Below are 56,993 nucleotides of genomic sequence, written 5' to 3' on the forward strand. Positions count from 1 at the left end.
CTGGAGATGCTGGCGGCCGATAGCGCGACGCAGGTTATCGCTTTTGTCTCTAAACCGCCTTCGCCCCAGGTGCGTGCCCGCATCATTGCCGCCATGCAAAAACAGAATAAACCGGTGGTGGCGCTGTTCCTCGGCAGCCGTGCCGAGCAGCGCCGCGAGGGCAACGTCTGGCTGGCGAACTCGCTGGCGGACGCCGCGCAACTGGCGGTACTGCTGATGCGGGTCGCGCAACAGCGGCAGAGCCAGCCGCAGGTTGCAGGCAAGGGGATTTATGGCTTGTACGCTGGCGGTACCCTTGCCGCCGAGGCCGCGATGCTGCTTTCCGCCCATCTGGGAGTGCCGGTCAGCGACAGCCACGCCGACGGTGTGATGCTGGAAGCCGGCGGGCATCGCATTGTCGACCTTGGCGACGATAGCTACACCCTCGGCAGACCGCACCCGATGATCGACCCCACCACCCGCAGCATTGAAATTGAGAAGCTGGCGGCGATGCCGGAAGTTGGCGTGCTGTTGCTGGATGTGGTGCTGGGCTATGGCGCCTGCGCCGATCCCGCCGGGGCAGTGGTTGAGGCCATCGAGCAGGTTCGCCGTAAACGTGTCGCGCCGTTGGTAGTTATCGCCACCATGACCGGTACCGATGCCGACCCGCAGGGCCGTAGCGAGCAGATAGCCATCCTGGGCAATGCCGGGGTCGCGGTGGTCGAAACCCTCGAAGAGGCGACGCTACTGGCGGTTAGCCTGACGCAGCATCAGCCGCAGAGCGAATCGACAGCGCATAACCCGCTGCTCGACGGCGTGCAGGTCATTAATGCCGGGTTGCGCAGCTTCGCGCTGGATCTACAAAGCAGCGGTACGCCGGTAGTGCATTATCAGTGGGCGCCCGTTGCCGGCGGTAACGCTCGTCTTGCCAGTTTACTCAAGCAGTTACATTAAGTTCAGAGGTATGGATATGTACTCATCAATTGCACAGGCTAACGAAGCCATTATCGAACGAATTAAAGCCGCGCGCCCGCATTGGGTTGCCGTCCGCCCTGCGAAAGAGGCGGTGGCTGAATTATCTTCTGGACGTAAATTACTGCACGCCGGGCCGCCAATCGCCTGGCAAGAGATGACCGGGCCGATGCGCGGAGCCTGTATCGGCGCTTCGTTGTTTGAAGGCTGGGCGACGAGCGAAGAAGAAGCCGTGCGGATGCTGGAGCAGGGAGAGGTGGAATTCATCCCTTGTCATCACGTGGGCGCGGTGGGGCCGATGGGCGGGATCACCTCGGCGAACATGCCGGTGCTGGTGGTGCGCGATATGGTTCATGGCAACCAATCCTGCTGCAACCTGAACGAAGGGATCGGCAAAGTGATGCGCTTCGGCGCTTACGGCGAGGATGTGCAAACGCGTCTGCGCTGGATGCGCGACACGCTCGCGCCGGTGCTGCAGGAGGCGCTGTCGCGGATGGAAAACGGCGTTGACCTGACGGCGATGATGGCGCAGGCGATTACCATGGGCGATGAGTTTCACCAGCGTAATATCGCCGCCTCGTCGCTGCTGCTGCGCACGCTATCGCCGGTCATTGCCGGCCTGGATCGGCCGAATGCGGAAATTGTCGCCGTGCTGCAGTTCCTCAGCGTCACCGATCAGTTCTTCCTCAACCTGGCGATGGCTTACAGCAAAGCGGTGATGGATGCGGCGGCGGAAATCAAAGCCGGCTCGGTGGTGACCGCCATGACCCGCAATGGCCGCGAGTTCGGCATTCGCGTTAGCGGTACCGGCGATCGCTGGTTTACCGCACCGGTGAATACGCCGCAGGGGCTGTTCTTCACCGGCTACAGCCAGGCGGATGCTAACCCGGATATCGGCGATAGCGCGATTACCGAAACGCTGGGGATCGGCGGCGCGGCGATGATTGCCGCCCCGGGCGTGACGCGGTTCGTCGGCGCTGGCGGAATGGGCGCGGCGCTGGAAACATCTGAAGAAATGTCTGAAATCTATCTTGCCAACAACCCGCTGTTCCAGATCCCATCATGGGATTTCAAAGGCGCCTGTCTGGGGCTGGATGTTCGTCGGGTCGTAGAAACCGGCATCACGCCGCTTATCAATACCGGTATTGCCCACCGCGAAGCAGGGATAGGTCAGGTGGGGGCGGGAACCGTTCGCGCGCCGCTGCTGTGCTTTGAAAAGGCGCTGGAAGCGTTAGCGGAACTGCACCACATCACTGCCTGAGTCGAGAAAGGGGCGGCGCTGCCGCCCCGGAGAGACGTCGATGAAAACCCTCAATGCGCTGGCCTGTACCGGCCTTGAACAGTTAGCCGATGGCGTGTGGCAGCGTCATAGCCGGTTTTCACAGGCGGTTAATTTCGTCCACGCCGATGGGACTTTACTGACGTTGTTTCGCTACGGCAAAGGTATGGGTCCGACGGGGATTCTGCTTAGCAGCACACAGTTTGCGCAGTTGGCTAATCTTCCGCGGCTGGTTAAGCAAGGGCGCTTGTTATGGGGGGCGGGAGTCGCCATCCGCCCGCGTCGGACGCTCAAACTTCGCTTTCCCGTCGGCCACTCGTTTCCTCTCGATCTTTCGTCTTATTCATGTCAGAGCGGACTTCGCGTTGCGCTCAATCAACCGTTAGCGGATATGCCGCTTTATTCATCTATTATGGGCGAGCTTGAGCGCTGGCGGCACGGCGATCTCCCGGACTGGGGATGGCTGATTGGCAACGGGCCGGGATTAACCCCCAGCGGCGATGATATGCTCGCCGGGATGTTGGCGATGCTGTACGGCGCCGGTTTTTCTGACCGCCTGCACGCGTTTATCCCCCCGGCGGATCAACTTACCTCGCTGACAACTTCGGTAAGCTGTAGCTATCTGAATAGCGCCAGGCGCGGCGAGTTTTCGCTGCCGGTGGTTAAGGTAATGCGCGGGCTGCGGTCGACAGGCGATCCCAGGCGGGCAATTCAGCGTTTGCTGGCGGTAGGTCATACTTCTGGGGCTGATACGCTGCTGGGGATGGCATTCGCGCAGCACTGGTTACAGAGAGTGGATTCAAGGAGAACGCATGCTCGATCAGGAAACCATCCGCACGTTTATACAGGTCGCCGAGACCGGGAGTTTCTCCCGCGCGGCCAGCCTGCTGCACAAAACGCCGGCGGCGATTAGCTATCGTATCAAAACGCTGGAGGAGCAGGTGGCAACGCAGCTCTTCTTACGCACGACCCGCTCGGTAAGCCTGACGCTGGCCGGGCAACATCTGCTTGAGCACTGTCGGCAGTGGTTGAACTGGCTGGACGTGATGCCCGATGAACTCCAGCAGATTAATGCCGGCGTCGAAAGACAGGTTAATATCGTTATCAATAATCTTCTGTATCAGCCGCAAAGCGCCGCGGATCTTCTGACCTGGCTACATCAGCAGTTTCCCTTTACCCGCTTTCAGCTTTCCCGCCAGGTCTATATGGGGGTCTGGGACTCTTTGCTATACGACGATTTCCAGCTGGCGATTGGCGTCACCGGCTCGGAATCCCTGTCCAACAATATCTCTTTATTGCCGCTCGGCGATATTCGCTGGCAGTTTGTGGTGGCGCAGAATCATCCCCTTGCCAGTCACCCCGCGGCGGTACTCTCCGACGACGCGCTACGCCGCTATCCGGCAATTAACATTGAGGATACGTCGCGGACTCTGACGCGTCGTGTCGCCTGGCTGCTCAATGGGCAAAAAGAGATCAAGGTTCCGGATCTCAGCACCAAGTTGGCCTGCCATCTTAGCGGTCTGGGGGTCGGCTTTTTGCCAGAAAGAATGTGCCGCGCTTACCTGGAGTCCGGCGCGCTGGTGGCCCGTGCGGTCGCCAACCCCCGCCAGCCTTCGCCGCTCTCCGTTGCCTGGAAGAATGCCGGCAGCGGTAAAGTTGTCAGTGAAATCGCCAGGGCGTTCGAGCGCAAAGAGGCATTAGTCAGCGGTTTTTTGCGGATGGTGGATTGTCCTGCGCAAGCGTAATGCTGCGTTAGTTTCAACTGGATCAGATTGAGAAATGGCATCTTCGGTGGTTTTTGTTTACCTTTAAAAGGTCATTTTCGTGAGAATGATCTCATTTGCTTTTTTTTGATATGACCCAAGGATTACTAAATGGAAGATTTGAACGTTGTCGATAGCATCAACCATGCCGGGACCTGGCTGGCGCGCAACCAGGAGTTGCTGCTGAGCTATGCCGTCAACATCGTTGCCGCTATCGTTATCCTGATCATCGGGATGATCGTGGCGCGCATCGTTTCTAACACCGTCAACCGCCTGATGCTGGCGCGTAAGATCGACGCGACTGTCGCCGATTTTCTCTCCGCGCTGGTACGCTATGCGATTATCGCCTTTACGCTGATTGCCGCCCTGGGCCGCGTTGGCGTGCAGACCGCCTCAGTGATTGCCGTGCTGGGCGCCGCCGGTTTGGCCGTGGGTCTGGCGCTGCAGGGGTCGTTGTCGAACCTTGCCGCAGGCGTGCTGCTGGTGATGTTCCGCCCGTTCCGCGCCGGTGAATATGTCGATCTCGGCGGCATCGCGGGCACGGTGCAGAACGTGCAGATTTTCTCCACTACTCTGCGTACCGTCGATGGCAAAATCGTGGTGGTGCCGAACGGCAAAATCATCGCTGGCAATATCATTAACTTCTCCCGTGAGCCGGCGCGCCGTAATGAGTTTATTATCGGCGTCTCCTACGATGCCGATATCGATAAGGTGAAACAACTGCTGACCGCGATTATCGAATCCGATGACCGCATTCTGCGCGATCGCGAAATGACCGTTCGCCTTAACGAACTGGGCGCCTCTTCGGTAAACTTCGTGGTTCGCGTATGGAGCAAAAGCAGCGACCTGCAAAACGTCTACTGGGACGTGCTGGAGCGCATTAAGCGTGATTTCGACGCCAACGGCATCAGCTTCCCGTATCCGCAGATGGACGTACACATGGTGAATCAGCAGGAAAAAGCGCAGTAATTTCTACCTGTAATGACACAAGACCGGCACCGCCGGTCTTTTTTTGTCTGTGGGTATTAGCTTTGCTTATTAATGATTAAAATTATCAATTTCCGCTAATGTTGGCGGCGCGCTATATTCTCCGGCATTAACGTTGAAACCGGAAAATTAAACGATGCTATCTTATTACTTTCAAGGGCTTGCGCTGGGAGCGGCGATGATCCTGCCGCTCGGGCCGCAAAACGCTTTCGTGATGAATCAGGGGATCCGCCGCCAGTATCATTTAATGATTGCGCTGTTGTGCGCGCTTAGCGATCTGGCGTTGATCTGCGCCGGTATTTTCGGCGGTAGCGCGCTGCTGATGCAGTCGCCGTGGCTGCTGGCGTTGGTTACCTGGGGCGGTGTCGCCTTCTTGTTATGGTACGGCTTCGGCGCGCTGAAGACGGCGATGAGCAATAATCTCGAGCTGGCCAGCGCCGAGGTGATGAAACAGGGGCGCTGGAAAATCATCGTCACCATGCTGGCGGTGACCTGGCTTAATCCTCATGTTTATCTCGATACCTTTGTGGTGCTCGGAAGCCTCGGCGGACAGCTGGCGGTCGAGCCCAAACGCTGGTTCGCGCTGGGGACGATTAGCGCGTCATTCTTATGGTTCTTCGGCCTGGCGCTGCTGGCCGCGTGGCTGGCGCCGCGTTTACGTACCGCGCGGGCGCAGCGAATCATCAACGTGCTTGTCGGGCTGGTGATGTGGTTTATCGCCCTGCAGTTGGCAAAAGATGGCCTGCAACATATACAGATGCTCATCAACCAGGCTTAGTCCGATGGACTTTCCGCGCGTAAGCGCTAAGCTAGCTGGCATGCGTCCTTAAAATGGGCGACCTAAGCAAGATGGAGAAACGACAGTGAAGTTAAAAGTCTTAGCCCTGGCGGCAGCACTCGGATTCAGCACTATGGCGGCGCAGGCAAGTGAATTGCCGGATGGCCCGCACATTGTGACTTCAGGCACAGCAAGCGTTGCAGCGGTTCCGGATATCGCCACTCTGGCGATTGAAGTTAACGTCGCGGCAAAAGATGCGGCATCGGCAAAAAAACAGGCTGACGATCGCGTTGCGCAATATCTCTCTTTCCTCGAAAAGAGCGGCATTGCCAAAAAGGATATCAGCTCGGCGAACCTGCGTACCCAACCTGATTACGACTATCAGAACGGCAAAAGCATCCTCAAGGGCTATCGCGCGGTGCGTACCGTCGAAGTTACCCTGCGTCAGCTCGATAAGCTGAATGGCCTGCTGGACGGCGCGCTGAAAGCGGGGCTGAACGAAATTCGTTCCGTATCGCTGGGCGTTGCGCAACCTGATGCCTATAAAGATAAAGCGCGTAAAGCGGCTATCGATGATGCGGTACATCAGGCGCAGGAACTGGCTGCTGGCTTCCACAGCAAGCTGGGTCCGGTCTATAGCGTGCGTTACCATGTTTCCAACTATCAGCCGAGCCCGATGGTTCGCATGATGAAGGCGGCTGACGCCGCGCCGGTCTCCGCGCAGGAAACCTACGAGCAGGCGACCATTCAGTTTGATGATCAGGTTGACGTGGTCTTTGAACTGCAGCCAGCACAGGCCGCCGCGCCTGCCGCGCCGGCGAAACCAGCTGAAGCGCCGAAACCGGCTCAGTAAGCCGTAGCGACAAAAAAGCCACTTCACTGAAGTGGCTTTTTTTATGCCCGCCGTTTAATCCTGGCGCAGCACCTTGTGGCCGTAATCAATAAGCGCATCGGTCACCCGGCGCATCATGCGGCTTTCCGGCGCAAAGCGGTGCCAGTAGAGCATCCGGCGCTGGAACAGCCCCGGCGTCAGGTCGATAAGCTCGCCGCTCTTCAGCTCCTTCTCGATCTGCAGATGCGGGATCATACAGCAGGTGGTGCCCTGACGCGCCAGCTGCACGAAGGCCTCCGACGAGTTGACGATATGGCAGGGCACGCTGCCCGGCGGCAGGTCGAAGTTTTGCTGCAGGAACGCCTGGTGCATATCGTCGAGATGATCGAAGGCGACCACCGGCGCTTTCAGCAGCGCAGAACGCGTTACCCCGTTAGGGAAATAGCGTTGCGCAAACTCCTTCGAGGCGACGAACAGGTAATCGAGCGCGCCGAGTTGATCGACCAGGCAGCTTGGCAGCGCCTGCGGCTGAATACTCACCGCGCCGACCACTTCCCCACGGCGCAAGCGCTCCTGGGTGCGGGTTTCATCTTCAACCTGCAGATTGAGGCGGATAGGGGAGTCGGATAACACGTTGGCCAGCGCCGGCAGCAGCCAGGTCGCCAGACTGTCGGCGTTGACCGCCAACGACAGCAGCAGCGGCGTGGAGCCGGTCTGCTCATCGCCAAGCCACTCTTCTTCCAGCAGCTCAACCTGGCGCAGCAGAGCCAACAGTTTTTGCCCCTGCTCGGTCGGGCGCGGCGGTACGGTACGCACCAGCAGCGGTTGGCCAAACATGTTTTCCAGCTGTTTGATACGCTGTGAGACGGCGGACTGTGTAATGCATAGCTTCTGCGCGGCGCGCTCAAACCCACGTTCCCTAATCACCGCATCCAGCGCTTGTAATGTTCTGTAGTCCGGTCGTTTCATTATTCTGGCGTACCCCCATAACTTTTCGTTAACCCGCACTATGACATAAATTTGTTTTTGATAAAGACGAAAATGGTCTGCTCAGATGTGTGATCGCCATCGCAGGGACATTTCATCCGCCGATGTTCTATAATGCGCGGTAAGTATTCACATCTCGGACGATAATCATGACGCAGGATGAACTGAAAAAAGCAGTCGGCTGGGCAGCGCTGCAATATGTACAACCGGGCACCATTGTCGGTGTCGGCACCGGCTCCACGGCGGCGCATTTTATTGATGCGCTGGGGACCATGAAAGGGCAGATCGAAGGCGCGGTCTCCAGCTCCGACGCCTCCACCGAGAAGCTGAAAAGCCTCGGTATCCCGGTATTCGACCTTAACTCCGTTGACCGCCTCGGCATCTACGTTGACGGCGCGGATGAAATTAACGGCCACATGCAGATGATCAAAGGCGGCGGCGCGGCGCTGACCCGCGAAAAGATCATCGCCTCGGTTGCCGATAAGTTTATCTGTATCGCCGACGCCTCTAAGCAGGTTGATATCCTCGGCAACTTCCCGCTGCCGGTGGAAGTGATCCCGATGGCGCGCAGCGCCGTCGCGCGTCAGCTGGTGAAGCTGGGCGGCCGCCCGGAATATCGTCAGGGCGTGGTGACGGATAACGGCAACGTGATCCTCGATGTACATGGCCTGGAAATTCTTGACGCTATCGCGCTGGAAAACGCCATTAACGGTATCCCGGGCGTGGTGACCGTCGGGTTGTTCGCCAACCGCGGCGCCGACGTGGCGCTGATCGGTACCGCCGACGGCGTGAAGACCATCGTCAACAAATAAGACGATCGGGGGGAAGTTTCGCGCTTCCCCCTAAATTTTTTTCTATGGCCTTAATTTGGTGACTTGTGTCACATTTACGTAACCTTTCTGAGTAACAATCTGCCATCTATTCTCTTTCTGGTGTTTTGTCCTGTCTTTTGCTTCAACGTGATATTTCTTCAGGTCGGCGAGGCAAACGTTCATATTGCCGCGATAGTTTTTTTTGATATGTTGCTGGAAGAGTTTTTGTTCAGCACGACATCAGTACCAATAAAAACAGGACGGGGAAATGGCTAAGGTATCACTGGAAAAAGACAAGATTAAATTTCTGCTCGTTGAAGGCGTGCATCAGAAAGCAATCGATAACCTTCGTGCGGCAGGTTACACCAACATCGAATTTCACAAAGGCGCGCTGGATACTGAAGAGCTGAAAGCGTCGATCCGTGATGCCCATTTTATCGGCCTGCGTTCCCGTACTCATCTGACTGAAGAGATCTTCGCCGCGGCGGAAAAACTGGTGGCGGTGGGCTGCTTCTGTATCGGCACCAATCAGGTCGATCTGGATGCGGCGGCAAAGCGCGGTATCCCGGTATTTAACGCCCCGTTCTCGAACACCCGTTCGGTGGCTGAGCTGGTCATCGGCGAGCTGCTGCTGATGCTGCGCGGCGTGCCGGAAGCTAACGCCAAGGCGCATCGCGGCGTGTGGAATAAGCAGGCGGTAGGCAGCTTTGAAGCGCGCGGCAAAAAACTGGGGATTATCGGTTACGGCCATATCGGCACCCAGCTCGGCATTCTGGCGGAATCACTGGGGATGCACGTCTATTTTTATGATATCGAAAACAAACTGCCGCTGGGCAACGCCACGCAGGTTCAGCATCTCTCCGACCTACTGAACATGAGCGATGTCGTTAGCCTGCACGTGCCGGAAAACGCCTCCACCAAAAACATGATGGGGCCGGAAGAGCTGGCGCTGATGAAACCGGGCGCGCTGCTGATCAACGCCTCTCGCGGCACGGTGGTCGATATCCCGGCGCTGTGCGATGCGCTGTCGCGTAAACACCTGGCCGGCGCGGCCATTGACGTCTTCCCGACGGAGCCGGCGACCAACAGCGATCCGTTTAACTCTCCGCTATGCGAATTCGATAACGTGATCCTGACGCCGCATATCGGCGGTTCAACTCAGGAAGCGCAAGAGAACATTGGTCTGGAAGTGGCTGGCAAGCTGGCGAAGTATTCCGATAACGGTTCTACGCTGTCGGCGGTGAACTTCCCGGAGGTTTCTCTGCCGCTGCACGGCGGTCGCCGTCTGCTGCATATTCATGAAAACCGCCCGGGCATCCTGACGGCGCTTAACCAGATTTTCGCCGCGCAGAACATCAACATCGCCGCCCAGTATCTGCAAACGACTCCGCAGATGGGCTATGTGGTAATTGATATCGAAGCCGATGGCGACGTCGCGCAGCAGGCGCTGCTGGCGATGAAAGCGATCCCGGGCACCATCCGCGCCCGTCTGCTGTACTAATTTGTTGTTGCCTCACGGGCAGGTCGCATACCTGCCCGTATTTTTTTAACGCCTTCCGGGCGCAATTCTCGAACCCGCATCACTTTCTACCAGCGCCAGGTTTTACCTGGCGTAATCACCGCTGGCAGCGGTATATCCCACTGTTCGCTCGGCAGCGTATCCACCTGCTGGCAGTCGTGAGCGTAGCCTACCGGCTGCAGGCGATACTGCCGCCAGTTCTGTAAAGTACGATCATAGAAACCGCCGCCCATCCCCAGGCGTTGACCGCTGGCATCGAAGGCGACCAGCGGGGTAATCAGCACATCGAGTTCGGCCAGCGGCAGGACATCGCGCACGTCGAGCCTGGGTTCGTAAATCTTCAGGCGATTAAAAATCAGCTGGCTTTGCGGATGGTAATGTAAAAACAGCAGATTGCCGGGGCTAAACGGATGCAGTACCGGCAGATAAACCCGCTTGCCCGCCCGCCACAATTGCTCGATCAGCGGTTGGGTATCCAACTCGCCGTCGAAGGAGAGGAACAGCGCCACGGTATGAGCGAGAACGACGGGCGGATACGCCATCATTCGTTCAGCGGCCTGCAGGGCGAAGCGCTGCTGCTGTTCGGCGCTAAGCGCGCGTCTACGCTCGCGGATCTGCTGGCGAATTTGCTGTCTGGAGAGCGGGATATCGGGCTGTATAGTCATGCTGGTCTCATTACGAGCAGGCGAAACGATACGGGAAAGTGTAATACAGGGCGGCACAGGCCGAAAACAACGTTGAGGGGATAATGCGAACTTAAGAAGGGAATCTCCGAGATGCCGCCGCAGGCTGTAACCCTTGAACCCTTGGTTCAAGGTGAATGCGTCGTCACAGTTTTAAGGCTTCTCGGGCGAACCGAGCATGCTCACCAACCGTGGAGCGCCACATTCTTGTGGTATGAAATATCGGCTCAGGGGACTGGCCCGCTTGCAAACATCTCAGAGAAATTTTGTTCTTGCGATTACTCTAACACAGTTAACGACAAAGTGTTATTCAAACTTCGACCCCGGTCTTTCGCTTATGCGACCTTGCTCAAGCAATGCCTGTTCGATGGTCTGCTGAAGCATGCGAATGCGCTGTTCCATACTGGAGGCGTAGTCGCGGGTCTTCGCTTTTTCCTGAGTCAACTCATAGCTGATGTTCAACGCGGCGATGAAGACCAGCTGCTCAGTATTTGTGACTCTAGTGCGTTCTTTTAAATCTTGCAACCGCTGATTAAGGTCTTCAGCTGCCTGATTCAGGGCATCCCTTTGTTCAGGCGGGCAATTCACTCGCAGTGAACGGCCAAAAATTTGGAGATCTACGGGTTGTGCAGACATGCCACCTTCCTGCTGATTGACTGCGCTGCCTTCACGTCCGAGCCCGGCTCTGCGAAGGGGCGACACTATAGCTACCCTGGTGCGGGGATACAAGCCCTTTTCTGGTTCACCAAGGTCCAAAGTGGTAGCATATCATGAATATTCCTCCCAACGATGACGAATGCGCATGTCTATACAGAACGAAATGCCTGGTTACAACGATGTAGACCAGTTACTGAACCAACAAGGGGTGGGATTAACCCCGGCCGAAATGCACGGTTTGATAAGCGGCATCCTTTGCGGCGGCAACACCGACAGCAGCTGGCAGCCGCTGGTGCATGACCTGACCAACGAAGGCCTTGCCTTTGGTCATGAACTGGCCCAGGCGCTGCGTAGCATGCATTCCGCCACCAGCGATTCGCTGGAAGATGATGGTTTCCTGTTCCAGCTGTATATGCCGGAAGGCGACAACGTCAGCGTTTTCGACCGCGCCGACGCGCTGGCGGGTTGGGTAAACCATTTCCTGCTCGGCCTTGGCGTGACCCAGCCGAAGCTGGATAAAGTGAAGGATGAGACCGGCGAAGCCATCGATGATCTGCGTAACATTGCGCAACTCGGCTACGACGAAGATGAAGACCAGGAAGAGCTGGAAATGTCTCTCGAAGAGATTATTGAGTACGTACGCGTCGCCGCGTTACTGTGCCACGATACCTTCGCGCGCCAGCAGCCAACCGCACCGGAAGTACGCAAGCCAACGTTACACTAAATAAAAACGACATTCAGGGGGCGTCATGACACAGCAGGAGTTTCTTTCTCGTCGCCAGGCATTATTGGCGCAGATGCAGCCGGGCAGCGCGGCGCTGATTTTTGCCGCGCCGGAAGCGGTACGCAGCGCAGATTCGGAATATCCCTACCGGCAGAACAGCGATTTTTGGTACTTCACCGGCTTCAACGAACCGGAAGCGCTGCTGGTGCTGATCAAAAGCGATGAAACGCACAATCATAGCGTGCTGTTTAACCGCGTTCGCGATCTGACGGCGGAAATCTGGTTTGGCCGCCGTCTGGGCCAGGATGCCGCGCCGGGTAAACTCGGCGTCGATCGCGCGCTGGCGTTTAGCGAAATCAACCAGCAGCTGTATCAACTGCTCAACGGCCTGGACGCTATCTATTTTGCCCAGGGCGAATATGCCTATGCCGATGAAATTGTGTTTAACGCCCTCGAAAAACTGCGTAAAGGTTCACGTCAGAACCTGCAGGCGCCGAACTCCGTCATCGACTGGCGGCCTGTGGTGCATGAAATGCGCCTGTTCAAATCCGCGGAAGAGCTGGAAGTGATGCGCCGCGCCGGTGAAATTTCCGCCCTTGCCCATACCCGGGCGATGGAAAAATGCCGCCCGGGCATGTTCGAATATCAGCTGGAAGGCGAAATTCTCCACGAATTCAACCGCCACGGCGCGCGTTTCCCGTCTTATAACACCATCGTTGGCGGCGGCGAAAACGCCTGCATCCTGCACTACACCGAAAACGAATCCGAACTGCGTGATGGCGATTTAGTGCTGATTGACGCCGGCTGTGAATACCGCGGCTATGCGGGCGATATCACCCGCACCTTCCCGGTTAACGGTAAATTCACTAAACCGCAGCGTGAAATCTACGACATCGTGCTGGAATCGCTGGAAACCGCGCTGGAGCTGTATCGTCCGGGTACCTCCATTTATGAGGTTAATCAGGAAGTGGTGCGCATTATGATTACCGGCCTGGTGCGGCTGGGGATCCTGAAAGGCGAGATTGACGAGCTTATCGCCAACAACGCCCACCGTCCTTACTTCATGCATGGCCTGAGCCACTGGTTGGGTCTGGATGTGCACGATGTCGGTAATTACGACACCAACCGTTCGCGCGTGCTGGAACCGGGAATGGTGTTGACCGTCGAGCCGGGGCTGTATATCGCCACCGACGCCGACGTACCGGCGCAATATCGCGGCATCGGCATTCGGATTGAAGATGACATCGTGATTACCGAAGATGGCAACGAAAATCTCACCGCCAGCGTGGTGAAGAAGGCGGATGAGATCGAGGCGCTGATGGCGGCGGCGCGCCAGTCATGAGCGTGCTGATTGTCGGCGGCGGAATGACCGGCGCGACGCTCGCGCTGGCCATCTCCCGTTTGACCGGCGGCGCGCTGCCGGTTCATCTGATTGAAGCGCAGGATCCGGCGTCGTCACGCCACCCAGGTTTTGACGATCGGGCGATCGCCCTCGCTGCGGGCACCTGCCAGCAGCTGGCGCGCATCGGTATCTGGCAGAACCTTGCTAAACGAGCGACGCCTATCCAGCGGGTACACGTCAGCGACCGCGGCCATGCCGGTTTTGTAAACCTGGCGGCGGCCGATTACGGCCTGTCGGCGCTGGGGCAGGTGGTTGAACTCCACGATGTCGGCCAGCGGCTGTTTAGCCTGTTGCGCGAGGCGCCGGGCGTCACCCTGCACTGTCCGGCGAAAGTGGAAGCGGTCAACCGCAGCCAGGACAGCGTCAGCCTCACCCTCGATAGCGGCGAAACGATCAACGGTAAGCTGCTGGTGGCGGCAGATGGTTCGCGTTCGTCGCTGGGCGCCCGCTGCGGCATTAGCTGGCAGCAGCAGCCCTATGAGCAACTGGCGATTATCGCCAACGTTAGCACCGCGTTGCCACACGAAGGCCGCGCCTTCGAGCGCTTTACCGAGCACGGTCCGCTGGCGATGCTGCCGATGTCGCAAGGGCGCTGTTCGCTGGTGTGGTGCCATCCGCAGTCGCGGCGCGACGAGGTGCTTAGCTGGTCTGACGAACGTTTTTGCCAACAATTACAGCAGGCGTTTGGCTGGCGGCTGGGGCGCATTACCCATGCCGGTAAGCGTAGTGTTTATCCGCTGGCGTTAACCACCGCCATCCGTTCGGTGTCGCACCGTCTGGCGCTGGTCGGCAACGCGGCGCAGACATTACACCCGATCGCCGGGCAGGGCTTTAATCTCGGCCTGCGCGACGTGATGAGCCTGGCTGAACTGCTTGCCGACGCCCACGGGCTCGGCGAGGATGCGGGCAATTATTCTCTGCTATGCCGCTACCAGGCGCGGCGAGCGGATGATAAAGCCGCCACCATCGGCGTGACCGATGGGCTGGTGCATCTCTTTGCCAACCGTTGGGCGCCGCTGGTGGCGGGGCGCAACGTCGGTCTGATGGCGATGGAATTATTTACCCCGGCGCGCGATGCGCTGGCGCAGCGTACCCTCGGTTGGGTTCCCCGTTAAGGAGTAGAACGTGCAAAGTGTTGATGTTGCCATTGTTGGCGGCGGAATGGTGGGACTGGCGGTAGCCTGTGGTTTACAGGGCAGCGGCCTGCGCGTCGCGGTGCTGGAACAAGCGGCGCCGCAGCCTCTTGACGCCGATGCGCCGCCGGCGCTGCGCGTTTCGGCTATTAATGCCGCCAGCGAAAAGTTACTGGATAAGCTGGGCGTCTGGAGCGAAATCATCGCCCAGCGCGCCAGCTGCTATCACGGCATGGAAGTGTGGGACAAAGATAGCTTTGGCCGCATTAGCTTCGATGACCAGAGCATGGGCTTTAGCCATCTGGGCCATATTATTGAAAATGCCGTGGTGCATCACGCGCTGTGGCAGAAGGCGCAGCGCTGTGCTGACGTTACCCTGCTGGCGCCTGCGCAACTGCAGCAGGTAGCGTGGGGCGAAAACGAAGCTTTTCTGAGCCTGCAGGACGGTAGCATGCTGACCGCGCGGCTGGTGGTCGGCGCCGATGGCGCCAATTCGTGGCTGCGTAATAAAGCCGATATTCCGCTGACCTTCTGGGACTATCGCCATCATGCGCTGGTGGCGACGATACGAACCACCGAGCCGCATCAGGCCGTGGCGCGTCAGGCGTTCCACGGTGAAGGCATTCTGGCCTTCCTGCCGCTTAGCGATCCGCATCTGTGCTCGATCGTCTGGTCGCTGTCGCCGGAGGAGGCGCAGCGAATGCAGCAGGCCGATACAGCCGCGTTTAACCAGGCGCTGAACATCGCTTTTGATAATCGCCTTGGCCTTTGCCAGCTTGAAAGCGAACGGCAGGTTTTCCCGCTGACCGGACGCTACGCGCGTCAGTTCGCCGCCCATCGTCTGGCGCTGGTTGGCGATGCCGCCCACACTATTCATCCGCTGGCCGGGCAGGGGGTGAATCTTGGCTTTATGGACGCCGCCGAGCTTATCGACGAGCTGAAGCGCCTGCATGCGCAGGGTAAAGATATCGGTCAGCATTTGTACCTGCGCCGCTATGAGCGCAGCCGCAAGCACAGTGCCGCGCTGATGCTGGCGGGTATGCAGGGGTTCCGCGAAATGTTTTCCGGCAGCCATCCGGCGAAGAAACTCCTCCGCGATATGGGGCTCAAACTGGCCGATTCGCTGCCTGGCGTAAAACCACAGTTGATTCGCCAGGCCATGGGCCTCAACGATCTCCCCGCCTGGTTACGTTAACCCCGTCACACTTCTTTTACCCGGCCTGCGTGCCGGGTGTTCTCTCTCATTTGAAATATTCTAATTTCACCTCTTTTTTCGCATTAGTTTTATTAATGCGCTCTTTTTTTTGTTAAAGAAATTAGGCCCGTAAAATCGCATAAAACACCATCATCACCTGACTGGTATGCTCATTATGTTAATTTTATGTGGCGTAAATCGCTTTTTTCCAGTCAATAACTCTGTAGGCTTTTCGGCGCGCTTTGGTCATAAGCTAATGTGATGTCCTGATTTACCTTATGGTTTAGCACCGGGTTCGGTGGTAAGTTCAGGCAAAAGAGAACGTTTGCGTCGGTGTCCGTAAGCGGTGCCGTCGCCGGATTTCGTGGCGCAAAATCGCCGACAATATCGTGGCTGGTTCCGTTTTATTCGATGAGGAAAAGATGGCTCAACAGACTCCGTTGTATGAACAACACACGCTGTGCGGCGCTCGCATGGTGGATTTCCATGGCTGGATGATGCCGCTGCATTACGGGTCCCAGATAGATGAGCACCACGCGGTGCGCGGCGATGCAGGGATGTTCGATGTGTCGCATATGACCATCGTCGATTTCCACGGCAACCGGATCAGAGAGTTCTTGCGCTATTTGCTGGCAAACGATGTGGCGAAGCTTACCACCCCAGGCAAAGCGCTCTACACCGGCATGCTAACCGCTTCCGCCGGCGTCATCGATGACCTGATTGTTTATTTCCTTTCTGAAGATTATTTCCGCCTCGTTGTTAACTCCGCCACTCGTGAAAAAGACCTCGCCTGGATTTCCGAACAAGCCGAACCTTACGGTCTTGAAATCACCGTTCGCGACGATCTGTCGCTGATCGCGGTGCAGGGTCCGCAGGCGAAAGCGAAGGCGGCGACGCTGTTCACCGACGCTCAGCGCCAGGCCGTGGAAGGCATGAAGCCGTTCTTCGGCGTACAGGCCGGCGACCTGTTTATCGCCACCACCGGTTATACCGGCGAAGCGGGTTATGAAATCGCTATGCCGAACGAGCAGGCGGCGGATTTCTGGCGCGGTCTGCTGGACGCCGGCGTTAAGCCTTGCGGTCTTGGCGCGCGCGATACCCTGCGCCTGGAAGCCGGGATGAACCTGTACGGCCAGGAGATGGACGAAGGCGTCTCGCCGCTGGCGGCGAACATGGGTTGGACTATCGCCTGGGAGCCCGCCGATCGTAACTTCATCGGCCGCGAAGCGCTGGAAATGCAGCGCGAAAAAGGCACCGAGCAGCTGGTTGGCCTGGTGATGACCGAGAAAGGCGTCCTGCGCGGGGGCCTGCCGGTACGTTTTACCGATAGCGACGGTAATCAAAAAGAAGGCATTATCACCAGCGGCACCTTCTCACCGACGCTGGGCTACAGCATCGCGCTGGCTCGCGTACCGGCCGGGATTGGCGAAACCGCGGTGGTGCAAATTCGTAACCGTGAAATGCCGGTAAAAGTGACTAAACCTGGTTTTGTACGCAATGGCAAAGCCATTGTGTGATTTCCCTTTTTTGGAGATGAATTGATGAGCAACGTACCAGCAGAACTGAAATACAGCAAAGAACACGAGTGGCTGCGTAAAGAAGCGAACGGCACCTATACCGTCGGGATCACCGAGCACGCGCAGGAGCTGCTTGGCGACATGGTTTTCGTTGACCTGCCGGAAGTGGGCGCCACCGTTGAAGCGGGCGCCGATTGCGCCGTTGCCGAATCCGTGAAAGCGGCTTCCGATATCTACGCGCCGATTAGCGGTGAAATCGTTGCCGTCAACGAAGAGCTGAACGACTCTCCGGAACTGGTCAACAGCGACCCGTATGCCGACGGCTGGATCTTCAAAATCAAAGCCAGCGACGAAGCGCAGGTTGCCGCGCTGCTGGATGCCGCCGCGTATGAAGCTCTGTTAGAAGACGAATAAATGTGTGCCGGATGGCGCTGCGCTTATCCGACCTACGAACTTTGTAGGCCCGGTAAGCGCTAGCGCCACCGGGCAATTCAGGTAAGTAGAGACAATCACGATTCACCGCACGTTTCAGGAACCATCGCTCATGACTCAGACTTTAAGTCAGCTTGAAAACCGCGACGCCTTTATTGAACGTCACATTGGCTCGGACGCTCAGCAGCAGCAAGAGATGCTGAAGACCGTCGGCGCGGATTCGCTTAACGCCCTGATCGGCCAGATTGTGCCGCAGGATATCCAGCTGGCGACCCCACCACAGGTGGGCGACGCGACTACCGAATTCGCCGCGCTGGCGGAGCTGAAGGCGATCGCCGGTCGCAACAAGCGCTTCAAGTCTTACATCGGCATGGGCTACACCGCCGTGCAACTGCCGCCGGTCATTCAGCGCAACATGCTGGAAAACCCGGGCTGGTACACCGCCTATACCCCTTACCAACCGGAAGTATCCCAGGGCCGTCTGGAATCGCTGCTCAACTTCCAGCAGGTCACTCTGGATCTGACCGGGTTGGATATCGCTTCCGCTTCGCTGCTTGATGAAGCCACCGCCGCCGCCGAAGCGATGGCGATGGCCAAACGCGTGAGCAAACTGAAGAACGCCAACCGCTTCTTCGTTGCCGCCGACGTTCATCCACAAACCCTGGATGTGGTTCGCACCCGTGCGGAAACCTTTGGCTTCGACGTGATTGTCGATGACGCCGACAAAGTGCTCGATCACCAGGATGTTTTTGGCGTGCTGCTGCAGCAGGTTGGCACCACCGGTGAAATCCACGATTACAGTAAACTGATCGCCGAGCTGAAAGCGCGCAAAGTGATTGTCAGCGTCGCCGCCGACTTTATGGCGTTGGTGCTGCTGACGGCGCCGGGCAAGCAGGGCGCCGATATTGTCTTCGGTTCCGCTCAACGTTTCGGCGTGCCGATGGGCTATGGCGGCCCGCACGCGGCCTTCTTCGCGGCGAAAGATGAATTCAAACGCTCCATGCCGGGCCGTATTATCGGCGTATCGAAAGATGCGGCGGGTAATACCGCGCTGCGCATGGCGATGCAGACTCGCGAGCAGCATATCCGCCGCGAGAAAGCGAACTCCAACATTTGTACCTCGCAGGTTCTGCTGGCCAACATCGCCAGCCTGTACGCGGTTTTCCACGGCCCGGCGGGCCTGAAACGTATCGCTGGCCGCATTCATCGCCTGACCGACATTCTGGCCGACGGCCTGCAGAAGAAAGGGCTGAAGCTGCGCCATGCTCACTACTTCGACACCCTTTGCGTCGAAGTGGCGGATAAAGCCGCGGTGCTGGCGCGTGCCGAAGCGCTGCAGATTAACCTGCGTAGCGATATTCACGGCGCGGTTGGCATTACGCTCGATGAAGCGACCACCCGCGAAGATGTGCTGAACCTGTTCCGCGCCATCGTTGGCGACGATCACGGTCTGGATATCGATACCCTGGATAAAGACGTGGCGCTGGATAGCCGTTCGATCCCGGCGGCGATGCTGCGCGACGATGCGATTCTCACCCATCCGGTGTTTAACCGCTACCATAGCGAAACCGAGATGATGCGCTACATGCACGCGCTGGAGCGTAAAGATCTGGCGCTGAACCAGGCGATGATCCCGCTGGGTTCCTGCACCATGAAACTGAACGCCGCGGCGGAGATGATCCCGATCACCTGGCCGGAATTTGCCGAGCTGCACCCGTTCTGCCCGGTCGAGCAGGCGGAAGGTTATCATCAGATGATCGCCCAGCTTTCAGACTGGCTGGTGAAACTAACCGGCTATGACGCCGTCTGTATGCAGCCGAACTCCGGCGCGCAGGGCGAGTATGCTGGCCTGCTGGCGATTCGCCACTATCACGAGAGCCGCAACGAAGGCCATCGCGATATCTGCCTGATCCCAAGCTCCGCGCACGGCACTAACCCGGCTTCCGCGCAGATGGCGGGTATGCAGGTAGTGGTCGTTGCCTGCGATAAAAACGGCAACATCGATCTTGCCGATCTGCGTGAAAAAGCAGAGCAGGCGGGGGCGAATCTTTCCTGCATCATGGTCACCTACCCGTCGACCCACGGCGTGTATGAAGAGACCATCCGTGAAGTATGTGAGATAGTGCATCAGTTCGGCGGCCAGGTTTATCTCGATGGCGCCAACATGAACGCCCAGGTCGGGATCACTTCTCCGGGCTTTATCGGCGCTGACGTTTCGCACCTCAACCTGCATAAAACCTTCTGCATTCCGCACGGCGGCGGCGGTCCGGGTATGGGCCCTATCGGCGTGAAAGCGCACCTGGCGCCGTTTGTACCGGGCCACAGCGTGGTACAGATTGAAGGCATGCTGACCCGTCAGGGCGCGGTTTCCGCCGCGCCGTTCGGCAGCGCTTCCATTCTGCCGATCAGTTGGATGTATATCCGCATGATGGGCGCGGAAGGATTGAAACAGGCGAGCCAGAACGCGATTCTCAACGCCAACTACATCGCTACCCGATTGAAAGATGCTTATCCGGTGCTCTATACCGGCCGCGATGGTCGCGTGGCGCACGAATGTATTCTCGATATTCGTCCGCTGAAAGAAGAGACCGGCATTAGCGAGCTGGATATTGCTAAGCGCCTGATCGACTTTGGTTTCCATGCGCCGACCATGTCCTTCCCGGTTGCCGGGACGCTGATGGTTGAGCCGACAGAATCGGAAAGCAAGGTAGAGCTGGACCGCTTTATTGACGCCATGCTGGCGATCCGCGCGGAAATCGATCGCGTTAAAGCCGGTGAATGGCCGCTGGAAGATAACCCGCTGGTGAACGCGCCGCACACCCAGGGCGAGCTGGTGAGCGAGTGGAACCATCCGTACAGCCGCGAGCTGGCGGTATTCCCGGCTGGGTTGCACAACAAGTACTGGCCAACGGTGAAACGCCTGGATGACGTGTATGGCGACCGTAACCTGTTCTGCTCCTGCGTACCGATGAGCGAATACCAGTAAGTGGCGAATTAGCTAAACTTTTAAAGGCGCTACGGCGCCTTTATTTTTTGGAGAGAAGGTATGGCGATAGCTCTGATTAGCGGCGCGAGCCGCGGCATAGGCCGGGCGACGGCGCTGCTGTTGGCGCAGGAAGGGTATACCGTCGCGGTCAATTACCATCACAACATTAAAGCCGCAACCGAAGTGGTCAATACCATTGTTGAATCTGGCGGCAAAGCCACGGCGCTGCGGGCGGATATCAGCGATGAAGCGCAGGTGATGGCGATGTTTGAGGCGATTGACCGTATGGGCGAACCGCTGATGGCGTTGGTCAACAACGCCGGGATCCTGTTTACCCAATGTACAGTGGAGAGCCTGAGCGCCGAGCGTATTAACCGCGTGCTGGCCACCAACGTCACCGGCTACTTCCTCTGTTGCCGTGAGGCGGTAAAACGGATGTCGCATCGGCATGGCGGCAAGGGCGGGGCGATAGTTAACGTTTCGTCGGCGGCCTCGCGCCTTGGCGCGCCGGGAGAGTACGTTGACTATGCCGCGTCGAAAGGGGCGGTAGATACCCTGACGACCGGGCTGGCGCTGGAAGTGGCGGCGCAAGGGGTTCGAGTAAACGGCGTGCGTCCGGGGCTGATTTATACCGAGATGCATGCTTCCGGCGGCGAACCGGGACGCGTGGATCGGGTAAAAAATTCGCTACCGATGCAGCGCGGCGGCCAGCCGGAAGAGGTCGCTCAGGCCATTGCCTGGCTGCTGAGCGACAAAGCGTCGTATGTGACGGGTAGCTTCCTCGAACTGGCGGGCGGGAAATAACCCCTAGATGTCTATTGCCCGGCGGCGCTGCGCTTGCCGGGGCTACGGGGTCAAGGCCGAACGGTAGGCCGGGTAAGGCGTAGCCGCCACCCGGCATAAAGACCGGTAAAGCGGCTGGTCTACCAGGAGGCCAGCCACAGCCTCAGGCGCATTCCCCAACTGCTGGTCCAGCCGGTGGTAACCGACTTCACCTCACCTTGAGAAATGACCACCAGCGTTGGCGTTACCTGGATATCCCACTGCCGCGCCAGCTGGCCGCTCGGATCATTTACCGTCGGCAGCGCCATTTTCTTCCTGGTCAGCCACTTCTCAAGCGTGGCGTTATCGCCGGAACGCAGGGCTACCGTCAGCACATTGCCGCCGTCGGCGGCAAGCGATGCCACCGACGGCGTGGTATAGCGACAGACTCCGCACCAGGTCGCCCAGACGTACAGCAGCAGCGGCTTTTGCTGACTCATAGCGTTCAGATCCAGCGTCCTGCCGTCGAGTGTCTGCAGCGATGTGGCGCTGAAGTTTTGCGGCAGCGCGGGCTGGCGAAAATAATCCACCGCCAGGCTCACCGCCGCGCCAATCAGCAGCCACACCGCCAGCTCGCGTAGCCAGCGTCTGATTTTACTGGCCACGGGCTTTCGCCAGCTGCTCTTTCACCAGCCCCTCCAGCTCATCAGCAGGGATCGCGCCGGCCACCATCTGATCGCCGATGATGGTCGCCGGGGTGCCCTGAATATTCAGCACCTGCGACAAAATCAGGTTCATCTTCAGCGAATCCATGGTCTTGTCATCAATATTCACGCTATCGGTGGCGGTTTTCTTCTGCGCGGCGGCGATACTGGCGTCATCGTGATAGCCTTTTTTCGCCATCAGCCGCTGATGCAGCGCCCAGAATTTATCGGGCTGCTGACGCCAGGTGGAGAGCGCGGCTTTAGCGGCATTCACCGAACTCTGCCCTTTAAACGGCAGCAGCTTAACGATGAGCTGAATATCCGGATTATCGTGGACGATTTTTTCCAGCATCGGATCAAACTGTTTGCAGTAAGGACAGTTGTAATCGGTAAACGAGACGATTGTGAGTTTTGGCTCTTTCGCGCCGGTACGCGGGCTGTTCGGATCGTTAAACAGCAGCTGGGCTAACTGGTCATTACCGTTCGATTGTGGTTCTTCCGCCGGTGCGGCGAAGCTGAAGGCCGATACGCACAGCAGTAATAAGGCGGTGATAGCTCTCATGTTATTTTCCTTTAGCGGCGGACAGGGTGGCGAGAAGTTGTTCGCGGTCTAACAGCGCAGGCAGAATCTGTCCCTGCGGTAATCCCGGTCCGTAAATCTGGTTAAACGGCACCGCGGCGCTGCCGCGTGCGGTTAAAAACTGACTAATGTCAGCGGAGGGGCGGCTCCAGTCGCCGCGTAAGGCGATCACATCTGGCGCTGATAGCGTCTGCTGGACGTCATCGCGCAGCAGCACGTTGTATTTATTGGCTTTACAGGTCACGCACCAGTCGGCGGTGACATCAATAAATACCCGTTTATGTTCCGCAAGGGCGTTAGCGATAGCCTGCTCGCTGAGCGGCTGCCAGTTAACCCGGTCTCGGCGCGGGCCCTGGCCGTCCTGTTGTGCGACAAAGGCGACGGCGCCCGCCACCACGATGGCCAGAGCGCCCGCGCGCAGCGCCGTACGCCAGCGGTAGCGCCAGGCGGTGGCCAGGAGCAGGAAGATGGCCAGAATCACCAGCAGGGTAAGCACCGGCGTACGGCCGATGTGGATCGTCAGCAGGCTAACCAGCCATAGCGCTGAACCAAGCATCATTAGCCCCAACACCACGCGCAGATGATTCATCCAGCGGCCTGGACGTGGAAGTCGTTGCGCCAGACCCGGCCAGGCGACGATAAGCAGCCACGGCAGGCTCATGCCGATCCCCATGGCGAAGAAAATCCCCCACAGCAGCGGCAGCGGCGCCACCAGCGCCACCGAAACGGCGGTGCCGAGGAACGGCGCGGTACAGGGCGTCGCCAGCAGAGTGGCGAAGGCGCCCTGCCAGAAATGGCCCATTAAGCCGTTGCCGCCGCGGGTGGCGAGGAAGGTACTGGCGTTGGAGGAGAGACGGATTTCGAACAGCCCTAATAAACTGGCGCTGAACAGCACCATCACCAGCGCCATCGCGCCGATAAACCACGGGTTCTGGAACTGGATCCCCCAGCCGAGCGCCTGATTACCTAAGCGTAGCGCGGTCATCATCAGCGCCAGCGCCAGGAAGGAGACGACGATTCCGCATACCGAGGCGAGGAACTGCCGCCGCACCGCGCCGCGTTCGCGACGTTCGGTTTGCACCAATGAGCCGAGTTTCATCGCCAACACCGGCAGCACGCACGGCATGACGTTGAGGATAAGCCCGCCGGCCATCGCCATCAGCAGCACCCAGCCTAACGCCAGCCCCGGCGCGGCGCTGCCGGCGGCGATGGCGATATGGCTTTCCTGCGCCTGGCCGCTATCAGCCAGCACCAGCGACAGCGTTTTGCCGCTCAGATCCGGCGCCGCTTCGCCCCAGCTATCGGTGACCGGTACGGTGGCGGTCAATGTATCGCCGCGGCTGGTAAAGCTCGGCTTGCCGAAATCGACATCCTCCATGCTGTCGATAAACAGCGCTGGCTGCTGCCAGCCGGCATCGCGGCGGGCGGTTACCGTCAGCTTTCCGCTGACGTAGCTGGCGCTAAGCGCCGAGGTGAGACCGTCGCGCAGGGGCAGCGTGCCCATCGCGCGGATGAAATCGTAATTAAAACGCTCTCCCGCCGGAGCCGTCATATCCAGCGAAAAGGGGTAGTCAGTGAGAATGCAGACATTGCTGCAGGTAGAGAGCGTCAGTACGCCGCTGAGCGTCGGCGGTATTTTGCCGCGCAGGGTCATCGGGAAGCTGACGTCGCCGTGATACCCCTGAGTGGAAATACCCGCGACGTCGAAGCGCTGCGGCGTCGGCCAGCGCCAGTTAACCTCCAGCGGCGTGTGCCAGGCGATAGCCGGCGCGATGCCGCCTTCGCCCGGCGAACGCCAGTAGGTTTTCCAGCCCTTTTCCAGCGCTACGTCTAAAAGCAGGCGGGTGTCGCCATTGCTTTCGCTTTGCGCCCGCAGGCGCACGCTGGAGTGTTGATTGTCGGCGACGCGCAGCCAGCCGCTATCGGCGGCCTGGCTGACGGGCAGCCATAGCCAAAGCAGGCAGACCAGCAGTCGCCTGAATACCATAAACATAAATTTTCTCCGTAAGTAATAAATTAACCTGAGCTGTCAGGAGAATTAATCACTCACGGAAGACGCATAATCGTAGATGCACCCGCAATCGGGGAGGTGAAATGACGCGGGGAGGCCAGATTCGCTCGATGCGCGGCGGGATGGCCGCCAGCACCGCCAGCAGCAGGGCGATAGCGAGCAGCGCCCCTTCAAACAGCATCGGCGGAACGGCCATCAGCGACTTGGCGCTGAGTTCGCAGGGGGAGACCGGCGCCTCGGCATTATCCGGGCCCGGTTGGGCGGATTGGCTGGCGGCCGTGACGTTCATCACCAACGCATGCATCCCCGCCATTCTCTGGGCGGTGCAGATCAGCACCACCAGGCAGGCAAGGAGTACAAGAAGAATGGCTTTGCGTTGTCGCTTAATCATGGTCGCCTCAAATATTCACGAGGCCTATCTTATCGGGCGAACGCGTTTTAGCAATGGTAAAGCTGTAAAGAAGTGTCTGGCGGATAAGTGATTTGCCCCCTCCCGGCCGGGAGAGGGCGGTTAATTACAGATTCTCGCCGTTGCTGGCAATGACTTCTTTGTACCAGTTAAAGCTCTTCTTGCGCGAGCGGGACATATCGCCGGTGCCGTCGTCGTGTTTATTAACGTAGATGAAGCCGTAGCGTTTGCTGTACTGGCCAGTGGTGAAGGAGACGCAGTCGATGCAGCCCCATGGGGTATAACCCATCAGATCAACGCCGTCATAAGTCACCGCTTTAATCATCTCTTCGACGTGGGCGCGCAGATAATCGATGCGGTAGTCATCGTTGATGCTGCCGTCGGCTTCTACTTTGTCGTAGGCGCCAAAGCCGTTTTCCACGATAAACAGCGGCTTCTGGTAGCGCTCATACAGTTCGCACAGGGCGTAGCGCAGGCCAACCGGGTCAATCTGCCAGCCCCAGTCGGAGGCTTTCACGTGCGGGTTCGGCACGCTGCCTTCGAAGCCGGAAATGGCATCGCCGGTGCCGCCTTCGGCTTTCACCGCGTTGGTCATGTAGTAGCTGAAGCCGAGATAGGCGCAGGTGCCTTCACGCAGGATCTGCGCGTCGCCGTCTTCCATCTTGATGTTGAAGCCGCGGCGTTCCCATTCATTCAACACATAGCTCGGGTAGTAACCGCGCAGCTGGACATCGGTAAAGACATAGCGTTCGCGCATCGACTCCTGGGCAAACATGACATCTTCTGGTTTGCAGGAGTAAGGGTAGAGGGCGACCATCGCCAGCATGCAGCCGACCTGCATTTCCGGGTTGATACGACGCGCCGCTTTCACCGCCAGCGCGCTGGCGACGAACTGGTGATGTAGCACCTGGTACATGGTCTCTTCCGGGTTTTCATGCTCGGTATAGACCACGCCGGAACAGCAGTAGCCGAACAGCGGCGCGCGCCAGTTACGCTGGTTATTGATCTCGTTAAAGGTCATCCAGTATTTCACTTTGTGCTTATAGCGCTCAAAGACAACTTCGGCGAAGCGCACAAAGAAATCGACCACTTTACGGTTGGTCCAACCGCCATACTGCTGTACCAGATGCAGCGGCATTTCAAAGTGGGAAAGGGTGATCACCGGCTCGATGTTGTACTTCAGCAGTTCATCAAACATGTCATCGTAGAATTTCAGCCCTTCTTCATTTGGCTGGGTTTCGTCGCCCTGCGGGAAGATGCGGGTCCAGGCAATAGAGGTGCGGAAGCATTTGAAACCCATCTCGGCGAACAGTTTGATGTCTTCTTTGTAGTGGCCGTAAAAATCAACCGCTTCATGGTTAGGGTAATACTTACCCGCCTCGACCTGTTGGGTGATTTCGCGCGGCACGCCGTGCGCCCCGCCGGTTAAAACGTCGCAGATGCTGGGGCCTTTGCCGCCTTTATTCCAGCCGCCTTCAACCTGATGCGCAGCGACCGCGCCGCCCCACAAAAAGTCTTTTGGAAGAGTCAATTTTTTCATCTTTACTAATCTCTATGAATCACTATTGCGATTGAGTCTAGCAAAGCGAAATTGAATGTCACGATATAACAAATCCCGCTAAAGGTAATATGTTACATCGAAAAAACAGGCTGTTATTTTTAGCCGATTTTGCGCGCTAATTTACGCCCCAGGGATTCGAGAATATATATCACCGGAATCTGTGTTGTAATATCGTAAACGCCGCCGATGCGCGTTTGCGGCACGTGCCAGGAGAGATTGAAATCAGCCAGTTTTGCCAGCCGCGAATGTTCATGGCTGGTAATCGACATCACCCTACAGTGATGCAGGCTGAACTGGCTGGCAAAGCGCAGGATCTCTTCGGTTTCACCGGAGACGGAAAGCACAATCGCCAGCGCGTTGCGAGCCATGTCATTGGTGACCGGGAAATAAGGATCGTCAATATGGTTGCTGAATTTCCCGACGTTGGAAAAGAAGCGCGCGCCATATTTCGCCAGCGCGCCGGAAGTACCGGCGCCGACGAAAATAATACGCTCGGAGGAGAGAATAATATCGACGGCTTGTTCGAGCAATTGATCGAACTCGTCATTATTGACGCTTTTAAAAAAGCTCATTATTTCGCTGGCGCCGATATTTGCCTGTTGAGGCTCATTCTGCTCAAGATATAATTTAAAGCGTACGCGAAATTCAGAGTAGCCCTCGCACTGCAGTTTGCGACAGAAGCGCAACACGGTAGTGGTGGAGACCCCGGCGGCCTCGGCCAGTTCGCGAATAGTCATGTACATCACTTTGTCACGATTCTTAATGACGTAGTGGTAGACCATCATCTCAAGATTATTGAGACTAGCGACAGCGGCGTGGGAGAACATACTCACAGTGGCGAACTCACAATTCATAAAGACCAGGACGGAATTATATCATGCAGGCTAATGACATTACCTTTTTTCAGCGTTTTCAGGACGACATCCTGGCCGGGCGCAAAACGATCACCATTCGCGATGCGGCGGAGTCGCACTTTAAGGCCGGTGATGTGCTGCGCGTCGGACGCTATGAAGATGACGGCTACTTCTGCACTATCGCCGTTACCGCGACCTCAACGGTGACCCTCGACACGCTAACTGAACAGCATGCTCAACAGGAGAATATGACCCTCGAACAACTGCGGCAGGTCATCAGTGAAATCTATCCTGCGGAAGATCGGTTTTATGTTATTGAATTCAAACGTCTTTAAATAAAACCAGCACAACTGTTAGTTGAAATATTGTTGTAACACTATGATTTTAATGTATTTACAAATATACATCGTTTTATTTTAGCTAACAGGTGTTCACTGGAATCATTCTCAGTTAACCTAAGTGGGCAATGAAAGCGTTCTTGTTTTCACGGAGTCAAAATATGGTTCGCAAACCATTAATCACTCAGGGATATTCTCTGGCAGAGGAAGTTGCCAACAGCATCAGTCACGGGATCGGGCTGGTGTTCGGTATTGTCGGCCTCGTGTTGCTGTTGGTGCAGGCGGTAGACACGAACGCCAGCGCGACGGCGATCACCAGCTACAGCCTGTACGGCGGCAGTATGATTATGCTGTTCCTCGCTTCCACGCTCTATCACGCTATCCCGCATCAGCGGGCGAAACAGTGGCTGAAGAAATTTGACCACTGCGCCATCTACTTGCTGATTGCCGGAACCTACACGCCATTTTTGCTGGTGGGATTGAATTCGCCGCTGGCAAAGGGGTTGATGATTGTCATCTGGAGCCTGGCGCTACTGGGGATCCTGTTTAAGCTGACTATCGCGCACCGCTTTAAAATTTTGTCGCTGGTGACCTATCTGACGATGGGCTGGCTGTCGCTTATCGTGGTCTATCAACTGGCGGTGAAGCTGGCGGTAGGCGGGGTAACGCTGCTGGCGGTTGGCGGGGTGGTGTACTCGCTGGGGGTCATCTTCTACGTCTGCAAACGTATTCCTTATAACCACGCTATCTGGCACGGCTTCGTGCTCGGCGGCAGCGTGTGTCACTTCCTGGCGATTTATCTTTACGTCGGCCAGTCCTGATCAAACGTCCACGGTGGCGCTGTGCTTACCGTGGCTACGATATTCTGCGGTCTGGTAGCCCGGCTGAGGCGCAAGCGCCGTAAGCCGGGAACTGTTCCTTAATCTTCTTCCAGCGAATACGGCAATGGCTTGATGCTCAGGCTGCCGGCATCATCACGCACGCGGAACACGCTGTCCGGTTCCATATCGTTATTCATCACCACCTGGACCATCAGGCTTCCGTCATCCAACTGTACGGCTGCCAGCACCGTACCGGTGCGGCGCCAGTTGTCGCCCATTTTCAGCTCCAGATCTTCCCCGGCTTCCGGCACCCGGCTGGCGGTACCCGCCAGCGTCCACAGCGCGCGTTTATTGGCGCCGCGGAATTTCGCCCGGGCGACCATTTCCTGGCCGGTGTAGCAGCCTTTCTTGAAGCTGATACCGCCCAACGCTTGCAGGTTGGTCGCCTGCGGAATGAACTGCGCGCTGTTTACGCTGTCGATAACCGGCAGACCGGCCTCGATGTTCAGCGCCAGCCACTGCTGGCTGTTGTTAAGCTGCGCTTCGCCGCGCAGCGCGTCTGTCACCCGGTTGGCGGTGTCGGCATCGGTCACCAGTAGGAAGCGTTCGGCAGGATGTTCAAACCACAGCAGGCTGGTCACGCCTTCGGTGACCACCGGTTTACCAGCGTCCGGCAGCGCGGCGAACAATGGAGCCAGCGCGGCGCGCGCCTGGAAACCGGCAACGCCCAGCAGGACCAGATCGTCGTTTGCGGCGATGGTGACTTTGGAGAAGACGGCATATTTTTTCAGTTCGGTCAGCTGCGCTTCGCGCAGGCTGCGGCGCTCAATCCACGCGAAACCGCCGTCGCGGTGGAAGACGCGCAGGTTGCTCCACATTTTGCCTTTGGCATCACAGTGCGCGGCAAGCAGATGCTGATCGGCGGTTAAATGGCTGACATCGGCGGTGATCTGCCCCTGCAGATACTTCTCGCCATCCGGACCGGTAATCGTCGCCAGCGCCCAATCATCCAGCGTCATCAGCGTTAACGGCAGACGAGCGGAAGAAGAGGGCTGACGCGGAGGAAAAGGTGTAAAAGCCATAGTCATATCCTGAATAGCTTAACGCAGAGTGAATGACTAATGGTAAAAGAGCTATGGTGCAATGCAAGCGCTTTCGGCAAGCCATTTGTGCCCTCAGGATGCGGTGAATAGCCAACCGGATTTTGGGCTTTTATGGAATGCTGCTCGCACAAGGCGATATTACTGTAAAGTAAGTGCCTAAAAAGGGTTAAACTAAGCTATATCTTGATGCTGGAAGGACAACATGGACATTAACAACAAAGCTCGCATCCACTGGGCATGCCGCCGCGGTATGCGCGAACTCGATATCTCCATCATGCCGTTTTTCGAGTATGAGTACGACACGCTCAGCGATGACGACAAGCGCCTGTTCATCCGTTTGCTGGAGAACGATGATCCGGATCTGTTTAACTGGCTGATGAATCACGGCAAGCCGGCAGATGCGCAACTTCAACGGATGATTAATTTAATCCAGACTCGGAATCGGGAACGTGGTCCTGTGGCAATCTGATTTACGTATTTCCTGGCGTTCGCAGTGGTTCTCGCTGCTGCTGCACGGGGTGGTGGCGGCGATAGTGCTGCTCATGCCCTGGCCGTTAAGCTACACCCCGATTTGGCTCCTGTTGCTATCGCTGGTGGTGTTTGACTGCGTGCGCAGCCAGCGGCGGATCCACGCCTGCCAGGGAGAAATTAAGCTGTTGATCGATTCCCGTTTACGGTGGCAAAAAACGGAATGGGATATCGTCGGGACGCCATGGGTTATCAGCAGCGGGATGCTGCTGCGCCTGAAGCATGCGGAAAGCGGCCGTAGCCAGCATTTGTGGGTGGCGGCGGATAGCATGGATGCGGGGGAATGGCGGGATTTGCGCCGGCTGGTGCTGCAAAAACCGGCGCACGACTAACTCAGGATCAGGCGAAGTGCTCCGCCATTTCGCCGAGGATCTGCTCGCACCAGTTCTGGATGCGCTCATCGCTCAGGTCGTACTGATTGGTTTCATCCAGCGCCAGGCCGACAAACAATTGGCCATCGGCGATAACCGGTTTCGGGCTGGTGAACTCATAGCCATCGGTTGGCCAGTAGCCGACAAACTTCACGCCTTTGGTCGCCAGCTTATCGTGCAGCATCCCCAGCGCGTCAAGGAACCATTCGCCGTAACCAAGCTGATCGCCCATGCCGTACAGCGCGACGATTTTGCCATTCAGATCTAAGGCGTCGAGCTGTTCCCAGACCGCTTCCCAGTCTTCCTGAATTTCGCCGAAATCCCAGGTCGGGATGCCGAGAATCAGCACGTCGTACTGGCTCATCAGCGCGGGGGAGTCATCTTTCAGATTATGCAGCGTCACCAGCTCGGGGCCGATGATATCGCGGATTTTTTCCGCGGCCATTTCGGTGTAGCAGGTACTGGAGCCGTAAAAAAGACCTATATTCATCGCGTAAACGTCTCAATTCTTGCCGTGAATTGCGCCCAGTGTACCAGAAAGGCGGCCTCTTAAGGCATAATGAGGGCGTATAACGAACAAAGAGGCCGATGTGAAACAGGATCTGGCACAAATTGAACAGTTTCTCGATGCCCTTTGGCTGGAGCGTAATCTGGCGGAGAACACGCTCAGCGCCTATCGCCGCGATTTGACGATGCTCGTGGAGTGGCTGCATCATCGCGGGCTGTCGCTGACGAGCGTCGGCAGCGACGATCTACAGGCGCTGCTTGCCGAGCGGCAAACCGGCGGCTACAAAGCGACCAGTACCGCACGGATGCTTAGCGCCGTGCGCCGCTTCTTCCAGCATTTGTACCGTGAGAAAATCCGCCCGGACGATCCCAGCGCGCTGCTGGCTTCGCCGAAGCTGCCGCAGCGGCTGCCGAAAGATCTCAGCGAGGCGCAGGTTGAGCGTCTGCTGCAGGCGCCGCTGGTGGAGCAGCCGCTGGAGTTGCGCGATAAGGCGATGCTGGAAGTGCTGTATGCCACCGGCCTGCGCGTCTCGGAGCTAGTTGGCCTGACGATGAGCGATATCAGCCTGCGACAGGGCGTACTGCGGGTCATTGGTAAAGGCAACAAAGAGCGGCTGGTGCCGCTGGGCGAAGAGGCGGTGTCATGGGTTGAAAATTACCTTGAATACGGCCGCCCGTGGCTGCTGAACGGTGTGGCTTCGGACGTGCTTTTCCCCAGCCAGCGCGCGCAGCAGATGACGCGCCAGACCTTCTGGCACCGCATTAAACACTATGCCGTACTGGCGGGGATCGACAGCGCGAAGCTCTCCCCGCACGTGCTGCGTCATGCATTCGCCACGCATTTGCTCAATCACGGCGCCGATTTACGCGTGGTGCAGATGCTGTTAGGACACAGCGATCTCTCCACCACGCAGATCTACACCCACGTGGCGACCGAACGGTTACGACAACTTCATCAACAGCATCACCCGCGGGCGTGAGTGCTGAATAAAAGGACTGAGTATGAAAAAAGGTTTATTGATGTTCACCCTGCTGGCGGCTTCACTCTCCGGCGCGGCGCATGCCGATAGCGCGGCGATCAAACAGTCGCTGGCGAAACTGGGTGTGCAGAGCACCGATATCCAACCGTCGCCGGTTTCCGGGATGAGCACGGTGCTCACCGACAGCGGCGTGCTGTACGTCACTGACGATGGCAAACACATTATTCAGGGGCCAATGTACGACGTCAGCGGCGCGCAGCCGGTTAACGTCACCAACCAGTTGCTGGTCGGCAAGCTGAACGCCTTAACCAAAGAGATGATTGTCTATAAAGCGCCGAAGGAGCAGCATGTCATTACCGTCTTTACCGACATCACCTGCGGCTACTGCCATAAACTGCACGAGCAGATGAGCGACTATAACGCGCTGGGGATCACCGTGCGCTATCTGGCCTTCCCGCGCCAGGGGCTGCAAAGCCAGGCCGAGCAGGACATGAAAGCGATCTGGTGTGCGAAAGATCGCAACAAAGCGCTGGATGACGCCATGAATGGTAAGGGCGTGCAGCCGGCGAGCTGCAGCGTAGATATCGCCAAACATTATACCCTCGGGGTACAAATGGGCGTCAACGGCACCCCGGCGATGGTTCTCAGCAACGGCATGGTGCTGCCGGGCTATCAGGGGCCGAAAGAGCTTAAAGCTTTCCTCGACGAGCATCAAAAACAGACAAGCGGTAACTGATTCGCGTGAAACAACAGATACAACTACGCCGCCGCGAGGCGGTTGATGGCGTCGACCTCCCCGCCGACCTACCGCCTCTGCTGCAGCGGCTGTATGCCAGCCGCGGCGTGCGCAGCGCGCAGGAGCTGGAACGCGGCGTCAAAGGTATGCTGCCATGGACGCAACTCACCGGCGTTGAAAAAGCCGTTGAAATGCTGCATGACGCTTTCCAGAAAGGGTTACATATTGTGGTGGTCGGCGATTTTGACGCCGACGGCGCCACCAGTACCGCGCTCAGCGTGCTCGCCTTGCGCGCGCTGGGCTACGGCAACGTTTCCTATCTGGTGCCGAACCGTTTTGAAGACGGCTATGGTTTAAGCCCGGAAGTGGTCGAGCAGGCGCACGCGCGCGGCGCGCAGATGATCATGACCGTCGATAACGGCATTTCATCACATGCCGGCGTCGATCACGCCCATACGCTCGGTATCCCGGTGCTGGTGACCGATCACCACCTGCCGGGCGATACGCTGCCGGCGGCGGAGGCCATCGTTAACCCTAACCTGCGCGATTGCGACTTCCCGTCAAAATCACTGGCCGGGGTCGGGGTGGCGTTTTATCTGATGCTGGCGCTGCGTACCTTCCTGCGCGATAACGGCTGGTTCGAGGCCCGCGGTATCGCCGCGCCAAACCTTGCCGAGCTGCTGGATTTAGTAGCGCTGGGCACCGTTGCGGACGTCGTGCCGTTAGATGCCAACAACCGCATCCTGACCTGGCAGGGGCTAAGCCGCATTCGCGCCGGAAAATGTCGGCCAGGCATTAAAGCGCTGCTGGAAATTTCCAACCGCGATCCGCAAAAGCTTGCCGCCAGCGATCTGGGTTTCGCCCTCGGGCCGCGCCTGAATGCTGCGGGACGGCTGGATGATATGTCCGTCGGCGTCGCGCTGCTGCTGTGCGATAACATCGGCGAAGCGCGGGTGCTGGCCAATGAGCTCGATGCGCTTAACCAGACGCGCAAAGAAATTGAGCAGGGGATGCAGGCCGAAGCGCTGACTCTGTGTCAGCAGCTGGAACGCAGCAGCGACACCCTGCCCGGCGGGCTGGCGATGTACCATCCGCAATGGCATCAGGGGGTGGTCGGCATTCTGGCATCACGGATTAAGGAACGCTTCCACCGCCCGGTTATCGCTTTTGCGCCTACCGGCGACGGCACGCTCAAAGGTTCTGGCCGCTCCATTCAGGGGCTGCACATGCGCGATGCGCTGGAGCGCCTTGATACGCTTTATCCTGGGCTAATCCTCAAATTCGGCGGCCACGCGATGGCGGCGGGCTTATCGCTGGAAGAGGCGCGTTTTGAAGAGTTTCAACAGCGCTTCGGCGAGCTGGTGACCGAGTGGCTGGATCCCGCATTATTGCAGGGTGAGGTGGTTTCCGACGGCCCGCTGGCGGCGGCGGAGATGAGCATGGAAGTGGCGCAGATGCTGCGCGATGCCGGGCCATGGGGGCAGATGTTCCCGGAACCGCTGTTTGATGGCCGTTTCCGCCTGCTGCAGCAGCGGCTGGTGGGCGAGCGTCATCTGAAAGTGATGGTCGAGCCGGTTGACGGCGGGCCGCTGCTGGACGGTATTGCCTTCAACATCGATACTTCCATTTGGCCGGATAACGGCGTGCGTGAAGTACAGTTAGCCTACAAGCTCGACATCAACGAGTTCCGCGGCAACCGTAGCCTGCAGCTGATCATCGATCACCTCTGGCCAAATTGACAACAGTGTATTAATAAGGGCGCGAATCCGGTAGAATTCCGCTCTTATCACCGCATTTTGACAAATCCATTAAAAGAAACCGACCATGTTTGAAATAAATCCGGTAAAAAACCGCATTCAGGACCTCACGGAGCGCTCCGACGTTCTTAGGGGGTATCTTTGACTACGATGCGAAGAAAGAGCGTCTCGAAGAAGTAAACGCCGAGCTGGAACAGCCGGACGTCTGGAACGAACCTGAGCGCGCACAGGCGCTGGGCAAAGAACGTTCTTCCCTGGAAGCTATCGTCGAAACGCTGGATCAGATGACCCAGGGTCTGGAAGATGTCGCCGGACTGCTGGAGCTGGCGGTAGAAGCCGAAGACGAAGAGACCTTCAACGAAGCGGTTGCCGAGCTGGACGGGCTGGAAGAGAAGCTGGCGCAGCTTGAGTTCCGCCGCATGTTCTCCGGCGAATATGACAGCGCCGACTGCTATCTCGATATTCAGGCCGGTTCCGGCGGCACCGAAGCCCAGGACTGGGCCAGCATGCTGATGCGCATGTACCTGCGTTGGGCGGAAGCGCGCGGCTTTAAGACCGAAATTATCGAAGAATCCGAAGGTGAAGTCGCGGGCATTAAATCCGTGACCATCAAAATCATTGGCGATTACGCCTACGGCTGGCTGCGTACTGAAACTGGCGTTCACCGCCTGGTGCGTAAGAGCCCGTTCGATTCCGGCGGCCGCCGTCATACCTCCTTTAGCTCGGCGTTCGTATATCCGGAAGTTGATGACGATATCGATATCGAAATTAACCCAGCCGACCTGCGCATTGACGTATACCGCGCGTCCGGCGCCGGTGGTCAGCACGTTAACCGTACGGAATCCGCGGTGCGTATTACCCATATCCCGACCGGATTGGTGACGCAGTGCCAGAACGACCGTTCGCAGCACAAGAACAAAGACCAGGCCATGAAGCAGATGAAAGCGAAGCTTTATGAGCTGGAAATGCAGAAGAAAAATGCCGAGAAGCAGGTGATGGAAGATAACAAATCCGACATCGGCTGGGGCAGCCAGATCCGCTCTTACGTGCTGGACGACTCGCGTATTAAAGATCTGCGCACCGGGGTGGAAACCCGCAACACTCAGGCGGTGCTCGACGGCAGCCTGGACCAATTTATCGAAGCAAGTTTGAAAGCAGGGTTATGAGGAACCAACATGTCTGAACAACAAGCACAGGGCGCTGACGCGGCAATTGACCTTAATAATGAACTGAAAACCCGTCGTGAGAAGCTGGCTGCGCTGCGTGAGCAGGGCGTCGCATTCCCGAACGATTTCCGTCGTGACCATACCTCTGACCAACTGCACGCTGACTTCGATGCCAAAGAAAACGAAGAGCTGGAAGCGCTGAATGTCGAAGTGGCCGTTGCTGGGCGCATGATGACCCGTCGTATCATGGGTAAAGCGTCTTTCGTTACCCTGCAGGACGTCGGCGGCCGCATTCAGCTGTACGTCGCGCGCGATGACCTGGCGGAAGGCGTCTACAACGATCAGTTCAAAAAATGGGATCTCGGCGACATCATCGCCGCCCGCGGTAAGCTGTTCAAAACCAAAACCGGCGAGCTGTCCATCCACTGCACCGAGCTGCGTCTGCTGACCAAAGCCCTGCGCCCGCTGCCGGACAAATTCCACGGCCTGCAGGATCAGGAAGCGCGCTACCGTCAGCGTTACCTTGATCTGATCTCCAACGACGAATCCCGTAACACTTTCAAAGTACGTTCGCAGATCCTGGCTGGCATCCGTCAGTTCATGGTTGGCCGCGGCTTTATGGAAGTGGAAACCCCGATGATGCAGGTGATCCCAGGCGGCGCTTCCGCGCGTCCGTTCATCACCCATCATAACGCGCTGGATCTGGACATGTATCTGCGTATCGCGCCGGAACTGTACCTCAAGCGTCTGGTGGTTGGCGGCTTCGAACGCGTTTTCGAAATCAACCGTAACTTCCGTAATGAAGGGATCTCCGTTCGCCACAACCCAGAGTTCACCATGATGGAACTCTATATGGCCTATGCGGATTATAAAGATCTGATTGAGCTGACCGAATCCCTGTTCCGCACCCTGGCGCAGGACATCCTCGGTAACACTGCCGTGCCTTACGGCGATCAGACTTTCGATTTCGGCAAGCCGTTTGAAAAACTGACCATGCGTGAAGCCATCAAGAAATACCGTCCGGAAACCGAGATGGCTGATCTGGATAACTTCGATTCCGCGAAAGCGATCGCTGAGTCTATCGGCATCAAAGTTGAGAAGAGCTGGGGTCTGGGCCGTATCGTGACCGAGATCTTCGAAGAAGTGGCGGAAGCGCATCTGATCCAGCCGACCTTCATCACCGAATACCCGGCAGAAGTTTCTCCGCTGGCCCGTCGTAACGACGTGAACCCGGAAATCACCGACCGCTTTGAATTCTTCATCGGCGGCCGCGAAATCGGTAATGGCTTTAGCGAGCTGAACGATGCCGAAGACCAGGCGCAGCGCTTCCAGGATCAGGTTGACGCGAAGGCCGCAGGCGACGACGAAGCGATGTTCTATGACGAAGACTACGTCACCGCGCTGGAACACGGCCTGCCGCCGACCGCCGGTCTGGGTATCGGTATCGACCGTATGGTGATGCTGTTCACTAACAGCCACACCATCCGCGACGTTATTCTGTTCCCGGCGATGCGTCCGCAGAAATAATCGCTTTTCGCGAAAAGCAAAAACCCGGCTTGCCGGGTTTTTTTATATTTGATGTCAAGGTTCGTCGCTGGCGTAGCCTGGCTCTTTAATGCTCGTCAGTCGCGGTTACGCGCGTAAACGCGCAACAAAGTCTATCAACGCCTGACGCGCGTTTTTGTTTTTGGCTTCCAGCACCATCCACGGGCTAAAGGCCCACGGGGTAGCGGCCAGCGCGCTTAACATTTCCGGCAGCTCAACCCACTGATAATCCATCACTTCATCATCATTAGGTTGTAGTTCGCTGACCACGCGTGCGGCAAAAACTGGGCAGACTTCGTTTTCGACGATGCCATTCGGTGCGACGGCGCGGTAGCGGAAGGCCGGGTGGACGGGGGCAATATCAGCGATCTCGACGCCCAGTTCGAAGCGGCAGCGCCGGGTGACGGCCTGCTCGAAGGTTTCGCCCTGTTGCGGATGTCCGCACACTGAGTTAGTCCACACGCCGGGCCAGGCTTTTTTGCTAAGCGAGCGGCGCGTGACCAGGAACTGGCCTTGCTCATTGAACAACCAGCAGGAAAACGCGAGATGCAAAGGGGTATCGAGCGTGTGGGCGGCATACTTCTCCAGCATACCTGTGGGTTTATCTTGCTCATCCAGCAAAATGACGTGTTCCCCGGCCATGACGACTCCTGAAAAAAATAAATGACCCGGCACAAACCCGCCGGGTCATGTACTCAGGCCACTAGGGTAGCCCATAAATGGGAGAAAGGCATTACCAAAACAAGCCCTGCAGGTATTCGTCGGGCGAGAACAATAGTAGAAAAAGCCCAGAACATTGGGGATCGTCCATCGGGCTGGTATGATATTCGCCCATGATGCCGAGATGAGAAACCGTTGAGTGCAGGACGCCTGATGAAAACACGCTTTTATATCGCGATAATGCTGCTTGCTAGCCTGACTTTAGCCGGCTGTTCCAGTACTTCCGATTCTGGGTCCACCTATACCGTGAAACGCGGCGATACGCTGTATGCGATCTCCCGTAGTACCGGCACCAGCGTACGCGATCTGGCGCGCCTGAATAACATCTCTCCGCCATACACTATTGAAGTCGGACAGAAGCTGAAACTTAACGGCGGTTCGAAAGCAAAAAGCAGCACCGCCGGGAAAAAATCCTCCAGCACCCGTACTGCCGCCGTAACACCATCATCGGCGGTGCCGCAGTCCTCATGGCCGCCGGTGGGGCAGCGCTGTTGGCGCTGGCCGACCAGCGGTAAAGTGGTGATGCCGTACTCCACCCGCGATGGCGGCAATAAAGGTATCGATATCGCCGGTACCCGCGGCCAGCCGGTTTACGCCGCCGGCGCCGGTAAGGTGGTCTACGTCGGCAACCAGCTGCGCGGCTACGGTAATCTGATTATGATTAAGCATAACGAGGATTACATCACCGCGTATGCGCATAACGATAAGATGATGGTTAACAACGGCCAGAGCGTGAAGATTGGCCAGCAGATTGCGACCATGGGCAGTACGGACGCCGATTCCGTACGGCTGCATTTCCAGATTCGCTATCGCGCCACGGCCATCGACCCGCTGCGTTATCTGCCGCCGCAAGGCAGTAAGCCTAAGTGCTAAAAGGTTATTTTATCAGCAGTTAGCCCAATTCGGGCTTGCCACAGGGTGCGTAAGGTCTATAATGCTTTTCGCACCTCTTCGCGGGCGTAGTTCAATGGTAGAACGAGAGCTTCCCAAGCTCTATACGAGGGTTCGATTCCCTTCGCCCGCTCCAAACTCACCTCCCCTGAAGTCTACCAAACTCAATTTTTCCTTGATAAATCAGCAGTTATAGCATTCTATTAGTCTATTGAACTCAATTGTACTCCCCCAGGGTCAAGCTCAATGTGGGGGTATGGATGGGGGTATAATTGTACCCCCTGCTGAGAGGTACCCCCAATGAAGCTGACAGCTCGTCAGGTTGAAACTGCAAAACCTAAAGATAAGCCCTACAAACTCGCTGACGGTGGTGGTCTTTACCTACTGGTTAATCCCAACGGTAAAAGATACTGGCGTCTCAAATACCGTTCGCTAGGTAAAGAGAAACTGCTCGCTATTGGCGTTTATCCTGATGTTTCTTTAGCTGAAGCGAGAAGTAAGCGAGAGGATGCAAAAAGAACATTAGCTGCTGGTAACGATCCCTCTCTTGAACGAAAAATTGAGAAACTTAGTCGTCAACAAGACGCTGAAAACTCGTTTGAGGCTATCACACGGGAGTGGTATCAGCGTCGCTATGACCGCTGGTCTGTCTCCTACCGCGAAGAAATGCTGAGAACCTTTGAAAAGGATGTGTTCCCTTATATCGGTCACCGGCCAATCAAAGATATCAAGCCGATGGAGCTGCTTGCTGTTCTTTCAAAAATAGAAGCACGAGGAGCAACTGAGAAGGTCCGTAAGGTTCGCCAGCGTTGTGGAGAAGTCTGGAAGTATGCCGTTGTGACTGGCAGGGCCGAGTACAATCCAGCACCAGATCTAGCCAGCGCCGTGACTCCTCATGAGAAAGAACACTATGCTTTTTTAACCCAGGATGAATTGCCAGAGTTTCTTCGGACTCTGAACACCTATGCTGGTAGTGTGCTTGTTAAGATTGCGATGCAATTACTTATTCTGACAGGAGTAAGGCCTGGGGAGTTGAGGCAAGCGGAGTGGCAGGAATTTGATTTTGAGCGGAAGGTTTGGAACGTGCCAGCAGAGCGAATGAAAATGCGCCGCCCTCATCTGGTTCCGTTATCAAGCCAGGTAATTGACCTGCTTAATCAGCTTAAACCCATGACTGGAGCAGGAACGTTGCTGTTCCCAGGACGTAATAATCCTAAGAAACCGATGAGTGATATGGCATTAACTGTGTTGGTAAGGCGTATCGGCTATGCCGGGCGCGTTACAGGGCATGGATTCCGCCACACGATGAGTACCATTTTGCATGAGCAGGGATTCAACTCGGCCTGGATTGAGTTACAACTGGCTCACGTCGATAAGAACTCAATTCGTGGAACGTATAACCATGCTCAATATCTGGAGGGGAGGAAGGAGATGATGCAGTGGTATGGGGATTTTATATTTAAATCAATTGGTTAGTTTGTATATTGTTTTTGTGAGTCAGATTAGATATTAAATATAATGTGGCTCACAGTTTTAGATAATATATCAATAATATTTGATAATGAATGGCGTTATAAATGTAAAATCTGTACCACCACTTTGGGTGGAAGTTAAATGAGGAATTTAATAATAACATGGCGAAAATAAAAAGATTTATTGTTCATCAGTTTACGCGAGACGCTGGGAAACATGCATCACTTAAACCTCGGCCTGCGGAAAATAACCTTGATGAGATCACCGACGAAGTGGGGATTACGCTTCTTAATTTATTTAATAAAACTGGGCTTAAGTCAGGTTTTTTTGATCAAGAAAGCGGACTTACAAAATTTGAGCAGACACTTGAAAGAAACTATGATGAGCAAAAAGAGTTTGTTGATTTCAGAAAAATGACGGTTGAAATGTCTTATCTTTTATTGGATGAGTTAAATCAGGGTTCAGGTAAAGCAGCCAAGCCAGGATATATTGTTTTTTTTAACTATGAAACCAACGGGAACAGATTCTTATCTATCGTCACTTTACAAGAAACTCAGGGGATGATTTTAGAAAATCTCTCTTTCAAGTATATTGAGCGCTTAGATCTTGATCGTCTTCATCTTGGTGCAAGAATAAATCTAACAGCATGGTCTGAGGGGTTGGCCGAAAGATTTATTTCATTTAGGATAGGACGAAATTCTGAAATGAGAGACTACTTTTCTCGTTTTATTGGTTGCAAGGAATTTACTGCATCGAAGATTGAAACAGCAACACTCGTAAGTGCTATAAAAAAATGTTGTGATGATCTTTATATTGATGATTTAGATGCTATAAATGAAAAGTTAATATTAGCGAACTCATACTGTAGAGATAATATTAATGAAGAAGGTAAAGTTAATGTTGAGAATTTAGGGCGATTCCTTTTTCCAGAAAATGATGGATTTCTTCTTGAAATCATTCAAAATGAGCCATTTAATTTAAGCTTTGAGGTCAGTATTGATAAAAGTGAGTTAAGAGGGCTTGTTCGTTATAAGGGGAAAACGAAAAAAATGAGTATTAGTTTCGATTCTGACTTATTGGGTTCTAAAGTATTCTATAGTGATAAAGGATTACTGTTTACAGAAATTCCGATAGATCTTAAAGCCGAGCTCGATAAAAGAGAAAATGTAAAATAAGGATGGTTAAATGATTGGCTATTCTTGCGATGTACTTGAGCATATAACACTGCTTTTTAAGCGGTTTGAAACATACTACTTTGAGGGGGATCTTGCCCAAGGACTTATACAATTAAATTTAGATAATTACTTATTTTGCCTTGAATATAGTCGAGTGTCATTAATAAGTTCAATCTTTTCGATAAAAGATAGAGGTGATCTAAAAAAAGAATTTGTTGATTTGGAAAATTTTAATGCAAAGTTTTTTGATAAAAATTTCACAATGATCGTAAGTGTGGATATGAATTATCTACGCTCTTTGGGGATGGCTATTTATAAAGATCTAAACGAGGCGATAAATTTAAACCCTAAGGCTAAAGAAAAATTTATATTACTGAGATCACCCGAAGGAAAGATAGAGTTATACCCAGATGAAATAGTAAAAGGTAAAGTGCTGCATTACATACAAATAAGTCGAGTTTGGGATGTTTTAGTTAACTCATCTGATGATAGTGATGGTAACTCTTGTACATTTCTTGGTGCCAGAAAATCATTTGTTACATTGCAATATGATTTTAATGATTTAGACTATGATTTGGATGGTTTTTCTAAATTAATGAAATTAATGGAGAACGAGGATCACAAAGAAGAAAAAAATAAAATTCTATCAAATACTATTTATTCTTTTACATCTAATAAAGATATTGATTTCCGATTTAGAACGATATTGAAACGATTTTCGATATTTGTTGAACGTTTTGAAGAAAACTATCATGCTTTTGCAGTCGGATTTAGTTTCGAAAAGATAAGAAAAGAGTATGAAGAAAAGTTTAGGGATTATTTATCAAAAATAAACACCGTTCTTACTGAATCTCTAACAAGGTCATTAGCAATTCCTGCATCTACAGTTTTAACGTTTACTGCGATAAAAAATAATCCAGATAGTATAGTGCAGGATATCTTGTTGAATTCAGGGACTTTTTTTGTTGCTTTGTTTGTGCTTTTTACAACATACTTCACAGTTAAATTTCAATTGAGTTTTTTAAATATAACAAGAGATGAGTTTTTAGGGTTGCTTAATCGTTTTGAAGCAGAGTTAGACTCTGTAGATTTATCTGAAGCTAAGGGTAAATTTAATATATTCTCCTCTCAAGTTGGGGTGATAAAAAAGCTATTAATATTTATTCTTGCAATGAGTTTGACAAATTTCATTATTAATCTTATCTCTTTTGCTATTGTTTTAATTTAACATATGAACAAAACTCACCTATTTAATATATTAAGAATTACGGTTTCCATATCGGTAATTTTGATTGACCAGGCTTCCCTACAACGATTGCAACGCTTTGCTGAGCTCTTGTAACTGCAACGTAAAATGTTGCGGCGGCTGTACTTTCAAGATACTCATTTTTTTGAATAAAGGCCTCAATTCCTGAGGTTGGAATTATTAGGATTCGTTCAAAAGTTGAACCTTTAGATGCTTTGAAATTAATAAAATCGAAATTATAGACCTTACCGCTGCTTTTTGAGTTTCTCAAGCATTGTGGTTTAAATGCTTTGATGTAATCTTCAACATGCTCCTTCATTACAAGAAAAACCCCATCATGATATGTAACAGTGTGGTTTTCAGATTTTGTTTTAGGAAAACCCCATTCAGGTGAAAAAATAGTATCGGCGTAATCAGATATTAAATGATGGCATCTCCAGGTTGTAAAACGTTCAATTATCTTTATTATTCCTTTCTCTTCTCTTTCCAAAAACCAAGAAAGCATATTAGTATTTTGATATTTTTTATGCTTACTTCCTCTTGGATTGGTTGATAGAACAGCTTGCCGCATGTCTCCAACCATTTTCAAATTGATAGCTGTTGCTAACAAAGAATCTAATATGTCTAAATCGTAGCCGCTCAAATCCTGAACTTCATCAATAAGTATTTCATCATAAATAGACTCAAGTCTAAAAATTAATGCCCCTTGGCTTGCAGTAATCAGTTCTGCACTTAGTCGAGCTAGCTCACAAGCGTATGCATGGTAGTTTTTATCTAAAAATCTGTTGATACCCCTTGCCATCATGTATGGCCTTCCATCAAAGTTAAATCCCAAAATCCTTTGTCCAGGGAATTTATAGGGGAGGAACGGTTTGGCAAAATGTCGAAGTAAAAAAGTGTACCACCCAAGCACTTCAATATATGAGTTGTTTCCTGCACAACGAGATAACCGATTGCGAATTTCATTTTGGTTGAATTGAGTAAATGTTAAAACTAATACTCTTTTTTGACCATCTATTCTCGCACAATGATCAATGATTCCTTGTGTTTTTCTTGAACCTGCTACAGCCAAGATTAACTCATTGTTCATAAATAAACCTTATCGCATCGCTCATGTATTTAGGTGGTGTGAGTGCTTTTTTTGAAGCCGAAATTCTCAAAGCACCCTCAGTTTTTTCTCTGCTCATCCATGTTAGAAGTTCAGCTCTATCTTCTATGTTTAATACTTCGCGAAGTAATTTTTCACCATTGTGGTGGATAAGTTGTGGCTCTAAAGTTGTCCCAGTAACTACACTCCCAATAAATAGCTCTCTTCGGTCTTTTTTCAGCCACTCTTGGACTGGAAGCGCAAGATCTTCTGGAGAAACTCCATCGTTATCTCGGAGAGAGGCTACAGGCCTATCAAGAGCGGCACATAACTCCAAACATTTTGATAGTGAAAGTCCCCTCATGCTTATAACATCAATACCGACCTCCATAGGTCGTAATTGGTATGTGTCTTTGAAAAAACGTTCGAAAATTATTTCGTCAGATGGGCCTTCGACCAATACCACTTTCTTTGCCAGGACCATTCTGAGTGTGTCGTAACCAGGTAGTTTCTGAAAGTAAGCTACAGTAGCTGGAGATAGACCATCGATTCTGCTTACAGATTCATTGCCAATTAAAATTAATGAATCTAGCCCGAGTCTATTTAAAACGAAAGTACTATGCGTTGTAATGAACAATTGCTGACTAGTACTGGATAACTTTTCGATTCGAGAAAGTAGTGTTGATAAACTGGTATGTGAAAGATGGTTCTCTGGTTCTTCTATCATCACAAATTTTGTCTTTTCAGCGTGACGTCCCATAGACAAAGAAATTTTGATGGCAGCTTGTTGTCCTTGCCCAGACATAGAAAAAGGGACCTCATTTACATGGGGGGATACAACGCCCTCCCAAGAGGTTCGACTACTTTGATCCATATCCAAAATGATGGTTTTATCATGTAATGAGGCATTTAATGTACTTATTCTTTCGTTGATATCACTAAGTACACCTCCAGCCATAGATGCTTTAACTTGCCTGTATGATAAGGATATTTTTGCCCTTTCTATTGGATCGAGATGATCATTAATTATCTGCCTTAAATGATAATCTATTGATGTGGAAGATCTAACAGTTTTGGAATCTATGATGGCAGTCGTTAATTGCCTAGGTCTATTGAGTAACTTCTCATCAGCAAAAGATCGCCATTCTATTCGGTAGAATTCCACAGGTAAAATTTTACTAGGGTTTATAAGCCATTGCTCTATCTCCTCATTATATTCACTATTGGGCAGTACATGGAATAATACACCAGGGCATGCATTTGTTGGATGGTCGCTATTAATAGCTCCACATAGATTTTGTAATTCTGGCGTATTATCAAAAAAGAGCTCAATTTTAATCTCAGGTAGACTAATGTTTTCACCTCTTTGTCTTCTTTCAACAAAATCAGCGACTAGCTCTGTATTAAACCAATACGGATTTAATTCATCATTAGCTCCTTTTCCGTTGATTCTGCCTGTTAGCGCTAAGGCTATTGCTTCCATTAGGGTTGATTTTCCAACCTCATTCCCCCCAACTATCAGGTTGAGCTTTGGATTTGGCTCTAAAATCAATTGCTTGTAGATTCTGTAACCTGAGATTTTAATCTTTTTTATCACATTCTATTCCTTGGCGCATAAGCCAGCTAAACCAACAATGAAGTGTGTATTCTAGGAACTGTATAACACTTTAATTCACTAGATTTTAGTGTGTTAGCCGTAATTATTGATCGTTAGCAAAAAATCCTTCTAAATAACACATATGTTTTTTCGAATGTAAATATTGATTTTGGTCCTTATGGGAGTATCCTAACTTCAATAGGACAGGAGGCCAGATGTCACTAACATCCTTACAACTCTTCAAAAACCTCTCCGATGAAACCCGTCTAGGCATCGTGCTGCTGCTCAGGGAGATGGGAGAACTGTGCGTGTGCGATCTCTGTACAGCGCTGGAGCAGTCGCAGCCCAAGATCTCCCGTCATCTGGCAATGCTCCGGGAAAGTGGTCTATTGCTGGATCGTAAACAGGGCAAGTGGGTTCACTACCGCTTATCCCCGCATATTTCTTCCTGGGCCGCTCAGGTGATTGAGCAGGCCTGGTTAAGCCAACAGGACGATGTACAGGCCATCGCCCGTAAGCTGGCATCAGCAAACTGCTCTGGCAGCGGTAAGGCTGTTTGTATCTAAAAAATTTGCCTGAACATATATGGTTTTGCGAATGTGAGGTATTCAGAATGAAGACGTTAACGGTGTTTGACCCGGCAATGTGCTGCAGTACCGGCGTATGTGGCTCAGATGTCGATCAGGTTCTGGTTGATTTTTCTGCTGATGTGCAGTGGCTGAAAGGACGTGGCGTACAGGTTGAACGTTACAACCTGGCGCAGCAGCCCATGAGCTTTGTTCAGAATGAGAAAGCGAAAGCATTCCTCGAAGCATCTGGAGCAGAAGGGCTTCCGCTACTGCTGTTGGACGGTGAAACGGTGATGGCAGGGCGATACCCAAAACGTGCTGAGCTGGCTCGCTGGTTCGGTATTCCGCTGGAGAAGGTGGCGTTAGCTCCCACCAGCTGCTGTGGTGGTAATACTTCCTGTTGCTGAATATGTCAGGAGGACATATGAAATTCTTACAGAATATCCCGCCTTACCTGTTTTTTACCGGTAAGGGAGGTGTAGGAAAAACGTCCATTTCCTGCGCGACGGCTATCCGCCTTGCCGAACAGGGTAAGCGGGTTTTGCTGGTCAGTACCGATCCGGCCTCCAATGTCGGCCAGGTATTCGATCAGGCTATCGGTAACACCATTCACCCTGTAACGGCAGTTCCTGGGCTTTCTGCTCTGGAGATTGACCCGCAGGAAGCTGCCCAGCAATACCGCGCCAGAATCGTTGATCCTATCAAAGGTCTTCTGCCTGATGATGTTGTTAACAGTATCAGCGAGCAGCTTTCAGGAGCCTGTACAACTGAGATTGCAGCGTTTGATGAGTTCACCGGCTTATTGACAGACGCTTCCCTGCTGACCCGCTTTGATCACATCATTTTTGATACAGCGCCGACGGGCCACACGATTCGCCTTCTTCAGCTTCCCGGTGCCTGGAGTAGCTTCATTGAAAGTAATCCAGATGGTGCTTCCTGTCTTGGCCCAATGGCCGGGCTGGAAAAGCAGCGTGAGCAGTATGCTCATGCAGTAGAGGCGTTATCCGATCCTGAACGTACCCGCCTGGTTCTGGTTGCACGACTGCAAAAATCTACGCTGCAGGAAGTCGCCCGCACCCATGAAGAACTGGCTGCAATTGGCCTGAAAAACCAGTATCTGGTGATTAATGGTGTGCTGCCTAAAGCCGAAACTGAATATGACGCCCTGGCCGCTGCGATATGGCAACGTGAGCAGGAGGCACTGGCAAATCTTCCTGCCGGTTTATCTGAGCTACCGACAGATACCCTATTACTACAGCCAGTCAATATGGTTGGTGTTTCAGCATTGAAGGGACTGCTGGATACCCGTTCTGAGGCATTACCGCTCCCGGTAACGAACGTCCTGTACACGCCTGAAAACTTATCGCTCTCTGGCCTGGTCGATGATATCGCTCGCAGTGAACACGGCCTGATTATGCTGATGGGCAAAGGTGGCGTAGGGAAAACCACGATGGCTGCTGCCATCGCCGTCAGGCTGGCAGACATGGGATTTGACGTGCATCTCACGACCTCTGATCCTGCTGCGCACCTGAGTACAACGCTGAACGGCAGCCTCAAAAACCTGCAGGTCAGCCGCATCAACCCTCACGATGAAACCGAACGCTATCGCCAGCATGTTCTTGAGACGAAGGGAAGAGATCTGGACGAAGCAGGGAAACGGCTACTGGAAGAGGATTTACGCTCTCCCTGTACTGAAGAAATTGCCGTGTTTCAGGCCTTCTCCCGCGTGATTCGTGAAGCGGGTAAGCGCTTTGTTGTTATGGATACCGCCCCTACCGGACACACGCTGTTGCTGCTGGATGCGACCGGGGCTTACCACCGAGAGATTGCCAAAAAAATGGGGAGTAAAGGTCATTTTACTACCCCCATGATGCAGCTTCAGGACCCGGAACGAACCAAAGTTCTGCTGGTTACGCTTCCTGAAACCACACCGGTGCTGGAAGCGGCAAACCTGCAGGCTGATCTTGAAAGAGCGGGAATTCATCCGTGGGGCTGGATTATCAATAACAGCCTTTCCATTGCGGATACGCGTTCTCCGTTGCTTTGCCAGCGCGCTCATCAGGAACAGCCTCAGATTGAGGCTGTTAAGAATCAGTACGCTAACCGTATAGCGCTTGTTCCGGTGCTGGCGTCAGAGCCCGCTGGTATTGAAAAGCTCAGAGAGTTGATGAGTTAATTTTTTTGCATATACAGGGCGGCAAAGTCGCCCTGTCAGGAGGTTTTATGTTACTGGCAGGCGCTATTTTTGTCCTGACCATTGTTTTGGTTATCTGGCAACCAAAGGGATTAGGGATCGGCTGGAGTGCAATGCTGGGCGCGGGCCTGGCTCTGATATCTGGCGTTGTGCATGTGGGCGATATTCCGGTGGTGTGGAATATCGTCTGGAACGCGACGGCGACCTTTATTGCCGTAATTATTATCAGCCTGCTGCTTGATGAGTCCGGCTTTTTCGAATGGGCAGCGCTGCACGTTTCCCGCTGGGGTAACGGTCGTGGACGTTTGCTCTTTACGTATATCGTTCTGCTCGGTGCGGCGGTGGCGGCACTGTTTGCCAACGATGGTGCGGCACTTATTCTGACGCCGATAGTCATCGCCATGCTGCTTGCATTAGGGTTCAGCAAAGGCACCACGCTGGCATTCGTCATGGCTGCCGGTTTTATTGCCGATACGGCCAGCCTGCCGCTTATCGTGTCGAACCTGGTGAATATAGTCTCGGCGGACTTCTTTGGACTGGGCTTCACTGAGTATGCGTCGGTAATGGTGCCGGTTGATATTGCCGCTATTATCGCCACGCTGGTGATGCTGCATCTGTTCTTCCGCAAAGATATTCCACCGACTTACGACCTGGCTCTCCTGAAAGCACCGGCAAAGGCGATTAAAGATCTGGCAACCTTCAGAACCGGCTGGATAGTTTTAATTCTTCTGCTGGTTGGGTTCTTTGTCCTCGAGCCGCTTGGTATTCCCGTTAGCGCGATTGCGGCTGTTGGAGCTGTGATCCTGTTTGCAGTAGCTAAACGAGGCCATGCCATTAACACCGGCAAAGTGCTGCGCGGTGCGCCATGGCAGATCGTCATCTTCTCATTGGGAATGTACCTGGTGGTCTACGGTCTGCGCAACGCCGGGCTAACCGAATACCTTTCCGGTGTGCTGAACGTACTGGCGGATAAAGGACTCTGGGCTGCGACGCTGGGTACTGGCTTCCTGACGGCTTTCCTGTCTTCCATCATGAACAACATGCCTACCGTGCTGGTTGGCGCTCTTTCTATCGATGGAAGCACCGCAACAGGCGTTATCAAAGAAGCGATGATCTACGCCAACGTGATTGGCTGCGATCTGGGCCCGAAAATTACACCTATTGGTAGCCTGGCAACGCTGCTCTGGCTGCATGTCCTTTCACAGAAGAATATGACCATCACCTGGGGATACTATTTCCGCACCGGGATCGTCATGACTCTGCCTGTGCTGTTTGTAACGCTGGCCGCGCTGGCGCTACGTCTCTTTTTCACTTTGTAATGAGATACTGATATGAGCAACATCACCATTTATCACAACCCAGCCTGCGGCACGTCGCGTAATACGCTGGAGATGATCCGCAACAGCGGTAATGAACCGACAGTCATTCATTACCTTGAAAATCCACCGTCACGCGATGAGTTGGTCAAACTTATCGCAGATATGGGGATTACAGTACGGGCGCTGCTGCGTAAAAATGTCGAGCCTTATGAAGAACTGGGGCTTGCCGAAGACAAGTTTACTGACGATCAGTTAATCGATTTTATGCTTCAGCATCCGATCCTGATTAACCGCCCGATTGTAGTGACGCCACTGGGAACTAAACTTTGCCGTCCTTCGGAGTTGGTTCTGGATATCATTCCGGAACGTCAGAAAGGAGCATTTAACAAAGAGGATGGTGAGAAAGTCATTGGCGAAACGGGGAAGCGTGTTAAGTAATCTGCCCACTTTAAAATATCGGACGCCTGTTAACACTATGCGGGCGTCCACCTTTCGCTCATAGCAGACTTCGCAACGCTTCAGGCGGCCCGCTTTGTGCCAGAAGCGGACGTTGGCCTTAGTATATTCTCTTAATCTTGAGATGTTTTAGATATGGGAATTTTCTAATTACTTAAGTAAAACATTTGGTTTTTAAAGGTGTATAAAGTCTGATTGCCCCAGAAAATTACTTTAGTTCCTTAATTTCGGGGCATCGATAACGATTGACAATAGATTGAATTACTACTGTTTAATTGAGAACTAAGCTGGAAGCAAAAACATATAACGTTTATAATCAGTTTTTTAAAATAAAAGATGGAATATGTATATGTATACCTCTCTGAATTTTTTAAAGTTAGTGTACCCGCCAATATCAAATCAACTTGCTGAGTGGCTCTCAGAAATAGACTCGGTACGAGAATATGTTAAGCATAGCAAGTTTTATATGTTAGCCCAGCGACATGAATTATTTTTTTCAAATTACGGGGTAAATCAAGATCTTCGAGAGTTCTATTTTGACCTAGAGTGTTCATCAGTTAAAGTTACAGGGCTTTCAGTCTCAATTAATCAATTGATTGGGGATTTTTTCGACGAAATAGAAATTGAGATAGGAAAGCAACATGTCAGGATATGGGACATACAAAATAAAAAAGGCGAACCGCTTTATTGGGCCACAACAGATAAAATTCTGTATGATTTTTGGCGTAAAAGAATAAATATCAATGGATTGGATAACGTATTGCCATTTACGACCTTTGACCTATATTACGTAGGTATATCTAAAGATAATGATAGTTTTAGCCGTCTATTTGACTCTGGGCATAAAAATAGACTAAAAATTCTGTCGAATGAAACGCAGTATACCCCAACAGCTAGGTTAACAGATGAGTTGTACATATTTCTCTTCGATATTGAAGATCTAAGTGTTAAACAACTCAATATTGATGATTTTGACATCCCGTGTTCTTTGGATAAGAAGAGATTGGTCGCTGATGCAGAAAAGGCTTTTATAAAATTACTTGACAGTAAGTACAATCAAGTAAAGTATAAAAATTATCCAGCTGGTGACGATGGTCTTGCTAACGAGGGATTAACGAGCTACGGATATGTTATTGATGAAGATATTACATTCAAAACATCAACTGCAACTATAAGAGGTGCACATAACACATTTAATTCGCCTAGTAATCATCCAGATCTAATATCTATTGAAAATGACGAGGTTTTTTTCATTACTTCTGAAATGTTTGAAAGTATCAATAAAAATAATGCATAGCAAAAATATCATTTCTCCTGTGTTTTAGTTGCTAGAAGTATGATGTGCACTGTTGGTTTTAGCCATTTTCATACATCTAGCAGCTCTTTTTACTTCCAGTCACAATGTTCAGATTAACCATAGGTGTTTTACCCTATGGTTTTTCAATATAAAAATAATATGCATAATCTTTGTAATCTTCTGCATCGCACAATTCCTTGTAAATACTGATGAAATAAATAAAATCACCAAGCTCATTAAGCTCTTTTAGTTCTGCCTCAGGGAGAATTGTTAGAGCATTTTTTGCATAAAATTCTGTTGCTTCAGTTAACTTTTTTTTGTGATATTTAGCAATTTCTTGTAAGAGTCTTTTGTAGTTGAAAGTGTTTATCTTAACGAAATGTGCTATGAAATCTTCAGAAATACGTTCACAGTCAATTATTTCTTCTTCAGAATTTTCAATGAATATTTTTTCTTCGTTGAAGAGTTTTTTCGTTCCAGTTATAAATTTAATGTTATTTTCATATTTAAACTCGAATGTTTTTGCGGCGCTGTTATAAAAAACATGCGGTTTATTTTTGTCTATTTTATCTAAAATCAAGTTTGTTATATACATACTATTTCCTAGCATAAACTCATGTGAACAACCACACCACGATTGACTCTATATTGTTCAATGGCTATCGGCACTGTATTAGTAAAGCCTCTGCATTTGACAATTATTTCAGATGGCGGCGTCAGATTGTTTCTAAAAGCATTGCCTACTATCTGATCTAGCATGACACGATTCACTTTACGATCTTTGAATTCCAGTACTATTATCAACATGATTAATAATCATTGTTCAATAAAATTTCTTTTACGATTGTATGAATCTTTTTTTCAGCCGCTGGTGTTTTTGCTTCGATTTTAATTATCAAATCTAAACCCCCATCAGGACCTTTTTTATCTAAAATAAGCGGGCGGCCAGCAAGATCCTCGAAACGAACTGTTGTAAAACCTTTGAATCTATTGAAAATTCTCTGTACCTGATCAAATTGGAAGTCATATCCTTCTTCTGATCGAGATTTCTGGCTATCAATTCCCATGAAAGGCCTCTCTAAATTTATGATTGATATAACTATGCTTTGAATAGTTCTTTTTTGCAATAATCCACAATAATGTAAGTGCGGTACTCAAACGAATCATACCTTTTTAGCGCTCTTCCGACAAATGTAATGTGCCCATGTGAGCTCGACGTCCGCTCCTCGCTCAAAGCTGTCCTTGGGCCTAACCTACGATAGCTTCGTGCCAGAAGCGGACATTACTAAGATAGTAACGTATCAAACGGTGGGACAAGTCATGCCAAGTGCGGAAGTGGCTAACAACCATCTGTGTTGTTCAACGGGGAACAGGTCATTCCATTGGCCCGATCATTTATGTTGTGCTGACGCTTAGGTGATAAAAAGCCGCCTATGCCCGTCTATCTTTGGGGATCCGCAATGAAGTTGATTGTGAGGTTATTAGGCTAGGTCTTCTCATTTATAAGTTGGTGAAGTAGCAACGAATTAGCGAGCGACTTATCCCGATTAAATGTCTCACTATTACTCTTAATCGGTAAATTCATAGTTTGGCTGCATTGAGAAACGCCACAGAGGCAGGCCTCCCCCTTTGTAATCATCAGGGATGGTTACCGTGAAAAGTCTGACATTCTGCCGGGTGTCAACTGACCTGACCTGGCTGTCGTGCACAGTCTGCTCGTTAAAGGCCGACGTGACCAGCGAACTCAGCGTGCCTATAAAGTCGAAACCCTGTCTTTTGTAATTTTCGTCGTCTTCCGGGGAAAATGTGTATCGGATGCTCTCAAGCTGACCATCAGTGAATATTGCCTCCGAACCGGGGCAGAGCCACTCTCCGTAGCGCATCAGATGAAACGCCGTGTTCATTTCAAATTTATCCGTTACTTCTCTGTCATTGCAGTAAATTTTAATCCCGCCAATTGTAAAATGGGCGATGCCTTCGGGACTAACTGAAACTTCTTTGGTCCGGTCGGGGATAAGCTCAAAAACCAGATCGGGCTCTGTTGCTATCGATAGGTCGCCCAGCAGGTACATCTCACTTTTTGCGAGCGCCGAGGCCGGCGTCAAGGTATGTTCACGCTCTAGCTCCTTCATTGAGGAGCGTGCAACCAGCGCCCACCGGCGCAGCATCCTGATGTAGATGGCGTAATAAACTGGAATACCATGGAGCTCACCGTAATTTTCAACCTTATCACTGTACGATTTCTTCAGGCGATAATCGTCAGTCACGTCATCCGCGTTAAAGTTTTTTACTTCCACAAAGATCTGACGGCGATCCTTCAGTATAATGCGGTAGTCAGGTGCCACCAGATCGGGATCGGCTGACATCATGTCTCCGGCGTCTTCCTGTTTAAGAAACTGGCAGTGGTTCAGTGCGGCGCAAACGTGTTTAAATAGGTTTTCTATTCTTTTCCCGTTCAGCAGAATTGGATTCTGATGGGAAGCGATTAATGACGTGGTGACCTTTTGTATAAAATCATCCTGGTGCTCGGGGTTTTTAATATCGTAATTATAGATCTGGCCCAACGAGGAAAAAAGCTCAAAGGGTTCAAATCGTTCGGGATTCCTCTTGATTCTTTCCATTAATGACTCCGCAGCTAATAAATACAACGAAATGAGATCACTTGTTTCTCTGAAGTTACCTGAAAACTGCATTCTGCACGGCGATTAAAGCGGCTATGGGCCCATGCTGGCACACAGCCGTGCCGTGCGACTAGAGCGCTATCAGATTCGTCCATCGTATAGTTTTGCAATTTCCGTAGCCGCCTTCTCAATACCGGGGTACACCGTGCTTTCGTTAATGCCAAGGCGGCTCAGTTGCTGCATCAGATGCTCTTTGTTTCTAATAACAAGCTTTTTGATGTTCAGCGTACTGAGTCCCGTTTCCGGTAGGTCTACGTTTTCACCAAAGAGCAGGAAAGCGCCTGATTGGGACGAAATACGTGCGTTACTGAGCCGACCTTTGACCACAACAATTTTACTTAGATGGGCCGGATCGATGATACTTTTGAAATAGGACTTTTCATCGCGGATCAGGTGTAGTAGTTGTCCGCACTCTTCAGATTCGTTAAACGCCGGAATGGTGAGATTAGTTTTCAGGCTGCTTTTGAAGCGAGAGGGAAGACGGGAAAGATTGGCTATGCAACTTACGGTATCCGAGTCGAAAAACTTAATTTCACTTTTGGGCGTCGTCAGAATAATGACGTTCCCGTCAATTTCATGATTATTTTCATCGTGCTTGATTTTAGAACAGGCAAAATATAGTGCGATCAAGGGGTTTGTTGATACATCAAGCAGGCGTGTGGGTAGGCCATAGTGTTGCATGCGCACGAGTTTATCTAGCATATACCGATCGTCTTTGAACTCGGCGGGCTGCACGGTCAGCAGCTCTGTTATCATGTCCGATTCGTGATGGCGGTAGCGATAGTTACCCTGAGTATCCTTGCGGAACAGTGAGGGTTCCAGTTGGTAGCTGATGTCCGAGTGACCGCGGTAAAATACCTCTTCATCGTTTCCCTGTGTATGATCGAGTATCACCTGCAAGTATTGATTGATATCCGCAATGATCTCTAGTTCTTCATTATTCTCCGGTGCTTCCGCACTCGCTGCTGCGGGCTCAACATTAGAATAGCCTTCAAGGCCTAAAACACGCAGAATCTCATTTACGGCAATCTCTTTGACCGCCCAGAACGTTCTGTTTAGTCCGAAACTGCCCAACTCCAGCTCACTTACGTACTCTTTATCGCTGGTTAAGGGCTTGTAGCCGATATCACTGGTAATTTCATACTCAAACGCTAAAACTTTTTCTCTGTTATACACGGACGTACTTATCTTGCTGATTTTTCCTAAGCGGATGTGGCTGAAATAACCTATTTTTTCATTATCTTCATCGAATTCAATTTCCGGCTCGGACATAAATACAACGGGCAGTTCCTGAAGAAAATGATAGGTTTTTTCAGTCAGGGGAAGCAATCTGCTTCTGAGGGACTCTGGCGTGGATTCGAAGAGTCGCGACACTGGGAAAGAGTCATGGCCGCTGGGTTCAGAAAAAAAAGTGTAGTAGTTGGGGTTTCCGACAACGATAAGATTCAGCATACTTGCGATCCTCGCATAAGTTAAGTTTCGCTCTCATAATGCCAGACTTGATAATTATTTAAACATCAGCACTGCTGTTTATATTTCACACCTTTTTGATCCGAAACAACACTGCCATCGGTAAGCCTGGATGATACATTCTGAAAATTCATCAGAAAAATTTACATCACGCTTTACTCCTGACGTATATCAGCACTAGCGTGCCATTGCGCACGCGCTAGCTATTTAGTAGCGCATTTCGCCGGAAAGAGATTCCGTAGTCAATGACTATATTTCGCTCAATGCGGACGAGCTAACCGAGCTTTAGGTCCACTGTGAACGAGGATCTGACCCCTCAGGCAATCCACTGCTGCCAGATACGGATGTGACCTGCTCCAGCACCCTGAACCGAAGTAAAAAGGTTATCCAAATTAAAAGTGGATATCATTGTGGATGAAGTGGTCAACTAAAACTGACCACCGCTAGAGTTTTTCCAATATCGGTTTTCCGATTCGTTTGGGGGTAACCCACCGTTATATTCATGCGGCATGAGCGCGCTGTAATATCCAACGATATAGTCCGTTATGGCGTGAGCTGCATCGCTGAAGCTTGCGTAACCCGCCACCAGTACCCAGTCGTTCTTCAGACTCTTGAAGAAGCGTTCCATTGGACTGTTAGGGGGAGGAGCTCTGCTTTTTTTCTAGGAGTAAAGCGGTTCGGCACAGATCGGAACTGATATTAGTGGCCGGTAAATAGCAGATATTCATCCATCATTTGCGTGAGGGATATATTTTCCTCCTGCCGTCCAACCAGCCACAAGCCTAGATCTTCAGGTGCCTTACGTTTCAGGTTATCCAACCAGTCTTCCAGCGTCGCACCCATCATCAAATCGTACCAACATAGCCAGACCAGTTTGTGGCGATGCTCCGGTGAACTGAATTGGTGTAACAGGCTAATCAGCCTATTTGCCAGTGGGCGTTGTTTGAGGCGGATACATTCACTCAGTAATATCCCTTCCAACATTGGGTGGTGCAGTAAAGTTTTTTGCCTTGTCTCAAGGCTGATTTGCATATCAGTCAATACCGACACTGGCTCTGGATGCTGACTTCCGTAAATCAGTCGGTAAAGGCATTGTGGTACCACTGCAGTCATCTGCCCTACGCCGGGAAAGTACAGACTGCCCACCATCAGATGGTGGCTGGCCTGAATATTGGGATGACACATGCCATTTATGATGGCCAGTTTTGTGAACCCGTTTAGCCAGCGTTGATAGCTGACTAGCAAACTGTTATATCGCGTCTTTGTCTCTTTCATGGTGGATTATCCCTGAATACTGAATGACAGGCAGCCGCAAACCTCCGCTATGAGAGGATAAAGCGTTTGCCTGTCAGGAAAGTGATATGTAAGGAGAGGTATCTAGCTGAGTGATTCGTCGATTCTCGCCTGAAGCCAGGCTTCAACTTCACTTTTCCGCCAACGGGAGCTGC

56 protein-coding genes, 1 tRNA gene, 1 other RNA gene and 1 pseudogene (2 of these 59 cut by a window edge) are annotated in these 56,993 nt (G+C 52.9%); 37 read left to right on the forward strand and 22 right to left on the reverse strand.

Annotated features, from left to right (window positions below; genetic code table 11):
* The 7 genes from ABLU86_RS14645 to ABLU86_RS14675 all read left to right on the forward strand — a co-directional run.
* A protein-coding gene (locus tag ABLU86_RS14645; protein ID WP_015369765.1) for an acyl-CoA synthetase FdrA crosses the window boundary here: on the forward strand, positions 1–933 show its 3' portion. 729 nt of this gene lie to the left of the window's left edge; only the last 933 of its 1,662 coding nucleotides appear in the window; its start codon lies off the left edge, out of view; its stop codon occupies positions 931–933.
* A 16-nt stretch (positions 934–949) separates the two neighbouring features.
* A complete protein-coding gene (locus ABLU86_RS14650) occupies positions 950–2,212 on the forward strand; it encodes a DUF1116 domain-containing protein (RefSeq protein ID WP_032712504.1) in 1,263 nt (420 codons plus the stop codon).
* A gap of 40 nt (positions 2,213–2,252) precedes the next feature.
* Entirely contained in the window at positions 2,253–3,143 is an 891-nt protein-coding gene (locus ABLU86_RS14655) for a DUF2877 domain-containing protein (RefSeq protein WP_063410827.1), read from the forward strand.
* Entirely contained in the window at positions 3,043–3,975 is a 933-nt protein-coding gene (gene allS / locus ABLU86_RS14660; protein WP_063410826.1) for an HTH-type transcriptional activator AllS, read from the forward strand. The genes ABLU86_RS14655 and allS overlap by 101 nt, the downstream gene beginning before the upstream one ends.
* A 129-nt stretch (positions 3,976–4,104) precedes the next feature.
* On the forward strand, positions 4,105–4,962 hold the full coding sequence (locus tag ABLU86_RS14665; RefSeq protein ID WP_015369769.1) for a small-conductance mechanosensitive channel MscS: 858 nt from the start codon (positions 4,105–4,107) through the stop codon (positions 4,960–4,962).
* A gap of 154 nt (positions 4,963–5,116) precedes the next feature.
* Positions 5,117–5,758, forward strand: a complete 642-nt coding sequence (gene argO, locus ABLU86_RS14670; protein ID WP_015703435.1) for an arginine exporter ArgO — start codon at positions 5,117–5,119, stop codon at positions 5,756–5,758.
* A gap of 85 nt (positions 5,759–5,843) precedes the next feature.
* Positions 5,844–6,611 (forward strand): oxidative stress defense protein, encoded by a 768-nt coding sequence (locus tag ABLU86_RS14675; RefSeq protein ID WP_015369771.1) that lies wholly within the window; start codon positions 5,844–5,846, stop codon positions 6,609–6,611.
* A 54-nt stretch (positions 6,612–6,665) separates the two neighbouring features.
* On the opposite strand, the gene argP is transcribed toward ABLU86_RS14675, so the two are convergent.
* Positions 6,666–7,559, reverse strand: coding sequence for a DNA-binding transcriptional regulator ArgP (gene argP / locus ABLU86_RS14680; protein ID WP_008806448.1), 894 nt, complete (start codon positions 7,557–7,559; stop codon positions 6,666–6,668).
* Positions 7,560–7,726: 167 nt separating this feature from the next.
* On the opposite strand from argP, the gene rpiA reads away from it, so the two are divergent.
* Positions 7,727–8,389: a ribose-5-phosphate isomerase RpiA gene (gene rpiA / locus ABLU86_RS14685; RefSeq protein ID WP_015369772.1), complete on the forward strand. Its 663-nt coding sequence runs from the start codon at positions 7,727–7,729 to the stop codon at positions 8,387–8,389.
* Positions 8,390–8,657: 268 nt separating this feature from the next.
* Complete coding sequence (serA, locus tag ABLU86_RS14690) at positions 8,658–9,890, forward strand: phosphoglycerate dehydrogenase (RefSeq protein ID WP_015369774.1); 1,233 nt, start codon at positions 8,658–8,660, stop codon at positions 9,888–9,890.
* Positions 9,891–9,976: 86 nt separating this feature from the next.
* Here serA and ABLU86_RS14695 read toward each other — a convergent pair whose 3' ends face one another.
* The 3 genes from ABLU86_RS14695 to zapA all read right to left on the reverse strand — a co-directional run bounded on the left by ABLU86_RS14695 (position 9,977) and on the right by zapA (position 11,227).
* On the reverse strand, positions 9,977–10,573 hold the full coding sequence (locus ABLU86_RS14695; RefSeq protein WP_020077968.1) for a 5-formyltetrahydrofolate cyclo-ligase: 597 nt from the start codon (positions 10,571–10,573) through the stop codon (positions 9,977–9,979).
* 99 nt (positions 10,574–10,672) lie between these two features.
* Positions 10,673–10,856, reverse strand: a non-coding RNA gene (ssrS, locus tag ABLU86_RS14700) — 6S RNA.
* A 41-nt stretch (positions 10,857–10,897) separates the two neighbouring features.
* Positions 10,898–11,227: a cell division protein ZapA gene (zapA, locus tag ABLU86_RS14705; protein ID WP_004205298.1), complete on the reverse strand. Its 330-nt coding sequence runs from the start codon at positions 11,225–11,227 to the stop codon at positions 10,898–10,900.
* 166 nt (positions 11,228–11,393) lie between these two features.
* Between zapA and ABLU86_RS14710 the strand changes: the two genes are divergently transcribed.
* The 8 genes from ABLU86_RS14710 (at position 11,394) to ABLU86_RS14745 (ending at position 21,441) form a co-directional block, all read left to right on the forward strand.
* On the forward strand, positions 11,394–11,972 hold the full coding sequence (locus tag ABLU86_RS14710) for a YecA family protein (protein WP_015703432.1): 579 nt from the start codon (positions 11,394–11,396) through the stop codon (positions 11,970–11,972).
* A 25-nt stretch (positions 11,973–11,997) separates the two neighbouring features.
* Positions 11,998–13,314: a Xaa-Pro aminopeptidase gene (pepP, locus tag ABLU86_RS14715; protein WP_348796209.1), complete on the forward strand. Its 1,317-nt coding sequence runs from the start codon at positions 11,998–12,000 to the stop codon at positions 13,312–13,314.
* Entirely contained in the window at positions 13,311–14,489 is a 1,179-nt protein-coding gene (gene ubiH, locus ABLU86_RS14720; protein ID WP_116289397.1) for a 2-octaprenyl-6-methoxyphenyl hydroxylase, read from the forward strand. Before pepP ends, ubiH begins: the two co-directional genes overlap by 4 nt.
* 10 nt (positions 14,490–14,499) lie before the next feature.
* Positions 14,500–15,702 (forward strand): FAD-dependent 2-octaprenylphenol hydroxylase, encoded by a 1,203-nt coding sequence (ubiI, locus tag ABLU86_RS14725; RefSeq protein WP_116289396.1) that lies wholly within the window; start codon positions 14,500–14,502, stop codon positions 15,700–15,702.
* Between the two features lie 422 nt (positions 15,703–16,124).
* Entirely contained in the window at positions 16,125–17,219 is a 1,095-nt protein-coding gene (gcvT, locus tag ABLU86_RS14730) for a glycine cleavage system aminomethyltransferase GcvT (protein WP_348796208.1), read from the forward strand.
* 24 nt (positions 17,220–17,243) lie between these two features.
* The gene (gcvH, locus tag ABLU86_RS14735; protein ID WP_213198300.1) at positions 17,244–17,633 is read left to right on the forward strand and encodes a glycine cleavage system protein GcvH; all 390 of its coding nucleotides are present in this window, start codon (positions 17,244–17,246) and stop codon (positions 17,631–17,633) included.
* A gap of 130 nt (positions 17,634–17,763) precedes the next feature.
* On the forward strand, positions 17,764–20,637 hold the full coding sequence (gene gcvP / locus ABLU86_RS14740; protein ID WP_015369781.1) for an aminomethyl-transferring glycine dehydrogenase: 2,874 nt from the start codon (positions 17,764–17,766) through the stop codon (positions 20,635–20,637).
* Positions 20,638–20,697: 60 nt separating this feature from the next.
* The gene (locus tag ABLU86_RS14745; RefSeq protein ID WP_348796207.1) at positions 20,698–21,441 is read left to right on the forward strand and encodes an SDR family oxidoreductase; all 744 of its coding nucleotides are present in this window, start codon (positions 20,698–20,700) and stop codon (positions 21,439–21,441) included.
* A 119-nt stretch (positions 21,442–21,560) separates the two neighbouring features.
* Here the strand turns inward: ABLU86_RS14745 and ABLU86_RS14750 are convergent, their stop codons facing one another.
* The 6 genes from ABLU86_RS14750 to ABLU86_RS14775 all read right to left on the reverse strand — a co-directional run bounded on the left by ABLU86_RS14750 (position 21,561) and on the right by ABLU86_RS14775 (position 27,491).
* The gene (locus ABLU86_RS14750) at positions 21,561–22,064 is read right to left on the reverse strand and encodes a protein disulfide oxidoreductase (protein ID WP_020077976.1); all 504 of its coding nucleotides are present in this window, start codon (positions 22,062–22,064) and stop codon (positions 21,561–21,563) included.
* Positions 22,054–22,665, reverse strand: a complete 612-nt coding sequence (locus ABLU86_RS14755; protein WP_020077977.1) for a DsbA family protein — start codon at positions 22,663–22,665, stop codon at positions 22,054–22,056. Before ABLU86_RS14755 ends, ABLU86_RS14750 begins: the two co-directional genes overlap by 11 nt.
* A gap of 1 nt (position 22,666) precedes the next feature.
* Positions 22,667–24,676, reverse strand: a complete 2,010-nt coding sequence (locus ABLU86_RS14760; protein WP_348796206.1) for a protein-disulfide reductase DsbD domain-containing protein — start codon at positions 24,674–24,676, stop codon at positions 22,667–22,669.
* Between the two features lie 49 nt (positions 24,677–24,725).
* Positions 24,726–25,085, reverse strand: coding sequence for a copper resistance protein (locus ABLU86_RS14765; protein WP_015369786.1), 360 nt, complete (start codon positions 25,083–25,085; stop codon positions 24,726–24,728).
* A 124-nt stretch (positions 25,086–25,209) separates the two neighbouring features.
* Positions 25,210–26,643, reverse strand: a complete 1,434-nt coding sequence (gene bglA / locus ABLU86_RS14770; protein ID WP_032712496.1) for a 6-phospho-beta-glucosidase BglA — start codon at positions 26,641–26,643, stop codon at positions 25,210–25,212.
* A 119-nt stretch (positions 26,644–26,762) separates the two neighbouring features.
* Positions 26,763–27,491: a MurR/RpiR family transcriptional regulator gene (locus ABLU86_RS14775; protein ID WP_015369788.1), complete on the reverse strand. Its 729-nt coding sequence runs from the start codon at positions 27,489–27,491 to the stop codon at positions 26,763–26,765.
* 50 nt (positions 27,492–27,541) lie between these two features.
* Between ABLU86_RS14775 and yqfB the strand changes: the two genes are divergently transcribed.
* The gene (gene yqfB, locus ABLU86_RS14780; RefSeq protein WP_015703422.1) at positions 27,542–27,853 is read left to right on the forward strand and encodes a N(4)-acetylcytidine aminohydrolase; all 312 of its coding nucleotides are present in this window, start codon (positions 27,542–27,544) and stop codon (positions 27,851–27,853) included.
* 164 nt (positions 27,854–28,017) lie between these two features.
* A complete protein-coding gene (locus ABLU86_RS14785) occupies positions 28,018–28,677 on the forward strand; it encodes a hemolysin III family protein (RefSeq protein ID WP_008806429.1) in 660 nt (219 codons plus the stop codon).
* 98 nt (positions 28,678–28,775) lie between these two features.
* Here the strand turns inward: ABLU86_RS14785 and ygfZ are convergent, their stop codons facing one another.
* On the reverse strand, positions 28,776–29,759 hold the full coding sequence (ygfZ, locus tag ABLU86_RS14790; RefSeq protein WP_015369790.1) for a tRNA-modifying protein YgfZ: 984 nt from the start codon (positions 29,757–29,759) through the stop codon (positions 28,776–28,778).
* Between the two features lie 223 nt (positions 29,760–29,982).
* Between ygfZ and sdhE the strand changes: the two genes are divergently transcribed.
* Together sdhE and ABLU86_RS14800 are read left to right on the forward strand one after the other, a co-directional pair.
* A complete protein-coding gene (gene sdhE / locus ABLU86_RS14795; protein WP_015369791.1) occupies positions 29,983–30,249 on the forward strand; it encodes an FAD assembly factor SdhE in 267 nt (88 codons plus the stop codon).
* Complete coding sequence (locus tag ABLU86_RS14800; protein WP_020077981.1) at positions 30,230–30,640, forward strand: protein YgfX; 411 nt, start codon at positions 30,230–30,232, stop codon at positions 30,638–30,640. The genes sdhE and ABLU86_RS14800 overlap by 20 nt, the downstream gene beginning before the upstream one ends.
* 7 nt (positions 30,641–30,647) lie before the next feature.
* On the opposite strand, the gene fldB is transcribed toward ABLU86_RS14800, so the two are convergent.
* Entirely contained in the window at positions 30,648–31,169 is a 522-nt protein-coding gene (gene fldB / locus ABLU86_RS14805) for a flavodoxin FldB (protein WP_045387211.1), read from the reverse strand.
* A 100-nt stretch (positions 31,170–31,269) separates the two neighbouring features.
* Here fldB and xerD point away from each other — a divergent pair, with 100 nt between their 5' ends.
* From xerD to lysS, 5 genes are all read left to right on the forward strand, one after another.
* Complete coding sequence (gene xerD, locus ABLU86_RS14810) at positions 31,270–32,166, forward strand: site-specific tyrosine recombinase XerD (protein ID WP_045414365.1); 897 nt, start codon at positions 31,270–31,272, stop codon at positions 32,164–32,166.
* 22 nt (positions 32,167–32,188) lie between these two features.
* Positions 32,189–32,902, forward strand: a complete 714-nt coding sequence (dsbC, locus tag ABLU86_RS14815; RefSeq protein WP_015369795.1) for a bifunctional protein-disulfide isomerase/oxidoreductase DsbC — start codon at positions 32,189–32,191, stop codon at positions 32,900–32,902.
* Positions 32,903–32,907: 5 nt separating this feature from the next.
* A complete protein-coding gene (gene recJ / locus ABLU86_RS14820) occupies positions 32,908–34,641 on the forward strand; it encodes a single-stranded-DNA-specific exonuclease RecJ (protein ID WP_032715785.1) in 1,734 nt (577 codons plus the stop codon).
* An 85-nt stretch (positions 34,642–34,726) separates the two neighbouring features.
* A protein-coding gene (gene prfB / locus ABLU86_RS14825; protein ID WP_096335406.1) for a peptide chain release factor 2 occupies positions 34,727–35,825 on the forward strand; the annotation gives its coding sequence in 2 pieces (ribosomal slippage) (positions 34,727–34,801 and positions 34,803–35,825; 1,098 coding nt in all).
* Positions 35,826–35,834: 9 nt separating this feature from the next.
* Positions 35,835–37,352: a lysine--tRNA ligase gene (lysS, locus tag ABLU86_RS14830; protein WP_015369798.1), complete on the forward strand. Its 1,518-nt coding sequence runs from the start codon at positions 35,835–35,837 to the stop codon at positions 37,350–37,352.
* A 105-nt stretch (positions 37,353–37,457) separates the two neighbouring features.
* Here the strand turns inward: lysS and idi are convergent, their stop codons facing one another.
* Positions 37,458–38,012: an isopentenyl-diphosphate Delta-isomerase gene (gene idi, locus ABLU86_RS14835; RefSeq protein ID WP_015703418.1), complete on the reverse strand. Its 555-nt coding sequence runs from the start codon at positions 38,010–38,012 to the stop codon at positions 37,458–37,460.
* Positions 38,013–38,243: 231 nt separating this feature from the next.
* Here idi and actS point away from each other — a divergent pair, with 231 nt between their 5' ends.
* The 5 genes from actS (at position 38,244) to ABLU86_RS14860 (ending at position 42,857) form a co-directional block, all read left to right on the forward strand.
* Positions 38,244–38,963 carry an amidase activator ActS gene (gene actS / locus ABLU86_RS14840; RefSeq protein WP_015369803.1) on the forward strand — a complete coding sequence of 240 codons (720 nt, stop codon included), beginning with the start codon at positions 38,244–38,246 and terminating at the stop codon, positions 38,961–38,963.
* A gap of 80 nt (positions 38,964–39,043) precedes the next feature.
* Positions 39,044–39,117: transfer RNA gene (locus ABLU86_RS14845), tRNA-Gly, on the forward strand.
* A gap of 164 nt (positions 39,118–39,281) precedes the next feature.
* Entirely contained in the window at positions 39,282–40,457 is a 1,176-nt protein-coding gene (locus tag ABLU86_RS14850; protein WP_348796205.1) for an integrase arm-type DNA-binding domain-containing protein, read from the forward strand.
* Positions 40,458–40,615: 158 nt separating this feature from the next.
* Complete coding sequence (locus ABLU86_RS14855; RefSeq protein WP_348796204.1) at positions 40,616–41,629, forward strand: nucleoid-associated protein; 1,014 nt, start codon at positions 40,616–40,618, stop codon at positions 41,627–41,629.
* Between the two features lie 10 nt (positions 41,630–41,639).
* Positions 41,640–42,857 carry a hypothetical protein gene (locus tag ABLU86_RS14860; protein WP_348796203.1) on the forward strand — a complete coding sequence of 406 codons (1,218 nt, stop codon included), beginning with the start codon at positions 41,640–41,642 and terminating at the stop codon, positions 42,855–42,857.
* Between the two features lie 37 nt (positions 42,858–42,894).
* Here the strand turns inward: ABLU86_RS14860 and ABLU86_RS14865 are convergent, their stop codons facing one another.
* Both ABLU86_RS14865 and ABLU86_RS14870 read right to left on the reverse strand, forming a co-directional pair.
* Positions 42,895–43,965: a UvrD-helicase domain-containing protein gene (locus ABLU86_RS14865; protein WP_348796202.1), complete on the reverse strand. Its 1,071-nt coding sequence runs from the start codon at positions 43,963–43,965 to the stop codon at positions 42,895–42,897.
* Positions 43,955–45,559 carry an AAA family ATPase gene (locus tag ABLU86_RS14870; RefSeq protein ID WP_063618734.1) on the reverse strand — a complete coding sequence of 535 codons (1,605 nt, stop codon included), beginning with the start codon at positions 45,557–45,559 and terminating at the stop codon, positions 43,955–43,957. Before ABLU86_RS14870 ends, ABLU86_RS14865 begins: the two co-directional genes overlap by 11 nt.
* Before the next feature lie 215 nt (positions 45,560–45,774).
* Here ABLU86_RS14870 and arsR point away from each other — a divergent pair, with 215 nt between their 5' ends.
* The 6 genes from arsR (at position 45,775) to ABLU86_RS14900 (ending at position 51,394) form a co-directional block, all read left to right on the forward strand.
* On the forward strand, positions 45,775–46,125 hold the full coding sequence (gene arsR / locus ABLU86_RS14875; protein ID WP_348796201.1) for an As(III)-sensing metalloregulatory transcriptional repressor ArsR: 351 nt from the start codon (positions 45,775–45,777) through the stop codon (positions 46,123–46,125).
* 47 nt (positions 46,126–46,172) lie between these two features.
* Entirely contained in the window at positions 46,173–46,535 is a 363-nt protein-coding gene (gene arsD, locus ABLU86_RS14880) for an arsenite efflux transporter metallochaperone ArsD (RefSeq protein ID WP_024273801.1), read from the forward strand.
* A 17-nt stretch (positions 46,536–46,552) separates the two neighbouring features.
* Positions 46,553–48,304 carry an arsenite efflux transporter ATPase subunit ArsA gene (arsA, locus tag ABLU86_RS14885; RefSeq protein WP_348796200.1) on the forward strand — a complete coding sequence of 584 codons (1,752 nt, stop codon included), beginning with the start codon at positions 46,553–46,555 and terminating at the stop codon, positions 48,302–48,304.
* Between the two features lie 47 nt (positions 48,305–48,351).
* Positions 48,352–49,641: an arsenite efflux transporter membrane subunit ArsB gene (gene arsB, locus ABLU86_RS14890; protein WP_348796199.1), complete on the forward strand. Its 1,290-nt coding sequence runs from the start codon at positions 48,352–48,354 to the stop codon at positions 49,639–49,641.
* 12 nt (positions 49,642–49,653) lie between these two features.
* Entirely contained in the window at positions 49,654–50,079 is a 426-nt protein-coding gene (gene arsC / locus ABLU86_RS14895; RefSeq protein WP_348796198.1) for a glutaredoxin-dependent arsenate reductase, read from the forward strand.
* 367 nt (positions 50,080–50,446) lie between these two features.
* Positions 50,447–51,394: a hypothetical protein gene (locus ABLU86_RS14900; protein WP_348796197.1), complete on the forward strand. Its 948-nt coding sequence runs from the start codon at positions 50,447–50,449 to the stop codon at positions 51,392–51,394.
* A gap of 133 nt (positions 51,395–51,527) precedes the next feature.
* Here the strand turns inward: ABLU86_RS14900 and ABLU86_RS14905 are convergent, their stop codons facing one another.
* The 7 genes and pseudogenes from ABLU86_RS14905 to ABLU86_RS14935 all read right to left on the reverse strand — a co-directional run.
* On the reverse strand, positions 51,528–51,989 hold the full coding sequence (locus ABLU86_RS14905; protein WP_348796196.1) for a hypothetical protein: 462 nt from the start codon (positions 51,987–51,989) through the stop codon (positions 51,528–51,530).
* A 214-nt stretch (positions 51,990–52,203) separates the two neighbouring features.
* Complete coding sequence (locus ABLU86_RS14910) at positions 52,204–52,461, reverse strand: hypothetical protein (protein ID WP_348796195.1); 258 nt, start codon at positions 52,459–52,461, stop codon at positions 52,204–52,206.
* Between the two features lie 501 nt (positions 52,462–52,962).
* Positions 52,963–54,015, reverse strand: a complete 1,053-nt coding sequence (locus ABLU86_RS14915) for a hypothetical protein (protein WP_259118642.1) — start codon at positions 54,013–54,015, stop codon at positions 52,963–52,965.
* A 141-nt stretch (positions 54,016–54,156) separates the two neighbouring features.
* Positions 54,157–55,527, reverse strand: a complete 1,371-nt coding sequence (locus ABLU86_RS14920; RefSeq protein ID WP_348796194.1) for an FRG domain-containing protein — start codon at positions 55,525–55,527, stop codon at positions 54,157–54,159.
* Positions 55,528–55,972: 445 nt separating this feature from the next.
* A pseudogene (locus ABLU86_RS14925) lies at positions 55,973–56,182 on the reverse strand (IS3 family transposase); the annotation flags it as partial.
* 62 nt (positions 56,183–56,244) lie between these two features.
* On the reverse strand, positions 56,245–56,820 hold the full coding sequence (locus ABLU86_RS14930) for a hypothetical protein (protein WP_057067453.1): 576 nt from the start codon (positions 56,818–56,820) through the stop codon (positions 56,245–56,247).
* A gap of 102 nt (positions 56,821–56,922) precedes the next feature.
* A protein-coding gene (locus tag ABLU86_RS14935; protein ID WP_023233126.1) for an AlpA family phage regulatory protein crosses the window boundary here: on the reverse strand, positions 56,923–56,993 show its final stretch. The gene runs 136 nt beyond the window's last position; 71 of the gene's 207 nt are visible here — the last part of the coding sequence; its start codon lies beyond the right edge, outside the window; the stop codon is at positions 56,923–56,925.

The sequence above is a fragment of the Klebsiella sp. JN_Kp121 genome, assembly GCF_040062145.1.
Lineage (GTDB): Bacteria > Pseudomonadota > Gammaproteobacteria > Enterobacterales > Enterobacteriaceae > Klebsiella > Klebsiella aerogenes.

Excerpts from the sequence above, each read along its gene's own strand:
- arsR (WP_348796201.1), top strand. The coding sequence starts at position 45,775 with ATGTCACTAACATCCTTACAACTCTTCAAAAACCTCTCCGATGAAACC.
- ABLU86_RS14900 (WP_348796197.1), top strand. The coding sequence starts at position 50,447 with ATGTATACCTCTCTGAATTTTTTAAAGTTAGTGTACCCGCCAATATCA.
- ABLU86_RS14860 (WP_348796203.1), top strand. The coding sequence starts at position 41,640 with ATGATTGGCTATTCTTGCGATGTACTTGAGCATATAACACTGCTTTTT.
- serA (WP_015369774.1), top strand. The coding sequence starts at position 8,658 with ATGGCTAAGGTATCACTGGAAAAAGACAAGATTAAATTTCTGCTCGTT.
- ABLU86_RS14930 (WP_057067453.1), bottom strand. The coding sequence starts at position 56,820 with ATGAAAGAGACAAAGACGCGATATAACAGTTTGCTAGTCAGCTATCAA.
- ABLU86_RS14655 (WP_063410827.1), top strand. The coding sequence starts at position 2,253 with ATGAAAACCCTCAATGCGCTGGCCTGTACCGGCCTTGAACAGTTAGCC.
- ygfZ (WP_015369790.1), bottom strand. The coding sequence starts at position 29,759 with ATGGCTTTTACACCTTTTCCTCCGCGTCAGCCCTCTTCTTCCGCTCGT.
- gcvH (WP_213198300.1), top strand. The coding sequence starts at position 17,244 with ATGAGCAACGTACCAGCAGAACTGAAATACAGCAAAGAACACGAGTGG.
- arsC (WP_348796198.1), top strand. The coding sequence starts at position 49,654 with ATGAGCAACATCACCATTTATCACAACCCAGCCTGCGGCACGTCGCGT.
- zapA (WP_004205298.1), bottom strand. The coding sequence starts at position 11,227 with ATGTCTGCACAACCCGTAGATCTCCAAATTTTTGGCCGTTCACTGCGA.
- bglA (WP_032712496.1), bottom strand. The coding sequence starts at position 26,643 with ATGAAAAAATTGACTCTTCCAAAAGACTTTTTGTGGGGCGGCGCGGTC.
- fldB (WP_045387211.1), bottom strand. The coding sequence starts at position 31,169 with ATGAATATAGGTCTTTTTTACGGCTCCAGTACCTGCTACACCGAAATG.
- ABLU86_RS14695 (WP_020077968.1), bottom strand. The coding sequence starts at position 10,573 with ATGACTATACAGCCCGATATCCCGCTCTCCAGACAGCAAATTCGCCAG.
- sdhE (WP_015369791.1), top strand. The coding sequence starts at position 29,983 with ATGGACATTAACAACAAAGCTCGCATCCACTGGGCATGCCGCCGCGGT.
- ABLU86_RS14775 (WP_015369788.1), bottom strand. The coding sequence starts at position 27,491 with ATGTTCTCCCACGCCGCTGTCGCTAGTCTCAATAATCTTGAGATGATG.
- ABLU86_RS14785 (WP_008806429.1), top strand. The coding sequence starts at position 28,018 with ATGGTTCGCAAACCATTAATCACTCAGGGATATTCTCTGGCAGAGGAA.
- yqfB (WP_015703422.1), top strand. The coding sequence starts at position 27,542 with ATGCAGGCTAATGACATTACCTTTTTTCAGCGTTTTCAGGACGACATC.
- ABLU86_RS14665 (WP_015369769.1), top strand. The coding sequence starts at position 4,105 with ATGGAAGATTTGAACGTTGTCGATAGCATCAACCATGCCGGGACCTGG.
- arsB (WP_348796199.1), top strand. The coding sequence starts at position 48,352 with ATGTTACTGGCAGGCGCTATTTTTGTCCTGACCATTGTTTTGGTTATC.
- ABLU86_RS14920 (WP_348796194.1), bottom strand. The coding sequence starts at position 55,527 with ATGCTGAATCTTATCGTTGTCGGAAACCCCAACTACTACACTTTTTTT.
- ABLU86_RS14850 (WP_348796205.1), top strand. The coding sequence starts at position 39,282 with ATGAAGCTGACAGCTCGTCAGGTTGAAACTGCAAAACCTAAAGATAAG.
- gcvP (WP_015369781.1), top strand. The coding sequence starts at position 17,764 with ATGACTCAGACTTTAAGTCAGCTTGAAAACCGCGACGCCTTTATTGAA.
- dsbC (WP_015369795.1), top strand. The coding sequence starts at position 32,189 with ATGAAAAAAGGTTTATTGATGTTCACCCTGCTGGCGGCTTCACTCTCC.
- ABLU86_RS14910 (WP_348796195.1), bottom strand. The coding sequence starts at position 52,461 with ATGGGAATTGATAGCCAGAAATCTCGATCAGAAGAAGGATATGACTTC.
- ABLU86_RS14855 (WP_348796204.1), top strand. The coding sequence starts at position 40,616 with ATGGCGAAAATAAAAAGATTTATTGTTCATCAGTTTACGCGAGACGCT.
- argP (WP_008806448.1), bottom strand. The coding sequence starts at position 7,559 with ATGAAACGACCGGACTACAGAACATTACAAGCGCTGGATGCGGTGATT.
- ABLU86_RS14905 (WP_348796196.1), bottom strand. The coding sequence starts at position 51,989 with ATGTATATAACAAACTTGATTTTAGATAAAATAGACAAAAATAAACCG.
- idi (WP_015703418.1), bottom strand. The coding sequence starts at position 38,012 with ATGGCCGGGGAACACGTCATTTTGCTGGATGAGCAAGATAAACCCACA.
- ABLU86_RS14745 (WP_348796207.1), top strand. The coding sequence starts at position 20,698 with ATGGCGATAGCTCTGATTAGCGGCGCGAGCCGCGGCATAGGCCGGGCG.
- ABLU86_RS14765 (WP_015369786.1), bottom strand. The coding sequence starts at position 25,085 with ATGATTAAGCGACAACGCAAAGCCATTCTTCTTGTACTCCTTGCCTGC.
- arsD (WP_024273801.1), top strand. The coding sequence starts at position 46,173 with ATGAAGACGTTAACGGTGTTTGACCCGGCAATGTGCTGCAGTACCGGC.
- ubiH (WP_116289397.1), top strand. The coding sequence starts at position 13,311 with ATGAGCGTGCTGATTGTCGGCGGCGGAATGACCGGCGCGACGCTCGCG.
- ABLU86_RS14760 (WP_348796206.1), bottom strand. The coding sequence starts at position 24,676 with ATGTTTATGGTATTCAGGCGACTGCTGGTCTGCCTGCTTTGGCTATGG.
- ABLU86_RS14915 (WP_259118642.1), bottom strand. The coding sequence starts at position 54,015 with ATGGAAAGAATCAAGAGGAATCCCGAACGATTTGAACCCTTTGAGCTT.
- actS (WP_015369803.1), top strand. The coding sequence starts at position 38,244 with ATGAAAACACGCTTTTATATCGCGATAATGCTGCTTGCTAGCCTGACT.
- rpiA (WP_015369772.1), top strand. The coding sequence starts at position 7,727 with ATGACGCAGGATGAACTGAAAAAAGCAGTCGGCTGGGCAGCGCTGCAA.
- pepP (WP_348796209.1), top strand. The coding sequence starts at position 11,998 with ATGACACAGCAGGAGTTTCTTTCTCGTCGCCAGGCATTATTGGCGCAG.
- ABLU86_RS14650 (WP_032712504.1), top strand. The coding sequence starts at position 950 with ATGTACTCATCAATTGCACAGGCTAACGAAGCCATTATCGAACGAATT.
- arsA (WP_348796200.1), top strand. The coding sequence starts at position 46,553 with ATGAAATTCTTACAGAATATCCCGCCTTACCTGTTTTTTACCGGTAAG.
- ABLU86_RS14755 (WP_020077977.1), bottom strand. The coding sequence starts at position 22,665 with ATGAGAGCTATCACCGCCTTATTACTGCTGTGCGTATCGGCCTTCAGC.
- allS (WP_063410826.1), top strand. The coding sequence starts at position 3,043 with ATGCTCGATCAGGAAACCATCCGCACGTTTATACAGGTCGCCGAGACC.
- gcvT (WP_348796208.1), top strand. The coding sequence starts at position 16,125 with ATGGCTCAACAGACTCCGTTGTATGAACAACACACGCTGTGCGGCGCT.
- ABLU86_RS14710 (WP_015703432.1), top strand. The coding sequence starts at position 11,394 with ATGTCTATACAGAACGAAATGCCTGGTTACAACGATGTAGACCAGTTA.
- lysS (WP_015369798.1), top strand. The coding sequence starts at position 35,835 with ATGTCTGAACAACAAGCACAGGGCGCTGACGCGGCAATTGACCTTAAT.
- ABLU86_RS14865 (WP_348796202.1), bottom strand. The coding sequence starts at position 43,965 with ATGAACAATGAGTTAATCTTGGCTGTAGCAGGTTCAAGAAAAACACAA.
- argO (WP_015703435.1), top strand. The coding sequence starts at position 5,117 with ATGCTATCTTATTACTTTCAAGGGCTTGCGCTGGGAGCGGCGATGATC.